At 68.7% G+C, this 55908-nt stretch carries 52 protein-coding genes (1 of these 52 cut by a window edge); 27 read left to right on the top strand and 25 right to left on the bottom strand.

The window, feature by feature from the left end; all coding sequences use genetic code 11:
- Positions 1 to 34: 34 nt before the first annotated feature.
- The 4 genes from ACXJLH_RS23505 to kduD all read right to left on the bottom strand — a co-directional run bounded on the left by ACXJLH_RS23505 (position 35) and on the right by kduD (position 4531).
- The gene (locus ACXJLH_RS23505) at positions 35 to 1294 is read right to left on the bottom strand and encodes a pectate lyase family protein (RefSeq protein WP_457446610.1); all 1260 of its coding nucleotides are present in this window, start codon (positions 1292 to 1294) and stop codon (positions 35 to 37) included.
- The gene (locus tag ACXJLH_RS23500; protein ID WP_457446608.1) at positions 1291 to 2376 is read right to left on the bottom strand and encodes a pectinesterase family protein; all 1086 of its coding nucleotides are present in this window, start codon (positions 2374 to 2376) and stop codon (positions 1291 to 1293) included. Before ACXJLH_RS23500 ends, ACXJLH_RS23505 begins: the two co-directional genes overlap by 4 nt.
- Positions 2373 to 3542 carry an oligogalacturonate lyase family protein gene (locus ACXJLH_RS23495; protein WP_457446606.1) on the bottom strand — a complete coding sequence of 390 codons (1170 nt, stop codon included), beginning with the start codon at positions 3540 to 3542 and terminating at the stop codon, positions 2373 to 2375. Before ACXJLH_RS23495 ends, ACXJLH_RS23500 begins: the two co-directional genes overlap by 4 nt.
- Positions 3543 to 3769: 227 nt before the next feature.
- Complete coding sequence (kduD, locus tag ACXJLH_RS23490; protein ID WP_057300515.1) at positions 3770 to 4531, bottom strand: 2-dehydro-3-deoxy-D-gluconate 5-dehydrogenase KduD; 762 nt, start codon at positions 4529 to 4531, stop codon at positions 3770 to 3772.
- Positions 4532 to 4955: 424 nt separating this feature from the next.
- On the opposite strand from kduD, the gene ACXJLH_RS23485 reads away from it, so the two are divergent.
- The 6 genes from ACXJLH_RS23485 (at position 4956) to ACXJLH_RS23460 (ending at position 16434) form a co-directional block, all read left to right on the top strand.
- The gene (locus ACXJLH_RS23485; RefSeq protein ID WP_457446604.1) at positions 4956 to 7904 is read left to right on the top strand and encodes a TonB-dependent receptor; all 2949 of its coding nucleotides are present in this window, start codon (positions 4956 to 4958) and stop codon (positions 7902 to 7904) included.
- Positions 7905 to 8041: 137 nt separating this feature from the next.
- Positions 8042 to 8608 (top strand): PEP-CTERM sorting domain-containing protein, encoded by a 567-nt coding sequence (locus ACXJLH_RS23480; protein ID WP_056197379.1) that lies wholly within the window; start codon positions 8042 to 8044, stop codon positions 8606 to 8608.
- Positions 8605 to 11412, top strand: a complete 2808-nt coding sequence (locus tag ACXJLH_RS23475; protein WP_457446603.1) for a pectinesterase family protein — start codon at positions 8605 to 8607, stop codon at positions 11410 to 11412. The genes ACXJLH_RS23480 and ACXJLH_RS23475 overlap by 4 nt, the downstream gene beginning before the upstream one ends.
- A 32-nt stretch (positions 11413 to 11444) precedes the next feature.
- Entirely contained in the window at positions 11445 to 14336 is a 2892-nt protein-coding gene (locus ACXJLH_RS23470; protein ID WP_457446601.1) for a TonB-dependent receptor domain-containing protein, read from the top strand.
- A gap of 2 nt (positions 14337 to 14338) precedes the next feature.
- Positions 14339 to 15679, top strand: coding sequence for a pectate lyase family protein (locus ACXJLH_RS23465; protein ID WP_457446599.1), 1341 nt, complete (start codon positions 14339 to 14341; stop codon positions 15677 to 15679).
- Entirely contained in the window at positions 15676 to 16434 is a 759-nt protein-coding gene (locus ACXJLH_RS23460) for a rhamnogalacturonan acetylesterase (RefSeq protein WP_457446598.1), read from the top strand. The genes ACXJLH_RS23465 and ACXJLH_RS23460 overlap by 4 nt, the downstream gene beginning before the upstream one ends.
- Position 16435: 1 nt before the next feature.
- Here ACXJLH_RS23460 and ACXJLH_RS23455 read toward each other — a convergent pair whose 3' ends face one another.
- From ACXJLH_RS23455 to ACXJLH_RS23425, 7 genes are all read right to left on the bottom strand, one after another.
- Positions 16436 to 16762, bottom strand: coding sequence for a cupin domain-containing protein (locus ACXJLH_RS23455; protein WP_457446596.1), 327 nt, complete (start codon positions 16760 to 16762; stop codon positions 16436 to 16438).
- Between the two features lie 27 nt (positions 16763 to 16789).
- The gene (gene cutA, locus ACXJLH_RS23450) at positions 16790 to 17104 is read right to left on the bottom strand and encodes a divalent-cation tolerance protein CutA (protein ID WP_457446595.1); all 315 of its coding nucleotides are present in this window, start codon (positions 17102 to 17104) and stop codon (positions 16790 to 16792) included.
- Between the two features lie 5 nt (positions 17105 to 17109).
- Positions 17110 to 17526: a GFA family protein gene (locus tag ACXJLH_RS23445; protein WP_457446594.1), complete on the bottom strand. Its 417-nt coding sequence runs from the start codon at positions 17524 to 17526 to the stop codon at positions 17110 to 17112.
- Positions 17526 to 17840: a hypothetical protein gene (locus tag ACXJLH_RS23440; protein WP_457446592.1), complete on the bottom strand. Its 315-nt coding sequence runs from the start codon at positions 17838 to 17840 to the stop codon at positions 17526 to 17528. Before ACXJLH_RS23440 ends, ACXJLH_RS23445 begins: the two co-directional genes overlap by 1 nt.
- Positions 17841 to 17919: 79 nt before the next feature.
- Positions 17920 to 18465, bottom strand: coding sequence for an NADPH-dependent FMN reductase (locus ACXJLH_RS23435; protein WP_457446590.1), 546 nt, complete (start codon positions 18463 to 18465; stop codon positions 17920 to 17922).
- Entirely contained in the window at positions 18462 to 18836 is a 375-nt protein-coding gene (locus tag ACXJLH_RS23430) for a hypothetical protein (RefSeq protein WP_457446588.1), read from the bottom strand. Before ACXJLH_RS23430 ends, ACXJLH_RS23435 begins: the two co-directional genes overlap by 4 nt.
- A 188-nt stretch (positions 18837 to 19024) precedes the next feature.
- Complete coding sequence (locus tag ACXJLH_RS23425) at positions 19025 to 20113, bottom strand: dienelactone hydrolase family protein (RefSeq protein WP_457446586.1); 1089 nt, start codon at positions 20111 to 20113, stop codon at positions 19025 to 19027.
- Between the two features lie 47 nt (positions 20114 to 20160).
- Here ACXJLH_RS23425 and ACXJLH_RS23420 point away from each other — a divergent pair, with 47 nt between their 5' ends.
- Positions 20161 to 20928, top strand: a complete 768-nt coding sequence (locus ACXJLH_RS23420) for a substrate-binding periplasmic protein (protein ID WP_457325595.1) — start codon at positions 20161 to 20163, stop codon at positions 20926 to 20928.
- On the opposite strand, the gene ACXJLH_RS23415 is transcribed toward ACXJLH_RS23420, so the two are convergent.
- The 6 genes from ACXJLH_RS23415 to ACXJLH_RS23390 are packed head-to-tail and all read right to left on the bottom strand — an operon-like array spanning position 20925 to position 27562.
- The gene (locus tag ACXJLH_RS23415; protein WP_457446692.1) at positions 20925 to 22202 is read right to left on the bottom strand and encodes a TRAP transporter large permease; all 1278 of its coding nucleotides are present in this window, start codon (positions 22200 to 22202) and stop codon (positions 20925 to 20927) included. The two genes, ACXJLH_RS23420 and ACXJLH_RS23415, sit on opposite strands and share 4 nt — an antisense overlap.
- Before the next feature lie 25 nt (positions 22203 to 22227).
- Positions 22228 to 22722, bottom strand: coding sequence for a TRAP transporter small permease (locus ACXJLH_RS23410; protein WP_457446585.1), 495 nt, complete (start codon positions 22720 to 22722; stop codon positions 22228 to 22230).
- The gene (locus ACXJLH_RS23405) at positions 22719 to 23678 is read right to left on the bottom strand and encodes a TRAP transporter substrate-binding protein (protein WP_457446583.1); all 960 of its coding nucleotides are present in this window, start codon (positions 23676 to 23678) and stop codon (positions 22719 to 22721) included. The genes ACXJLH_RS23410 and ACXJLH_RS23405 overlap by 4 nt, the downstream gene beginning before the upstream one ends.
- A 9-nt stretch (positions 23679 to 23687) precedes the next feature.
- The gene (locus ACXJLH_RS23400; protein WP_457446581.1) at positions 23688 to 25286 is read right to left on the bottom strand and encodes a family 43 glycosylhydrolase; all 1599 of its coding nucleotides are present in this window, start codon (positions 25284 to 25286) and stop codon (positions 23688 to 23690) included.
- Complete coding sequence (locus ACXJLH_RS23395; RefSeq protein ID WP_457354634.1) at positions 25283 to 26599, bottom strand: pectate lyase family protein; 1317 nt, start codon at positions 26597 to 26599, stop codon at positions 25283 to 25285. Before ACXJLH_RS23395 ends, ACXJLH_RS23400 begins: the two co-directional genes overlap by 4 nt.
- A gap of 9 nt (positions 26600 to 26608) precedes the next feature.
- On the bottom strand, positions 26609 to 27562 hold the full coding sequence (locus ACXJLH_RS23390; RefSeq protein WP_457391181.1) for a sugar kinase: 954 nt from the start codon (positions 27560 to 27562) through the stop codon (positions 26609 to 26611).
- A 155-nt stretch (positions 27563 to 27717) separates the two neighbouring features.
- Here ACXJLH_RS23390 and ACXJLH_RS23385 point away from each other — a divergent pair, with 155 nt between their 5' ends.
- Entirely contained in the window at positions 27718 to 29505 is a 1788-nt protein-coding gene (locus tag ACXJLH_RS23385) for an aspartyl protease family protein (protein ID WP_457446579.1), read from the top strand.
- Here the strand turns inward: ACXJLH_RS23385 and ACXJLH_RS23380 are convergent.
- On the bottom strand, positions 29502 to 30140 hold the full coding sequence (locus ACXJLH_RS23380; protein ID WP_056197339.1) for a TetR/AcrR family transcriptional regulator: 639 nt from the start codon (positions 30138 to 30140) through the stop codon (positions 29502 to 29504). The genes ACXJLH_RS23385 and ACXJLH_RS23380 overlap by 4 nt on opposite strands.
- Positions 30141 to 30192: 52 nt before the next feature.
- Between ACXJLH_RS23380 and ACXJLH_RS23375 the strand changes: the two genes are divergently transcribed.
- The 5 genes from ACXJLH_RS23375 (at position 30193) to ACXJLH_RS23355 (ending at position 36060) form a co-directional block, all read left to right on the top strand.
- Positions 30193 to 31464 carry an MFS transporter gene (locus ACXJLH_RS23375; protein ID WP_457354626.1) on the top strand — a complete coding sequence of 424 codons (1272 nt, stop codon included), beginning with the start codon at positions 30193 to 30195 and terminating at the stop codon, positions 31462 to 31464.
- Positions 31461 to 32522, top strand: a complete 1062-nt coding sequence (locus ACXJLH_RS23370) for a dipeptidase (RefSeq protein WP_457446577.1) — start codon at positions 31461 to 31463, stop codon at positions 32520 to 32522. Before ACXJLH_RS23375 ends, ACXJLH_RS23370 begins: the two co-directional genes overlap by 4 nt.
- Positions 32519 to 34480 carry an amidohydrolase family protein gene (locus ACXJLH_RS23365; protein WP_457446576.1) on the top strand — a complete coding sequence of 654 codons (1962 nt, stop codon included), beginning with the start codon at positions 32519 to 32521 and terminating at the stop codon, positions 34478 to 34480. The genes ACXJLH_RS23370 and ACXJLH_RS23365 overlap by 4 nt, the downstream gene beginning before the upstream one ends.
- Entirely contained in the window at positions 34477 to 34869 is a 393-nt protein-coding gene (locus ACXJLH_RS23360) for a RidA family protein (RefSeq protein ID WP_457446574.1), read from the top strand. Before ACXJLH_RS23365 ends, ACXJLH_RS23360 begins: the two co-directional genes overlap by 4 nt.
- 99 nt (positions 34870 to 34968) lie before the next feature.
- Positions 34969 to 36060 (top strand): zinc metalloprotease, encoded by a 1092-nt coding sequence (locus ACXJLH_RS23355; protein WP_056199502.1) that lies wholly within the window; start codon positions 34969 to 34971, stop codon positions 36058 to 36060.
- Positions 36061 to 36184: 124 nt separating this feature from the next.
- Here ACXJLH_RS23355 and ACXJLH_RS23350 read toward each other — a convergent pair whose 3' ends face one another.
- From ACXJLH_RS23350 to ACXJLH_RS23340, 3 genes are read right to left on the bottom strand one after another with little or no spacing between them, the layout of a single operon-like run.
- A complete protein-coding gene (locus ACXJLH_RS23350; RefSeq protein ID WP_056197332.1) occupies positions 36185 to 37567 on the bottom strand; it encodes a GAF domain-containing protein in 1383 nt (460 codons plus the stop codon).
- Complete coding sequence (locus tag ACXJLH_RS23345; protein ID WP_457446572.1) at positions 37564 to 38046, bottom strand: hypothetical protein; 483 nt, start codon at positions 38044 to 38046, stop codon at positions 37564 to 37566. The genes ACXJLH_RS23350 and ACXJLH_RS23345 overlap by 4 nt, the downstream gene beginning before the upstream one ends.
- Positions 38046 to 38528, bottom strand: coding sequence for a hypothetical protein (locus ACXJLH_RS23340; protein WP_457446570.1), 483 nt, complete (start codon positions 38526 to 38528; stop codon positions 38046 to 38048). Before ACXJLH_RS23340 ends, ACXJLH_RS23345 begins: the two co-directional genes overlap by 1 nt.
- 250 nt (positions 38529 to 38778) lie before the next feature.
- On the opposite strand from ACXJLH_RS23340, the gene ACXJLH_RS23335 reads away from it, so the two are divergent.
- The 4 genes from ACXJLH_RS23335 to ACXJLH_RS23320 are packed head-to-tail and all read left to right on the top strand — an operon-like array spanning position 38779 to position 42649.
- Entirely contained in the window at positions 38779 to 39882 is a 1104-nt protein-coding gene (locus tag ACXJLH_RS23335) for a hypothetical protein (protein ID WP_457446568.1), read from the top strand.
- A gap of 11 nt (positions 39883 to 39893) precedes the next feature.
- Positions 39894 to 40868 carry a thiamine pyrophosphate-dependent dehydrogenase E1 component subunit alpha gene (locus tag ACXJLH_RS23330; RefSeq protein ID WP_457446567.1) on the top strand — a complete coding sequence of 325 codons (975 nt, stop codon included), beginning with the start codon at positions 39894 to 39896 and terminating at the stop codon, positions 40866 to 40868.
- Positions 40869 to 40890: 22 nt separating this feature from the next.
- A complete protein-coding gene (locus tag ACXJLH_RS23325; protein ID WP_457446565.1) occupies positions 40891 to 41853 on the top strand; it encodes an alpha-ketoacid dehydrogenase subunit beta in 963 nt (320 codons plus the stop codon).
- Between the two features lie 13 nt (positions 41854 to 41866).
- The gene (locus ACXJLH_RS23320) at positions 41867 to 42649 is read left to right on the top strand and encodes a PEP-CTERM sorting domain-containing protein (RefSeq protein ID WP_457446564.1); all 783 of its coding nucleotides are present in this window, start codon (positions 41867 to 41869) and stop codon (positions 42647 to 42649) included.
- A 28-nt stretch (positions 42650 to 42677) separates the two neighbouring features.
- Here the strand turns inward: ACXJLH_RS23320 and ACXJLH_RS23315 are convergent, their stop codons facing one another.
- From ACXJLH_RS23315 to ACXJLH_RS23300, 4 genes are read right to left on the bottom strand one after another with little or no spacing between them, the layout of a single operon-like run.
- Positions 42678 to 43256 (bottom strand): ABC-type transport auxiliary lipoprotein family protein, encoded by a 579-nt coding sequence (locus ACXJLH_RS23315; protein ID WP_457391164.1) that lies wholly within the window; start codon positions 43254 to 43256, stop codon positions 42678 to 42680.
- Positions 43253 to 44209, bottom strand: a complete 957-nt coding sequence (locus ACXJLH_RS23310; protein ID WP_457446562.1) for an MlaD family protein — start codon at positions 44207 to 44209, stop codon at positions 43253 to 43255. The genes ACXJLH_RS23315 and ACXJLH_RS23310 overlap by 4 nt, the downstream gene beginning before the upstream one ends.
- A gap of 8 nt (positions 44210 to 44217) precedes the next feature.
- Positions 44218 to 45066, bottom strand: coding sequence for an ABC transporter ATP-binding protein (locus ACXJLH_RS23305; RefSeq protein WP_457446560.1), 849 nt, complete (start codon positions 45064 to 45066; stop codon positions 44218 to 44220).
- 1 nt (position 45067) lies between these two features.
- Positions 45068 to 46246: an MlaE family ABC transporter permease gene (locus tag ACXJLH_RS23300; protein ID WP_457446559.1), complete on the bottom strand. Its 1179-nt coding sequence runs from the start codon at positions 46244 to 46246 to the stop codon at positions 45068 to 45070.
- A gap of 92 nt (positions 46247 to 46338) precedes the next feature.
- Here ACXJLH_RS23300 and ACXJLH_RS23295 point away from each other — a divergent pair, with 92 nt between their 5' ends.
- The 10 genes from ACXJLH_RS23295 to ACXJLH_RS23250 form a co-directional block, all read left to right on the top strand.
- Positions 46339 to 48549 (top strand): hypothetical protein, encoded by a 2211-nt coding sequence (locus ACXJLH_RS23295; protein WP_457391161.1) that lies wholly within the window; start codon positions 46339 to 46341, stop codon positions 48547 to 48549.
- 88 nt (positions 48550 to 48637) lie between these two features.
- Positions 48638 to 49273, top strand: a complete 636-nt coding sequence (locus tag ACXJLH_RS23290) for an RNA polymerase sigma factor (protein ID WP_457446557.1) — start codon at positions 48638 to 48640, stop codon at positions 49271 to 49273.
- Positions 49273 to 49884, top strand: a complete 612-nt coding sequence (locus ACXJLH_RS23285) for a zf-HC2 domain-containing protein (protein WP_457446555.1) — start codon at positions 49273 to 49275, stop codon at positions 49882 to 49884. The genes ACXJLH_RS23290 and ACXJLH_RS23285 overlap by 1 nt, the downstream gene beginning before the upstream one ends.
- Positions 49881 to 51086 carry a S8 family peptidase gene (locus ACXJLH_RS23280; protein WP_457446553.1) on the top strand — a complete coding sequence of 402 codons (1206 nt, stop codon included), beginning with the start codon at positions 49881 to 49883 and terminating at the stop codon, positions 51084 to 51086. The genes ACXJLH_RS23285 and ACXJLH_RS23280 overlap by 4 nt, the downstream gene beginning before the upstream one ends.
- The gene (locus ACXJLH_RS23275; protein ID WP_457446551.1) at positions 51086 to 51796 is read left to right on the top strand and encodes a TorF family putative porin; all 711 of its coding nucleotides are present in this window, start codon (positions 51086 to 51088) and stop codon (positions 51794 to 51796) included. The genes ACXJLH_RS23280 and ACXJLH_RS23275 overlap by 1 nt, the downstream gene beginning before the upstream one ends.
- Before the next feature lie 73 nt (positions 51797 to 51869).
- Positions 51870 to 52319, top strand: coding sequence for a hypothetical protein (locus ACXJLH_RS23270; RefSeq protein ID WP_056197307.1), 450 nt, complete (start codon positions 51870 to 51872; stop codon positions 52317 to 52319).
- Positions 52316 to 53398 carry a hypothetical protein gene (locus ACXJLH_RS23265; RefSeq protein WP_056197306.1) on the top strand — a complete coding sequence of 361 codons (1083 nt, stop codon included), beginning with the start codon at positions 52316 to 52318 and terminating at the stop codon, positions 53396 to 53398. The genes ACXJLH_RS23270 and ACXJLH_RS23265 overlap by 4 nt, the downstream gene beginning before the upstream one ends.
- Positions 53385 to 54389 carry a radical SAM protein gene (locus ACXJLH_RS23260; protein ID WP_457446549.1) on the top strand — a complete coding sequence of 335 codons (1005 nt, stop codon included), beginning with the start codon at positions 53385 to 53387 and terminating at the stop codon, positions 54387 to 54389. The genes ACXJLH_RS23265 and ACXJLH_RS23260 overlap by 14 nt, the downstream gene beginning before the upstream one ends.
- On the top strand, positions 54386 to 55051 hold the full coding sequence (locus ACXJLH_RS23255; RefSeq protein ID WP_457446547.1) for a class I SAM-dependent methyltransferase: 666 nt from the start codon (positions 54386 to 54388) through the stop codon (positions 55049 to 55051). The genes ACXJLH_RS23260 and ACXJLH_RS23255 overlap by 4 nt, the downstream gene beginning before the upstream one ends.
- Positions 55048 to 55908 carry the 5' portion of an amidohydrolase family protein gene (locus ACXJLH_RS23250; protein WP_457446545.1) on the top strand. 270 nt of this gene lie beyond the right edge of the window, so 861 of the gene's 1131 nt are visible here — the first part of the coding sequence; it begins with the start codon at positions 55048 to 55050; its stop codon lies beyond the right edge, outside the window. The genes ACXJLH_RS23255 and ACXJLH_RS23250 overlap by 4 nt, the downstream gene beginning before the upstream one ends.

Here is a 55908-nt window from a genome sequence, read left to right as displayed (position 1 = left end):
TTTCGGGTGCGTGTTTCAGTAGCCGGATTCTGACTCAGGCGCGGCGCGGCCCGACGCCTGCGCGGATTTGCTCAACCAATTGATCGGGACGGGCCGGGCGCAGGGCCGCCGCGTCGTAGGACTCGTCGGGGCGCCAGCCGACGTCAGCGGACAAGGTCTCGCCGGGGTGCGTGGCTGCCCAAGCGGCCAGGATGTCCACCGGTTGGCCGTTGAGCCGGCTTTCACGGTCGGTGAAGGCGCTGCCCTTGAGGCGGCGGATCAATCGGTCGGCCTTGATCTCGGGCGGCAACTCCCAGCGGTTGTGCTCGCTGTACAGGCGCGAGCGGATGCCCAYGCCCAGGGAGTAGCCAAAGTCCTCGGCGCGCTCGGCGCTGAAGAGGTTGGCGACGACATGCACGCGGCCAAAGCGAACCCGCGGCGTGCGCTCCTTGCAGGCGTGGAAGTGGTTGTGATGCAGCGTGACGCGCAGCAGGCCGTCATCCGTGATGCGGCCGTCGCTGTTGCCGATCAGCATGGTCTTGTCGTGGGCCTGGAAGCGGCACCAGGACACGGTGACGAGATCGCTGCCGTTGGTGATGTCCAGCAAGCCGTCGTGGTGCTGCACGCGCTGGCCCAGGCGGATGGGCTCGAGCTTGTCGGGGTGGTTGCCGTCGTCGAACAGGCAGTGGTCCACCCAGACGCGGTCGGCACCGCGCAGCGACAGCGCGTCGTACTCCGAGTTCCACTCGCCGTGCACGTTGTCGCGCGGCTCCCAGGCGGGGAAGTGGTCGTACGCGTCGGAGAAGCGCAGGTCGCGGATGACGATGTTGCTGACCTTGTCCAGCAGCACCATGCCGTGCTGGAAGCCGGCGCCAGGTGCGGCACCGAGCAGCGTCGTGTTGGACGGCAGGTGCACGACGGACACCTCGGCCTGGCGCTTCTCGGAACGCTTGCGGGCGTCCTCCAGCGGCCCCCTGGGGTCGTCGCGGCCCCAGGTGGCGGGGTCGAACGCGCGGTCGAAGGCGTCGAAGTTGAACTCGGGATCGCGGAATGCCTCGACGCCGCCGGGGCAGAGGTCGATCAGCTTGTGGATGCGGATGATCTTGGGCTTGTCGCCCAGGCGAAGCGCGGCATCCAGGCCGGCGCGATCGTGAACGTCGAAGACATGCTCGGGAATGGCTCTGGCCCCGCCGGTCGTGCCGCCGGCGCCCGCCCAACCCAGAGGCGCTTCAACGGGTGCATGGGGCGCGCTGGCGCAACCGCCCAGAGCAGAGAGGCCGGCGAGAGCCAGCAGGTGGCGGCGTTGAAAGCTCATTGATTGTTGAACTCGAAAAGACGGTTGCCGGCGGCGTCGAAGGGTCGGCGCGAGGTGCTGGCCGACCAGGGGCCGATGTGGGTGCCGATCTCGCTGTCGCGCACGACGGCCGCGCCATTGGGGCTGGTGCCGGCCACCCAGGTGCCAGCCTTGACACCCGCATCCCAGGCACGACCGATGGATGTGGCGCCGGGCGCGATGCCGGGCTCGCCGACCAAGCGGCTGTGCGTGATCAGAAACCCCTGGGTCACGTCGGGCGCCGTGCTGGGCGCCAGGACGATGCCGCCGTGCCCAGGCGTGCGGCGGTTGGCGCGGCTGAGGATGGTGCTGTGTTCGATGACGAGCACGGCGTTGCCGAAGATGAAGTCCACGTCGCCGGCGATCAGGCTGTGGCGGATCAGCTGGCGGGCTGGCGCGTCAGGCGTGCGGCGCTTGGCGTAGAGCGTGTCCTGGTGGCCCAGCAGGCGCACGCCTTCGAGCTGGATGCGGTCGCCCATCAGCGTCAGCGCCACGGCCTGCGCACCGCCGCTTTCGCCCACGCCCGGCGGGTAGGCCTCGCCACGGCGCACGCCGTCCATTGCGTCGTTGGCAATGGTCAGCGAAATGAGCTGAACGTCGTTGCTCTGCACCAGCATGCTGGTGCTGCCGCTGGTGCCGATGGTGGCCTTGCCGAGTTCGGGCCAGCAGGGGTGGGCGGGCTCGTTCTCGCCCTTGGGCTTGCCGGAGAAGCGGCTGTCGACGAGTACGACGGCGCTGGCGTCCAGCGCCGAGCCGACGAGGGCCAGCGGCGCCTTGTCCTTGATGCAGACGGGACCGCGGTAAGTGCCGGGCTGGATATGGATGACCCAGCGCTTGGCCCCTTCAGCGGGCACCTTGTCGATGGCGGCTTGCACCGACTCACCCGGCTTGACGACGAAGTCAGGCGCCGTCGCGGTGAGGTCGGCCAGCGGCCCCGGCTTCCAGTCGCCGAGGTAGGCCGCCGCGGTGTGCGCGGCGGCCTGCTCGGCCGGCAGCTGAGGGCGTGCTTGCCCCTGAGCTGCCGTTACGGCAAGCGATGCGGCCAAGGCCAGCGCGAGCTTCACAGGTCGGCCAGGTAGAGGGCCGGCTCGACGCCGCTGGCGCGCTCCTTGTCGCAGCTGAACAGCACCTGCTTGTTGTCCGGCGTGAAGCTCGGGTGCGGATGCGTGACCTGGCGGTCGTCCTTGTAGACGTCCCAGCCGCTGTCGTGCCGCGCGATGGGGCGGGTCGTGCCGGCTTTCAGGTCGAACAGGTGCAGATACGGGTCGCCCACCAGCATCGCATTGCTGGCCGTGCTGTCATGGCTGACCTTGCCCACGCCGTCGCCGACGATCAGCGTGCCGTCGTAGTTGCTCATCAGGTGCGAGCACTGCGGCATGGCCGTCAGCAGCTTGTTCTCGAGAGTGACGGGGTCGAGGCTGTAGATCCAGCGCTCGGGCGACTTCTCGTTGTAGCTGACGTAGATCATGGCGCTGCCGTCCGGCACCCAGAACTCGTGCGTGCAGCTCTCGCCGTCGAGATGTTCCTTGCCGCAGCGGCGGTTCGTGCCGTTCTCGTCGATGAACCACATGCGCGCGTCGATGAGGTCGTGCGGGCCTTCGTGGCAGTAGGCGACGGTGTTGTCATCGAACGGGCGGTATTGCGGGTGGCCCAGCCAGCCGCGCTGCTCAAGGATGACGGTGCGTTTACCGGTCGCCAGGTCGACGCTGAACAGCCGGCACAGCGGCCGCTTGTGGAACATCTCGTTGAACTTCTGCCAGGTGTTCAACGGGAACCAGTCGTCAGCTGATATCTCGATGCCGACGATCTTTGTGCAGGCGCTGTTGCTGACCCAGGTGCCATAGCCCACCCAGGCGTCGGGCACGACGTACAGGACCTCCTCTTCCAACGTGGCGAGCTCCAGGCGGATGAACTGGCGCTTGTCACGCACGAAGTAGAGGTGCTTGTCATCGGGGCTCAGGAAGCCGCCGAAGGTGTTCTCGCCCATGCCGTCGGTGAGCTGGACGCAGCGCTGGGTGTCGAGATCCAGCAGGTGGTAGTTCCAGTTCGGGCTCGGGTTGGGGCCGAACTCGCCGCCGAAGATCAGCTGGCGGCCATCGTTCGTGAAGCACTTCTGATAGAAGTAGTTGCGATGGCAGGTCACGTCCGGCGGCGTCAGCCGCGTGACCCGCGCACCGGTGTCGGGATCCTCGCGGGTGAGGAATTCAAACTTGCGTTCGGTGGATTTCATGGCGTGATCCTTTTTTGGGCCGAGCGCTGGGCCGCTCCCGAGCCGGCCCCTCTGGCGATGTGCTTGCCGGTCGATCCGGCAAGCATCGCCGTCCCCTCGGGGGCTGAGGCCGGACACGGCAAGTCCAGTGGACCTGTTGTGCCTGCCGAAGCGCTGCGGCGCTAGACGCAGCGCGGTCCCAGACCAGACTCGCTCGCGTGCAGCGATGCGAGGCTGGGCGAGGGGTTTTACCTGGCCAGCCAGCCGCCGTCCACGGCAATGGTGTAGCCGTTGACATAGTCCGAAGCCTGCGAAGCCAGGAACACGACCGGGCCGGCCAGATCCTCCGGCTTGCCCCAGCGGCCGGCCGGGATGCGGTCGAGGATGGCGCTGTTGCGCTGCTCGTCGGCGCGCAGCGCGGCGGTGTTGTTGGTGGCCATGTAGCCCGGCGCGATGGCGTTCACATTGATGCCGTGCGAGGCCCACTCGTTGGCCATCAGCCGCGTGATGCCCATGACGCCACTCTTGCTGGCCGTGTACGAGGGCACGCGCACGCCGCCCTGGAAGCTCAGCATCGAGGCGATGTTGATGATCTTGCCACCGCTGCCCTGGGCCAGGTAGACCTTGGCCACCGCCTGCGACAGGAAGAACACCGACTTCAGGTTCAAGTCCATCACGTCGTCCCAGTCGGCCTCCGAGAACTTGATGGCGTCTTCGCGGCGAATGATGCCGGCGTTGTTGACCAGGATGTGCACCGCGCCCGTGAAGGTCCTGGCCTGGGCGACCAGGTCGGAAATGGCGCTCACGTCGGACAGGTTGGCACGCATGTCCAGGAAGCGGCGCCCGAGCTTTTCCACGCCTGCCTTGGTCTCATCCGGGTCGGACACGTTGACGCCGACGATGTCGGCGCCGGCTTGGGCGAGCGCCAGCGCCATGCCCTGGCCCAGGCCGGTATTGCAGCCGGTGACGATGGCCGTCTTGCCGGCCAGGTTGAAGTTGTTGAGCACCATGTTTTGTTGCGTCCGTTCAGCGCGAGGGTCGTGGCCAAGGTGGTTCAGCTTGTTGAAACGCAGTTCCACTTTTTCCGATGCCACGACTTTAGGCAGCGCGCAAGTGTTGCGGAATCATGGTTTCTAATTAGTGAACCGATGTTCCGATTTTCGCATCTTCCACCTATCATCGTCCACAACGAACCTCGAAGACCCCAGCAATGAGCCCCTGTTTACCCATGACGGGCCCGCGCTGATCGACAAGTTTTGCCCTCGCCGCGACAACGACCTGTAGTCACGACGAAAGAACCGGCGCTCGCACTACAGCGTCGCCGGCCTTGGAAATCAACGGGTGCCCTGCGTGCGCCCGGGTTCCCAGCCTTGCATAACCCGAGAGCCGCCGGCGCGACACAGCGCCCAGGCGGCCTGCACCAGGAGACACCACATGCCCGCCGTTCGCCCTTTCCGTCGTCCGTCCCAGCGCCTGGCCTTGCGCCCGGTGGCCCTGGCCGTCACTTTCATCGCCGCGCCCGTCTGGGCCCAGACCGCGCCGGCCGCCTCTGCGCAACTGGAGACGGTCACCGTCACCGGCATCCGCGCCTCGCTGGAGAGCGCGCTGAACGCCAAGCGCCAGGACAAGGGCATCGTCGATGTCATCAAGGCCGAGGACATGGGCAAGTTCCCGGACACCAACCTGGCCGAATCGCTGCAGCGCATCCCGGGCGTCGTCATCGACCGTGACGCCGGCGAAGGCCGCAACATCACCGTGCGCGGCCTGGGCGGCGACTTCGCCCGCACCCGCATCAACGGCATCGAGGCCCTGGCCACCACCGGCGGCACCGACAGCTCCGGCGGCGCCAACCGCACCCGCGCTTTCGACTTCAACGTCTTCGCCGCCGACCTCTTCAACTCGCTGACCGTGCGCAAGAGCAGTTCGGCCGACGTGGATGAAGGGTCACTTGGCGCCACCATCGACCTGCAGACGGCCCGCCCCTTCGACCTGAACAAGTTCGCGGCCGCCGTGTCCGTCAAGGGCACCTACAACGATCTGTCCGGCAAGGCCACGCCCAAGGCCTCCTTCCTGATTTCCAACACCTTTGCCGACAAGAAGATCGGCGTGCTGCTGTCGGGCGCCTATTCCAAGCGCAAGGTCTATGAAGAGGGTTTCAGCACCGTGCGCTGGGATAACGGCCCGTCCAGCGGCAACGCCTTCAGCGGCTGGTGCCCGCCCCAGGGCGTGACGGCCAACCTGCCGACCGGCTCCACCGCCACCACCTGCGGCCCCGCCGCCCAGGGCGTGGCCCGCCTGCCCAACACGCCGGAGAACCTGGCCGCCTACAACGAGGCCAGCAAGGCGACCAGTTTCCACCCGCGCCTGCCGCGCTACGGCCGCCTCACGCACGACCAGGAGCGTCTGGGCATGACCGGCGCCATCCAGCTGCGTCCGGCCGAAAGCATGTTGATCACCTTCGACATGCTGTACAGCAAGCTGGAGGCAACCCGCCAGGAAGACTTCCTGGAGGCCATCTCCTTCAGCCGCGCGCTGTCGGCCGGCGGCAAGCAGCAGACCAGCGTCGTCGAGGCGCAGTACGCGCCCAGCGGCCAGATGCTCTACGGCAAGTTCAACGGCGTCGACGTGCGCGCCGAGTCGCGCTTCGACAAGCTCAGCACCGAATTCACGCAGCCCTCGCTGACCGTCGAGCAGGACATCACCGACACCCTCAAGCTGACCCTGCGCGGCGGTCGTGCCACGTCCCGCTTCCGCAACCCCATCCAGACCACGACGACGCTGGATGCGCCCAACGTGAACGGCTATGTGTTCGACGCCCGCGGCGACGACCGCGCGCCGCTGCTCGGCTACGGCAACCTCAACCCCAGCGACGCCAACGGTGGCCTGAAGATCTACGGCGTGCCCGTCGGCTCGACCAGCATCGCCAACTTCACGCCCAGCGAAATCCGCATCCGTCCCAACGGCGTGACCAACCGCCAGGACGTGCTGACAGCCGACGTGGCCTGGGAGGTCATCCCTGACGTGCTGACGCTCAAGGGCGGCGCCAGCTACAAGCAGTTCAAGTTCACCAGCTACGACATCCGCCGCACCGTCGAGACGATGAACACGCTGCCGGCCAACGTGATCCCGGCCAGCCTCGTGACGACGCTGACGGGCTTTGGCAAGGGCCAGAACCTGCCCAATGGCTCGATCACCTCCTGGGTCATCCCCAACCTGGACGCCATCGCCCAGGCCTATGACATCTATTGCAACTGCCTGAAGACCGGCCCCGCCGGCGGCCCGGGCGACTACACGCTGACCTCTATCACCAACGGCAGCGCCCGTGGCGGCAACCGGGCCATCTCGGAGACCGACACCGGCACCTGGTTCATGGCCGACTTCGAGACCCGCCTGGGCGGCATGGCCGTGCGCGGCAACCTCGGCACGCGCTACGTCAAGACGGCCATCGTCGCCAGCGGCTACCTGGCCACGGGCGGCGGCAGCCCCGTCACCGCCACCCGCGATTACACGGACTGGCTGCCCTCGGCCAACATCGCGGTGAACCTGACCAAGGACCTGATCCTGCGCGCCGCGGCCGCCAAGGTCATGTCGCGCCCGCCGCTGCAGAACCTGAACCCGGGCGGCACGCTGAGCACGACAGGCACGCTGAGCTACACCGGCGGCAATCCGGCGCTGGAGCCCTTCCGCGCCACGACCTTCGACCTCAGCGGCGAGTGGTACCACTCCAAGAACGGTTTCATCGGCCTGGGTGTGTTCCAGAAGGACATCAAGAGCTATGTGCTGACGGTGGGCCGCAACGTGGCCTACAAGGACACCGGCCTGCCGATGTCGCTGCTGCCGAGCAACTTCACCGGCGACGAAATCTTCCTGGTCAGCGCGCCGGTCAACAGCCCGGGCGGCAAGCTCACCGGCTTCGAGATCAACGTGCAGCAGCCCTTCACTTTCCTGCCGGGCTGGGGCAAGAACTTCGGCGTGCTGGCCAACTACACGCAGGTCAAGTCCAAGATGGACTATGTGCTCTCCGCCTCGGTCGGGGCGGCCACCGTCTCGGAAGACCTGGTCAACCTGTCGCCGCGCTCCTGGAACCTGTCCGTCTACTACGACGACGGCACCTTCAGCGGCCGCGTGTCGACCTCGGCCCGCTCGGCCTTCCTGACCACCATCCCGGCCGGCAACAACCAGGACGTGGCAGGCAAGAACAAGACCTTCAACGTCGACCTGTCGATGGGCTATCAGTTCAACAAGCAGCTGCAGCTGACGTTTGAAGCGACCAACCTGACCAACCAGCCCAACGACCAGTTCATCTCCCGCGCGATGAACAACGTCGTCGTCAACAACTACACCGGCCGCGAGTTCATCGTCGGTGGCCGCTACAAGTTCTAAGGCGGACATGGCCTAGAGAAAGCAAAGGGCGCAGACCTACGTCTGTGCCCTTTTTCGCTTGCGGGACCCTGCAGGTCTCCTGATCCCGAAGACGTGTCGATCGCCCCGCGGCGAGCCCGACCACACGGAGACAAATCATGAAGACCCACAGGACCCTGGTGGTCGCAGCCGCTGCATGGCTGATCGCCACCGTCGCCCAGGCCGCCAACAGCCTGCCCGCCGGCACCCTCATCACCGGCCAGGTCAGTGGCGCCAGCACGATGGTGCTGGGCCTGGACCACGGCTTCACCGAGGAGGCGGGCAGCAACATCACGGCGCTGGCTGCCACCGACCTCGAGTTCCTGACTGGCGACGCGGCGGTGGGTATTGACTTCTTCAGCGACGGCCATGTGCAGGTCTGGAACAACACCGGCGCCACCGGCCTGACCGGCAGCTACAGCTTCACCTTCAGCTTCGCGGGCTTGAGCGCGCCCATCACCGGCTTCACGCCGCTGGACATGACGGGTGTTGCCGGCGGCACCGTCAGCCTGCAATTGGTGGATGAGCACACCGTCAGCCTGACGCTGAACAACGTCAGCTTCGCGAGCGAGTTCGGCAGCTTCACGACACAGATCGCCGTCAGCGCCGTGCCGGAGCCTGGCAGCCTGGCGCTGCTGGCCGCAGGCCTCGGTGTCGTGGCCCTGCGCAGGAGGGTCGTCGCATGAAAGCCCTCAAGCACCTGGGCATTGCCGCGCTGCTGGCCCTGAGCCTGCCGGCCCATGCCGTTGATGCCGCGCAACAGACCGCACCCAGCGATGGTTGGGGAGCCGGCACCGTCGGCGGCAGCGCCGCCACCCCCGAGCACATCTACACCGTGCACAACCGCGCCGAGCTGCTGAACGCGCTGGCCAATGGCGGCAACGCGGCCAAGATCATCAAAGTGGCCGGCACCATCGACATGACCGAGGGCACGCCCTTCGCCAGCACCGCCGACCAGAAGGTGAGGGCGCGCGTGCGCCTGACCAGCAACACCACGCTGATCGGTGAGGGCCCGGGCGCCGGCTTCGTCAATGCCTGGATAGACATCACCAGCGTCAGCCAGGTCATCGTGCGCAACCTGCACCTGGTGGCGCCCTGTGACGTCGGCCCGATCTGGGACCCCACCGACGGCGCGCTGGGCAACTGGAACTCCGCCTACGACGCCATCGGCATCGTCACGGCCACGCAGGTCTGGATCGACCGCAACACCATCACCGACGCGCCCGTCACCGATGACACGCTGCCCGTCGAGAACGGCAAGACCAAGCAGTGTCACGACGGTGCCATCGACATCACCAAGGGCGCCGACCTGATCACGGTCTCCTACAACCTCGTCACGGCGCATGACAAGAGCATGCTGATCGGTGGCTCCGACAGCCTGACCAGCGACGCCGGCAAGCTGCGCGTCACCATCGCCAACAACGTCTTCAACGGCGTGGTGCAGCGCGTGCCACGCGTGCGCTTCGGCCAGGTCCACGTCTTCAACAACTACTTTGTCGGCAGCAAGACGGCCAACTCCTATCCGCACAGCTACAGCGTCGGCGTGGGCAAGGCGAGCAATGTGCTGTCGCACAGCAATGTGTTCGCCATCGACGGCGCGACCGGCTGTGACAGCGTCGTCGTCTATGCCAGCTCCGACCACACGGGCGTGTTCCAGGACAGCGGCTCCACCATCAACGGTGYCGCTTTAGGCGCCTGCAGCGTCCAGGCCGGCGCTGCCTTTGTGCCCGGTTATGCCTACAAGCCGCGGCCCGCGGCCCTGGTCAAAGCCAACAACCTGGCCCTGGCGGGCGCCTGGAAGATCTCGACGCAGATCAGCGGCAGCGGCAACGTCAGCGAGGTGGGCGGCACGAAGGCGCCTGCCGCGAACGAGACCAACGTCCACACCGACACCCGCCTGTCTCTGTCCTTCGATGCGCCGCCCGCCATCGGCACGGCGGGCAAGGTCAATGTCTACCGCACGAGCGACGACGTGCTGGTGGACAGCATCGACCTGAGCACCGCGCCTTCGGCCAGCGATACGCAGACGGTGCTGGCCCGCACCAACCTCGAGATCGACGCGCTGGGTCTCGGCGTCATGCCCGACGGCGCCACGTTCGCGCGCTATGTCTGGTACCGGCCCCTCAGCGTCAGCGGAGCCAAGGCCTCGGTCAAGCTGCACAGCAACAAGCTGGATTTCGCCACGACCTACTACGTGACGATGGACGCTTCGGTGCTGTCCGGCACCATCAAGGGCGCTGCCTTCGCCGGGATAGCCAAGGCCGACAACTGGAAGTTCACGACGCGTGCTGCGCCGGTCAGCTTCACGAACCTGAACGTCGACGACGGTGGCACAACGGCCGACTTCCGCACGCTGCAGGGCGCGCTGAACTGGGTCATGAAGAACTGCTCGACGAACAGCCCGGCCGCCAACGGCTGCAACACCGTCGCGACGCCCAAGGTCATCCACCTGGCCAACGGCAGCTACCCCGAGCTGAACATCCTGCGCAAGGTGTCCAACCTCAGCATCGTCGGCGAGAGCCGTGATGGTGTGGTGGTGGGCGACGTCAACTTCGAGTCGCTGAACTCGGGCAGCGGCGCGAGCTCCGCCACGGCCGGTACCGCGCTCAGCACTTCGGGCAAGACGCTGGGCCATCGCGTGCTCGGCGGCGGCCGTTCCTCCCTGCTGGTGGAGACGTCAGACCTGCTGACGCTGCAGAACTTCACGCTGCAGAACCCGCATGTGCGCAGCACGAGCTGGGACAACCAGGCCGAGGCCATCTACTTCAACACCAGCACGACGGCTGCGGCCGCGCGCTTCGTGGCCAAGCAGATGAACTTCCTGAGCCAGCAGGACACGCTGCAGCTCAAGGGCTACAACTGGATCTACCAGTCCCTGGTCGCCGGCAACGTCGACTTCATCTGGGGCAGCGTGATGGCCAGCCTGTTCGAGGACTGCGAAATCCGCTCGGTGGCCGACACGTCCAGCGGCTCGGCCGGTTTCATCCTACAGTCGCGCGCCACCGCGGGCGACAAGGGCTTCGTCTTTCTGAACAGCCGGTTGACCGCCGAGCCTGCGGTGAGCCAGGCCTATCTCGCCCGCAGCGGCGGCACGACCGCAACGGCCTATATCGACCACATCGCCTTCGTGAACACCAAGATGGGCTCGCACATCCTGCCCGCCGGCTGGTGCGTGGGCACGGGCACCAGCAAGACCGGTGTGGGCACGGGCAGTTGCGGCAGCAACCCGCCGTCCTGGGCCGGCACGACCGACGGCGGCGCCACCGACACGGTAGGCTGGCGCGAGTTCGGCAGCATGGACCTCAACGGCGCGCCGCTGGATGTCAGCGCGCGGCTCGGCGTGGCCTCGGTCAAGGTCGCCAATATGCCGACCAATGTCGTGCTGGCCAAGCCGCTCGGCTCGGCCACGGGCCTGACGACCCGCGCCGAGATCTTCCAGAACTCGACCATCGCCACCGGCGCGCCCGGCGGCTGGGTGCCGGCACCTTGACTCTTCCAGAAAAGAAGCACCACGGAGACACGATGAACATGAAGAACCCGCACGCCCGCCTGACCCTGTGCGCCAGCGCCGTGTTGAGCCTGATAGCCACGGCCCACGCGCAGACCGCCGATGCCCCCGCGACGCTGGAGCGCATCCAGATCACCGGCTCCTCCATCAAGCGCCTGGCCGGCGAGACGGCACTGCCGGTCTCGGTGATCAAGTCCGAGGAGCTCGAAGCCCGCGGCCACACCGAGCTCAAGGACCTGGTGCTGGAGATGCCGCAGTCGCTGTCCCTGGGCACCAACAGCGGTGCCGCAGGCCCGATGCTCAATCTGCGCGGCCTGGGGCCGATGCGCACGCTGACCCTGCTGAACGGCCGGCGCATGGCCAACGAGCCGCTGCAGGACCAGTACGTCTCCGTCAACGTCATCCCGCGCATGGCCCTGGACCGCGCCGAGACGCTGCGTGACGGTGCCTCGTCCATCTACGGCTCCGACGCCATCGGCGGCGTGCAGAACTTCTACACCTTCAACAGCTTCAAGGGTGCGCGGGTGAAGGCCGAGTGGAACCAGCCCGAGCACTCCGGCGGCGGCGAGACCAAGGCCATCGGCGCCATCGTCGGCGCGGGCGACCTCAACGCCGATGGCTGGAACGCCTACTTGTCGCTGGACCATCAGCGCAAGTCGGCGCTGTTCAAGATCGACCGGCCCGAGCTGTATGACTACTCGGTGCTGTCGGCCATGGGCCTGGGCCTGCTGCCCGACAACAAGAACCCCAGCCCGATCGCCAACTTCGGCTTCGCAACCGGCGCCAATTCCAACTACAACCCTGCCTTTGCGAACGGCTGCGCGGCGCCGTACTCGCTGCCGACTCTCGGCGCCGGCAGCGTCGCCACGCCGGCCACTTACTCGAACGCCGGTTGCTACCGCAACCCCAACTACTACGACGCTGTCACCGATGGCAGCGAGATCACCAACGTCTTCGGCAAGCTGAGCTGGAAGATCAACAACGACCACTCGCTGGCGCTGGAAGGCCTGCACTCCAAGTTCAATGTGCAGAAGTACCGCGGCATGCAGGTGCCCGCCGGCACGGCCCCGGCCACCACCTACAGCATGCCGGCCACCAGCCGCTTCTACCCTGGCAAGGGCATCACGTCGGCCGTCAAGGTGGTGGGCAGCAACACCGGTGCCAACTCGCCGGCGATGTTCATCGACGCCAGCAAGACGCCCGGCACGGTCACCGACCTGAACATGAACAACCGGACGATCTACTTCGTCTGGGGCCCGGCAGAGCTCGGCTCGGCCTACCGCAACGACGAGCAGACCAACGACCGCCTGGTGCTCAGCGCCGAGGGCACGGTGGCTGGCTTTGACTACCGCGTGGGCCTGAACTACGGCCGGTCGCTGCGCGACACCCGCGCCGGCGCCGGCTACATCCTCTACTCCAAGGCGCAGGAGGGCTTCACCAAGGGCATCCTGAATCCCTTCGGCCTGCAGGACGAAGCCGGCCTCGAATACCTGCGCAGCATCGAGGCGAGCGACTACAGCTACCGCGTCAACCGCGCCTACAACCGCAGCGTGGACGTGACGCTGACGCGCTCGCTGATGGACCTGGCCGGTGGCCCGCTGATGCTGGCCGTGACCGGCGAAGTGCGCCGCGACTCGGCCAAGGTCGAGGCTGCACCGCTGGACTACGTGGCCAAGAACGCCAACGGCAGCTATGCGATCGACGCCTTCGGCAATGTCAGCAAGCACGACCTCGTCGGCGAGACGCCCACCGGCGTGGCACGCGACCTCGGCCGCAACATCAAGTCGGCGGTCATCGAAGTGGACGCGCCCGTCACCAGGCGGCTGAGCTTCAACGCCGCGGTGCGCTCCGACACCTACAGCGACCTGAAGACGACGACGGTCAACCCCAAGCTGTCGGCCCGCTACCAGGCGCTGGACGAGTTGGTGCTGCGCGCCTCGGCCAACACGGGGTTCCGGGCGCCGTCCATCATGGACATCCAGAACCCGACGCCCGAGGTTCGCACGCAGATGATGGACGACCCGGTGCTGTGCCCGAGCGCGACGCCCACCATCACCAACACCGGCAACCCGGTCAACGGCTTCACGCGCGACCAGGTCTGCAACCAGACCATGAGCTACTGGACCAAGTCCCCGGACAACAGCTTCCTCAAGCCGGAGAAGTCCAAGGGCTGGACGCTGGGCCTGGCGCTGGAGCCGACCAAGGGCCTGCTGATGACGGCGGACTACTGGGGCATCAGGCTGACCGACATGTTGGGCGCCGTGGCCATCGCCGAGGTGCAGCAGCAGCCGGCCAAGTACGCGACCAACATCATCCGCAAGGCCGACGGCACCATCGACTACATCATCGCCAGCCAGGCCAACCGCGGCGACACCAGCATCCGCGGGCTGGACCTGTCCATGATGTACCGCGTCGCCACGCCCATCGGCCAGGCCAGCTTCATGCTGGACGGCACCTACTACGAGAGCTACCGCTTCAGCGCCGAGAAGAACGGCGAGGTGCTGAGCAATGTCGGCATCATCACCAACGACGCACGCTACGGTGGCGCCGGCGTCAACTCGGGCCTGGCCGGCATGCCCCAGATCAACCCGCGCTGGAAGCACACCGCCTCGGTGGGCCTGCGCAACGGCCCGTGGTCGGGCCTGGTCTCGGTGCGCTACAACACCGCGCTGACCGACATCACGCCGCGCGCCGGCTCGACGGTGAACCGCGTCGGCCCCTACAGCCAGTACGGCGCCAGCCTGGCCTACTCGGGCTTCAAGGGGCTCAAGCTCAGCCTGGCGGTCAACAACATCACCAACGCGACGCCGCCGATCACGGCCAACAGCCTCTACGTCGGCTACATCACCAGCATGGCCGACGTGCTGGGTCGGGCGTACAAGGTCACCGCCGACTACAGCTTCTGAGCATGAGGCATCTTCATTCTCCGGGCCGTCGCGGCCTGCTGGCCGGTGCTGGCGGCCTGGGTCTCATGGCTTGGCTGCCTTCGGCCGTTGCGCAGGCCCCGGCCTCGGCGGGCATCGTCACCCGCGGCTGGACCGAGACCCAGGGCGGCCGCGGTGGCCGCGTCATCACAGTCACGACGCTCGCGCCTGCGGGCCCCGGCAGCCTGAAGGAGGCGATCGAGGCCAGCGGCCCGCGCATCGTCGTCTTCGAGGTCGGCGGCGTCATCGACATGGGCGGCCAGCCGCTCAAGATCACGCAGCCCTTCCTGACGCTGGCCGGCCAGACGGCGCCCGACCCTGGCGTCACCGTCATCAAGGCCGAGACGACGATCTCGACCCACGACGTCGTCATCCAGCACCTGAGCTTTCGCCCCGGTGAATTCGGCCGGCCCAAGAAGGGCGGCGGCGACCAGGACGGCATCTCCACGCTGGGCGGGGCGCATGACGTCATCGTCGACCACTGCAGCTTCTCTTGGGCGACGGACGAGAACCTCTCGGCCAGCGGCCCGCGCTTCGAGGGCAAGACGGTGGAGGACTGGCGCAAGGGCACGTCGCACCGCATCACCTACAGCCACAACCTCATCTACGAGGGGCTGGGCAACTCGGTTCACGAGAAGGGCGAACACAGCAAGGGTTCGCTGATCCACGACAACACCAGCGGCGTGCTGATCTACGCCAACGTCTATGCCTCCAACCGCCAGCGCAACGCCTTGTTCAAGGGCGGCGCGCAGGGGGCGATGGTCAACAACTACGTCTTCAACCCGGGCGATCGCGCCGTGCACTACAACCTGCTCGCCAACGAGTGGGAAGGCCAGCCATGGCAGGTCGGCCGGCTGACGCTGGTGGGCAATGCGATGCGCTACGGCCCGAGCACGGTGGCCGGCACGGCCTTCTTCATGCTGCTGGGCCAGGGTGACCTGGAGCTCTACATGGCCGACAACATCGCTCACGACACGCAGGGTGCTCCGGCGCCGCTGCTTGGCCGCAATGCGGCGACGACGGCGAAGTTGGTCGTCGCCAGCCAAGCCTATCTGCCGCCGAATCTCCCGCCGCTGCGCCCGGCGGCGGCCCTGGCGCGCGAGCTGCCCGCCCTCGTCGGTGCACGACCGTGGGCGCGCGACCCGCTGGATGTGAAGCTGCTGGCCGACATGGCGCAAGGCAAGGGCAAGCTGATCGACTCCGAGGTCGAGAACGCGTTGGGCTATCCGCGCCATGCGCCAACGCGGCGCGCTTTCAAGCCAGAGGATTGGAACCTCGACGACATGAGTCCCAAGGCTGGTTGGCCAGACCTCGCAAAGCCATGAAGCTGTCTCCCCTGTTCCTCGCTCTGCTGCTGGCTGGCAGCGCTGCCGCGCAGACGCCGGCTTCATCGCCGGCTTCCGCACCGCGCGGCGAGACCACCGCCAATGTCGCCACCGGCCCACGCCTCATCCTTGTCGGCGACTCGACGATGGCACCGCGCAGCGGCTACGGCAATGCGCTGTGCGCGCGTTTCCAGCAGGTCGCCTGCGTCAACCTCGCGCGCGGCGGCCGCTCCAGCATGAGCTTCCGTGCCGAGGGCCTGTGGTCCACGGTGCTGGCCCTGCTGAACGAGGGCGGCCCCAGCAAGCAAAAGACCCTGGTGCTGATCCAGTTCGGCCACAACGACCAGCCCGGCAAGCCCGGCCGCTCGACCGACCTTGCCACCGAGTTCGGACCCAATATGGCGGGCTATGTGAAGGACGTGAAGGCGGCCGGCGCCGAGGTGATGCTCGTCACGCCGCTGACGCGGCGCACCTTCAGGGACGGAGAGCTTGGCAACGACTTGCGCCCCTGGGCAGAGGCCGTCATCAAGGTCGCGGCGGAACAGGGCGTGCCGGTGCTCGATCTGAACGCCATCAGCCACGCTTCGGTCGCCGCCATGGGCCAGCCGGCCGCCGACACGCTGGCCGAAGCACCGCCGCGCTTCGATCGCACCCACCTGGGCCCCAAGGGCGCGGCGCTGTTCTCGGAGCAGGTGATGGAGGGGCTGTTGAAACTCAGGCCGGAGCTGGCCACGGCGCGCACGCTCGAGAGGTGAGTCAGGGCAGCACGACGGTCACGAGAGCCATGGCGTCCTCGAGCGCCAGCACGTCGTGCACGGCCTCTCGGTCCAGGTAGAGCAACTGGCCTGCCTGCAACTGATGGCGGCCGGCGTCGGTCGTCACGGCCAATGCGCCAGAGATGCACTGGATGGTGATCTCGTGCGCCACCTTGTGCGGCGGCAGCGCCTTGCCGGCGGGCAGCACGAGACGCATGACTTCCAGGTCGAGCGACTTGAACAGCGCCACCGTCCGCGCCCCATCGGGGTCGTCAGCGCTGGGGCGGATGTCGATGGCTTGACCGGGCGTGGCATGCGGGATGGCCATGGCAGCGAGTATGCGCCTCGTGCGAATTCAGGCTGACAGCGATTCGCGCAGCCAGGCCAGGTACTCGGGCGTCGCGCCGACCACAGGCAGCGCAAAGAGCGCTGGCAGCTCGTAAGGGTGCTGCTCAAGTAGCAGCGCCTCAAGTGCCGGATAGCGTGCGCGGCTGGTCTTGAACATCAGTCGGACCTCGGGCTCACAGGTGACCTCGTCATGCCAGCGGTAGGTGCTGCGGACGGCTTCCGTCTGCACACAGGCAGCGAGGCGCTGCTCGATGGCCGCACGGGCCAGTGTGTCGGCCTGGTCTTGATTGGCCACGGTTGTGAAGACGGCCAGCATGTCCATGCGCTTCAGTGCTCCGGCAGGGTCTCGTGCTCGGTAAGCGGAGTCGCCAGTTTGGCCCATGGCGGGCGCTGACCGGCGAACAGCACGGCCGTGGGCGAGAACAGGGCGGGATCGCCGAGGCTGCCGACATAGATGGTGACCATCTCGGGTGCCGACTCTGGCGTGCCGAAAAGCAGGCTGCCGCAGTCCGAGCAGAAGTTGCGCACCGCGGCCAAGCCGCTGCCGCCGGTGATGCGCGACTGCTTCACGACGCCGGTGTACGAGAAGGACGGCTTGGGGACACCCAGCACCGGCACGCCACCGCTGCCGGAGGCACGCTGGCAGTCGCGACAGTGGCAGACGACCGAGAATAGGACAGGGCCGGTGGATTCGTAACGGACGCCACCACAGAGGCAGCGGCCGGTCAGCCGGACACTTTCCATCACTTCTTCGCTGCCGGCCTGTGGATCATCGTCCGCTGGAACCATGCCTCGTTCATCCGTGCCAGGAATTGCGCATTGATCGGAAAGCCGCAGCCGTCACCCAGCACGGCTTCGGAGCCGCAATGCGGGCACATGGCGGTCTGCTCGTTGATGGCCTTGGGATCGTCGATGTTCTGCACCGTCAGGCCGGTCCAGCCGACGATGTCATCGGGCTTGAAGATCCCGACACAGTTGCAGCAACCGCATACCTTGCTGGCCTCGATCTGGGCGTAGTTGTTGGTCGTGTAGCGGTAGGCGGCGAGCAGTTCGTTCATGGCAGGTCCGAGGACAGGTTTGAGCTGGAGTGTGGCGCCGCAGCGCCTGATTCGCCATCGCGCTTGTATGGATCCGCTTTCAAAGATCGGCCGCCGGCGCCACTGATGGGTGCGGCGCGCCTTGCAGCGCCACCAGCGAAGCGTGGATGGCCTCGGCGACCCAGGGCATCTCGGCCATGGCTGCCTCGTCGATGCCCGATCCGAGCAAGGAAATGCTGATTGACGCCGCCTCGACGATGACGGCCGACATCGTCCTCAGTGTCTCCTTCAGCGCCGCGTCGGCGTGATGCGCCCGTGGCGACGCATTGAGCACGGCGACCGGCTTGCCCACAAAAGGCTCGAAGCTGACCAGCCAGTCCAGCAGGTTCTTGATGGCGCCGGTGACGCCGTGGGCGTACTCCGGGCTGGCGATCAGCAGCGCATCCGCCGCGGCGACCTGGGCACGCAGCTGGGCGACGCTGGGCGGCAGGTTCGCCTCCAGGTCCGGGTTGAAGAGCGGAAGCTCGCCCACCAATGTGCACACGCTGACCTCCATATCTGGCGGCGCCCGGCGCTGGGCCGTGCGCAGCAGCGCGGCGTTGATGGAGGCGGTGCGCAGGCTGCCGCAAACCGCCAGAACTCTCACGACGCGCTGTCGCGCTTCTTCATGGCGCGCCGACCGGCCATGACAGCGAGCACGGCCAAGGCGAGGGCGTAGCCGGCCACTTCGAGCTTGGCGAACTGCCGGGTGGCCACGAGCGTGCCCACCACGAACACGGCGCAGGCGAAGAACAGGGCCGCGATGACAAACCACAGCCCGGGCGTCAACAGCGAGCCGTGTCGATTGGGCCGATTGAAGCTCATGCGACCGCCCACCGAGACAAAGAAGGCCGACAGGGTTCCGATGACCGCGCAGAAGATCAAGGCCGGGGTCAGCGTCGCGCCGCCGCGCGCCACCAGCGTGAATGTGCTGAAGGCAAGGAGCACCGCGAGCGTGATGCCCAGGAACAGGGTCACGGCACCGATGGCGCGCTGGACCCACAGGCCGCCGGGTTGATCGGCAATCGGGATTTGAGGGTTGTGGGATGCACGCATTCAATGCCCGCGGTTGTGGTGGAAGGACTATGCCAACAAAGTCAGGGTCGGCCGGATGTTGCCGAGGTGAAAACTCGCCTTGTCGGGCCGCGCCCGGGCCGTGCTGTCCGTCAATGGCGCTGACTTGCCAGCCATGTCGCCGCCGCCCGCTGCTGCTCGACGTCGAACAGGTGCCCACCGGGCGTGGCGCGCGTCTGCAAGCCGGCCCCTCGTCCCCAAGCCCGACCCAATCGTCCCCAAGCCTGCTGCACCGCATCCCACGGAAACAGCTTGTCGTCCGGCGATCCGAACAGCATCAACGGCCTCGGCGCAATCAGCGCTGCCACATCCGGATGATCCAGCTCCGCCGCCAGCCCCGGATGGGCCATGCTGAAGGCGGACTGCCCCACCAGGGTGTGCTCTCCCGGCCGCAGCAGCCCTTCGCGCGTACACATCCAGTGCGCGGCGACGCAGGCCGACACCTCCTCGCAGACGGCCGCCAGCTGCCAGGCGCGGAATGCGCCCATCGAGAAGCCCAGCACCGCGACGCGTTTGCCATCCACTTCGGGCCGCTCGCGCAGCCAGCGGTGCGAGCGCAGGTCGTCGCTGGCGATGAGGCCGGCCCAGCTGTGGCCGAGCTGCATCAGGTGGCTGGCCAGCGCCTGCTGGTCGTCGCGCGCCAGGCCGGGGCGGCTGCGGTCGCCCCAGCCCAATGCGTCAATGGCCAGCACGGCAAAGCCGGCTTCAACCAAGGTGTCGCCGACGAAGCTGGCGCCGTAATAGCGCTGGACCCAAGCTTGGGCCGACGGGTTGGGCTGGAGCGGTCGGATCAGCTTTTCCTTGCCGATGTCGAAACGCGCACCGTGGTCGTGCATGACGACGACGGCGGGATGTGGGCCGGCGCCCTTGGGGCGCAGATAGAGCGCCGGTACGCGGTCGCCGAGTGCGCCGCGCAGCGTCAGCGCCTGGGCCGTGTGGCTGCCGCGGTCTTGCTCGCCGAGCACTTCAGTCGCGAAGTCGTTTCCGTCGTCACCCGGCTGCAGGATCAGCCGACGGGCGTTGGCCAGGGCTTCGGCGCGCCAGCCGGGGCCGGGGCGCCAGGCCAGGCGCGGCCGCCAGCGGCGCTGCAGGCCCGCCAGCGTCTCGTCGAGGACTTCGGCACGGGCGAACACCGGCCACGTGGCCAGTGCAGCAAACAGTTGGCGACGTGCAAGGTTCATGGTCGCCAGGGGCTGCCAAGCAGGCGGCGCTGTGAGAGAGTCGGGCGATGCACCTGCGCCGCCGCGATGCCTGTCTGCTGCTCCTGACCCTGCCTGATGCGATGGCGTGGGCCGACGACAGGGCGCCGCTGCGGATCGGCTGGAGTGACTACCCGCCCTTCCAGAGCAAGGGCGCTTCCGGCAACCCGCAGGGCCTGGACGTGGAACTGCTGGAGTTGATGGCCCAGGCTTGCGGCGAGCATCTGCAATGGTCGCGCCGGCCCTGGGCGCGGCAGGTCCCGGACATCGCCCAAGGCGAACTGGACCTGATGTCCTCGGCCACGCACACGCCGGAGCGGCTGGCGTTTGGCGACTTCACGCTGGCCTACCGCAACGAGCGGGTGGCGTTGATGGGGCTGGCGGGCGCAGCGAATCGGCCGCGCCGGCTGGCCGACCTGAAGGGCCGCGCGGTCAAGATCGGCATGATCCGCGGCGTGTCCTTTCCGCTGGCCGTGCGCCGCGAGCTGGAGGACCCGGAGCTGGCGGGCCAGCTGGTGCCGCTGCATGCCAATGACCTGACGCTGTCGGCCCTGCGCGGGCGGCGCGTGGACTACGTCATCGACGACCCCGCCACGCTGCTCTACCGCGCCGCGCGTGAGCCCGGTGAGGCGGTGGAGGTGGTGCTGGAGTTGGCCGTGAGCCCGGTCCATGTCTACGTCAGCCGGCGCACGCTGGAGCGGCGGCCGGACCTGATGCAGCGCCTCAACCTGGGCCTGCAGCGGGCGCGCCAGCAGCCCGAATGGAACCGCGTGCTGGCGCGCTACCCAGGCTATTAGCCGACCCATCCTGGCAGCGCCATCGACAGCGCGGGGATGTAGGTGACGGCCAGCAGTGTGGCCAGCAGCGCGCCGTAAAAGGGCGCGATCGAACGCATGACCTGCCCCACCGACACGCCACCGATCGCGCAGCCGACGAACTGCGTGCTGCCCACCGGCGGCGTGTTCAGGCCCAGCGCGCAGTTCAGCAGCATGACGACGCCGAACTGCGTCGGGTCCATGCCGGCCTTCATGCAGATGGGCAGGAAGATGGGTGTGCAGATCAGGATGGTGGCCGCCATGTCCAGGAAGGTGCCGAGCACGAAGAGCAGCACGTTCACCCACAGGAAGATCGCCCACGGTCGGTTGCCGCTGAGTTGCTCCAGCCATTCACCGGTCTTCTGCGGCACCTCGTACAACGCCATGAAGTAGCCGAACGCGGCCGAGATGCCGATCAAGAGCAGCACGACGCCCGTCGTCTTGCAGGCCTTGGCGCAGGCCTCCAGGAAGCCGCGGCGGCTCAAGGATTTGTAGGCCAGCCCAGTGACGATCAGCGCCCAGCAGACGGCCGTGGCGGCCGACTCGGTGGCCGTGAACACGCCGCTGAGGATGCCGCCGAGGATGATGACGATGACCAGCAGGCCCGGCAGTGCCGCGACAAAGGCCGAGAACACGGCTCCCCAGCCGGGAAAGGCGCCGTGCGTCGGGTAGCCGCGCTTTACCGCGACGCCATAGGCCGCGGCCAGGTTGGACAGCGTCAGCAGCACCGCCGGGATCAGGCAGGCGAGGATGAGATTGAAGACACTGACCGCCGCAATGCCGGCCGTGGCCAGCACATAGATGATGAGGTTGTGCGAGGTGGGCATCAGCGCACCGACCAGGGCGGCGTGCGTGGTCACGTTGACCGCGTAGTCGGCGTCATAGCCCTCGCGTTTCATCAGCGGGATCATCACCGAGCCCATCGCCGACACATCGGCCAACGGTGAGCCGGCCACGCCGCCGAACAGCGTGCAGCCCAGCACATTGCTCATCCCCAGGCCGCCACGTACATGGCCCACCAGCCGGTTGGCGAAGTTGACGATGCGCTCGGCGATGCCGCCGTGCAACATCAGCTCGCCGGCAAAGATGAAGAACGGGATGGCGAGGAAGGAGAAGACCTGCATGCCGCCCACCATCTTCTGAAAGACGATGGCCATTGGCAGGTCGGCCGCGAGCGCCGTCGCCACGGACGACAGCCCGATGGCAAAGGCCACCGGCACGCCCAAGAGCAGCAGCAGCACGAAGCTGCCGCACATGATCCAGAGTTCAAGACCCTCCACCTCAGACTCCCGCTTCTTCTATGGTCTGGCCGCGCCAAAGCGCGATCAGGTGCTCGATGCAGAACAGCACGATGAGCACGCCGGAGATGACCAGGGGCAGGAAGTCCATGCCCTCGGGCACGCCGAGCATGGGCTTGGGCTCGGCCCATTTCAGCGTCAGCCACTCCCAGCCCGCGACGGCCATCAGCACGGCGAAGACGATCACGCAGAGATGGATGAGCGCCTCGGCCACGCGCTGCGCGCCCTTGGGCAGCAGCACCACGATGGACTCCATGCCCAGGTGGCCGGCATCGCGCACGCCCACCGCCACCGCCAGGGCCGTGATGTAGAGCACCAGCAGCAGCGCAAAGGGCTCTGTCCAGGTGGGCGAGTCGTTCAGCAGATAGCGGCCCACGACCTGCCATTGCACGCAGACGACGAGGACGACGAGCCCTAGCACGGCCGCGCGCAGTGACCAGCGCGACAGCGCCGCGCAAAGCTTGGTGTAGGCGTTCATTTGGTGTCTTGAATCGCTTTGACGAGGGCTTGGAGTTCCGGCGTGTTGACGAACTTGGCGATGACTGGCTGGACGGCCTGGCGGAAGGCTTCGCGGTCCGGCTCGACGATCTGCGCGCCGGCGGCCTTCACGGCGGCCAGGGCCTTGGCTTCCTGCGCGTCCCAGCGTTCGCGCTCGACGGCGACCGAGGCCTTGGCGGCCTCGCGCAGCTGCTTCTGCTGGTCGGGTGTCAGCTTGTCCCAGATGCGCTTGCTGATGAACAGCCCCTCGGGCGTCATCGAATGCTCGGTGCGGCTGTAGAACTTGGCCGCCTCGAAGTGGCGGAAGCCTTCGTAGCTCGGCACGTTGTTCTCGGCCGCATCGATAAGGCCGGTCTTGAGCCCCGTGTAGACCTCGCCGATGGGCATGGGCGAGGGGTTGGCGCCCAGCGCCGTCATGGCGGCCACCCACAGGTCGGTTTGCTGCACGCGGATCTTCAGGCCCTTCATGTCGGCCAGCGTCTTGATGGGCTTGCGGGCATAGACCGAGCGGGCGCCGGAGTCGTACAGCGCCAGGCCCACCAGCCCCGAGTGCTCGCAGGCCTTGAGGATCTCCTCGCCGGCCGGGCCGTCGAAGGCATGGCGCATGTGGGCCGTGTCGCGGAACAGGAAGGGCAGGGAAGGCACCAGCGTCTTGGGGCACATGGCCGTCAACGGCGCGAGGTTGACTCGCGTCATCGCCAATGCGCCGAGCTTGACCTGGTCGATGGTCTCCTTCTCGCTACCGAGCGCGCCCTTGTTGAAGACCTTGACCGTCAGCGCGCCGCCGCTGCTCTTGGCGAGCAACTGGCCCAGGTGCTTGACGGCGACGACGGTGGGGTAGTCGTCGCTGTTGTGCACGTCGGCGGACTTCAGCTCCAGGGCCCAGGCTGCGGGGCTGAGCAGCGCCGCAGCGATCAGCGTGGTTTGGATCTTCATGAGGTCTCCTTAGTCGAGAGCGCGATAGCGCAAGTTCGAGAAGCGTGCTTCGCCTTGACCCGCCGCGTAGATCGCCGGGCGCAGGCTGGCGAAGCCGCCCGCTGTGTTGTGGTGGTAGCCGCTGACGTCCATCTGCACCGGGAACTTGGCCCAGGGCTGGCCGGCGTCGGCACGCGAGTACAGCGTCAGCACATGGCGCACGCAGCGCAACCTCAACTGCATGCGCCGCGAGATGCCAGCGGGCTTGGGCACGGCCCGGATGTCCTGCCCGTAGCGGTGCAACTGCAAGCTCTTCGCATTGGCGCCCATGCCGGCGTACAGGCGCGGGCTGTAGAACATGACGAGGCCGGCTTGCACGCCTTCGTCGAAGTCGAGATCGAACTCCAGCTCGAACGCCGGGTCGCCCTGGATGAAGCCCAGCGGTGGACTGTCGGCCGGGCCTTTGCCGGTGGCGGTGAGGCGCAGCTTGCCCTCCGCAACGCGGGCGCGCTGCGCCTGGCTGCTGCCGCTGAGGAATTGCCAGTGGGTTTTCAGCGTCGTGCCGGAGAAATCGTCCGACAGCGCCAGGCCATGCGGTACGGCGTCGCCGCCCTTGGGTTTGGGCAGCGGCGCGCCGTCGTCGGCATCGACATGGAACCAGCCATCGGCACTGAAGCGCGCCGGTGCCAGCAGCATCTGTCGGCCCAGCGTGTGGAAGCTGTTCTCGTAGCCGTGATACAGCATCCACCAATCGCCCGCGGGGCCTTGGACCAGGCTGCCATGGCCGCGCGACCACCAGCGCTCTCGCGATGAGCGGGTGCGCATCAGCGGGTTGTGCGGCGCCTGCTCCCAGGGGCCTTCGAGCGTGCGGCTGCGCGCGGCGATGACCATGTGCCCGGTCGGTGGCCCGGCCGTGCCGCCCACCGCCAGCAGCATGTGCCACCAGCCGCCATGGCGCAGCATCTTGGGCCCCTCGGGTGAGAAGCTCTCGACGTCCCAGTCTTCGGGATAGCGCCAGGGGTCGTAGACATGCTCGATGGAGCCGGCGAGCTTGAGCCCGTCCTCACTGAGGCGCACGCGGTCGCCACCACTGAGAAAGAGCCAGCGTCGGCCGTCTTCGCCGACGACATGCGTCGGGTCGATGTGCTTGCTCAGCCCGAGCGGCACAGGCTGGGACCACGGCCCCTCGATGCGATCGGCCCAGCTGACGAGGATGTCGTTGGGCGAGGCCTTGACGGGCAGATAGAGGTAGTAGCGATCGCCGTGCTTGCACAGGTCCGGCGCCCAGACGCTGCCCACCGCCTCGTGCAGCGCGTTGGCCACCGGCCGCCAGTTGACCAGGTCGCGTGAATGCCAGATCAAGAGGCCCGGCACGGCCTCGAAGCTGGAGTGGGTCAGGTAGTAGTCGCTGCCGTCCTTCAGCACCGTCGGGTCGGGCCTGTCGCCGGCCAGCACAGGGTTCAGGAAACGACCATCACCCAGGTCGGCCTTGCGCTGGCCCTCAATGCCCTTGGGCCAGGGCTGGCAAGGCGGCAGGTAGGGCTGGCCGGGCGCGTCGGAGCAGTCGGCGGCGCCCCAGGCCGGTGGGACCGCCAGCAGTGCCAGCAAGCCGCGGCGGTCCAGGCTCACTTCGAGACCTGCGTGAACAGCGATTGCCAGCCCGCCTTCGGCGCCATGTCGGCGAGATTCCAGTCGGCCTCGACAAAGGTGCGCTGCGTCGGCTTGCGCTTGGGCAGGCCCTCGGGGTTGTTCTGGGTCTCGTCGTCGATGAGCTGGCCGCGGTCCTCGGCGATGTCGGACAGCTGCTTGAAGTCCAGCGGATCGCGCGCCCAGGGCCGCGAGCCGACGTACAGCGGCAGCAGCTTCTCCAGCTCGCGCGGCGGCAGCCAGTTCAGGCCGGCAGGCAGATAGGGCTGGCGCACGGGAATGATCTCGGCGCTGGTCGTGTAGCGGCCCGTCATCGGCAGGGGTTGGCCCTGGCGGTCGACGGCGAGGTTGTCCTGTTCGTAGAGCTGCACGTCGCCGACGCCGCCCAGTGTGAAGAAGGGCAGGTTGAGCGCCGTGCCAGGGCCGGCGCGGTAGACGTTGCCGGCCAGCGTGATCTTGCCGACCTGGTAAGGCCGGCCCACCCATTCGTGGGCGATCAGGTTGTAGTGCACCGCCCGCCAGCCGGGGTTGTAGATCAGGTTGTTGACCATGGCGCCCCACACGCCGCCCTTGAACAGCGCGTTGCGCTCGCGGTTGGACGCATAGACGTTGCCCAGCAGCAGGATCTGCGTGGCGTTGTCGTGGATCAGCGAGCCCTTGCTGTGCTCGCCCTTGATGTGCACGGCCTCGTTCAGCCCCTCGTAGATGAGGTTGTGGCTGTAGGTGATGGCATGCGAGGTGTGGGCGCGCCAGTCGTCGGGGGTGGCGCCCTCGAAGCGATGGCCGCCGACGGAGAGGTTTTCGTCCGTTGCCCAGGAGAAGCTGCAATGGTCGACGATGACGCGCTCGGCGCCGTCACCGGTGGAGAAGCCGTCATGGTCGTTGCCGCTGCGCTTGGCCCGCCCGAAGGCGCCGGGGCGGATGCTGATGTGCTGCAGGATGACGTCCTTGGCAAACACTTCCAGTTCGCCCTTGACCAGCGTGATGCCGGGGTCGGGCGCCGTCTGGCCGGCGATGGTGATCTTTCCTTCGCGCAGCTTCCAGCTCTTGCCCGCCAGGTCGATGACGCCGCCCACCTCGAAGACGACGATGCGCGGCCCGGGCGTATCCAGGGCCGCCTTCAGGCTGCCCGGGCCTTCGCCGGCGAGTGTCGTCACGCGAATGATCTTGCCGCCCTGGCCGCCGGTGGTCTGCGCCCAGCCGGCGTGCACATAGGTGGCCGGATGCAGAGGTGCCGTGTTGGTCTGCGCATGGCAGAGCCCGGCCGCCAGGGCCAGCGTCCAAAGAATTCGCATATCGCTTCTTTATCCCATCAGGTCTTGCATCGCCTCGCGCGGGATCAGCGCGCCCGGATGCTGGATGACACGGGCCGCCACTCGGTTGCCGAATGCCGCGCCTGCTGCCGGCGTGGCACCGCGCAGGCGCTGGCTCAGGTAGCCGGCCGCGAAGGAGTCGCCGGCCGCGGTGGTGTCGACGACGCGCGGCACCGCTTCGGTGGCCACGTCCTGCCAGACATGGTTGAGGCCGACGCGGGTCGACAGTGCGCCGCGCTTGATCGCGATCTCGGCCACGGGCAGCGCCTGGGCTGCGGCCACGGCGGTGTCCAGGTCGGCCAGGCCGTGCAGGGCCTGGTGGTCGTCGGCAGTGATGAGGGCGACGCTGGCGGCCGCGAAGGCGCGTTGGTACCAGTAGCGCGCATCGGCCAGCGAATCCCACAGCCGCGGGCGGAAGTTGTTGTCGAAGGCGACCAGCTTGCCCGCGGCACGCATGCGTGCCATCAACGCCAGTGCACGCTCGCGTCCGGCCTGCGGCAGGATGGCCAGGCTGATGCCCGACAGGTAGAGGGCGTCCAGCCCGTCGGCCTGCTCCTCCAGCGCCGTCGTCGCGGTATCGAAATAGGCGCGGGCTGCGGCCTGGCCGCGCCAATAATGGAAGCGTCGCTCACCGCCCTCGTCCAGCTCGATCAGGTACAGGCCCGGCAGCCGGCCGGGCAGGCGCTGCACGAGACCGGTCTGCACGCCTTCGGCGGCCCAGCGCTCGAGCAGGCCGGCGCTCAGGGAGTCATCCCCCAGGGCGGTTGCGTAGTGCACGCGCAGGTTCGCCCCGCCGCAACGGGCCAGGTAGACGGCGGTATTCAGCGTGTCGCCGCCAAAGTTCTGGCGCAGCTGGCCGAAGGCCTGGCCCTGCAGTTCGAGCATGCATTCGCCCAGGGCGGCGATGGACACCGGCCGGGAGGCGGGCGAGGAAAAAGTGTTCACGGATAAAAATGAAACAGCGGTTCAATAAAGATAGCTTACCCAGTTCATTCCGGGCCACATGGTTTACCCCGGCTGGCGCTGAGGTCGCCCGGCCTGCCTTAGAGTGCGCGCCGCGCGCTCTAAGGCGTGCCAGATCATGAAGCCAGGGAGAGCAGATGAAGATGAACCAAGTGCGCGCCGCATGGGCGCTGCTGGCCGCAGCCTTGATCGCCGCGCCGGCCTGGGGTGACTGCAAGCTCAGCCAGCTGGAGATCCCGGTCCGCATCGTCAACCATCGCCCGGTCGGCACGCTGAACCTGAACGGCACCGAAGTGCCCATGCTGATCGACAGCGGCGCCTTCTTCAGCTTCCTGACGCCGTCGGTGGCGGCCCAGCTCAATCTGCGGCTGAGGAGCCTGCCCGCCGGCCTGCGCATCTGGGGCTATACCGGCTCCGTCGAAGCGCGGGCGACGCGCGTGGAGAAGGTGATTTTCCAGGGCACCACACTCAACAACGTCGAGTTCATCGTCGGCGGCAACGAGCTGGGTTCGGGCATCCAGGGCGTCCTGGGGCGCAATTTCCTGTCCATGGCCGACGCTGAATATGACCTGGCCCACGGCGTCGTGAGGCTGATGTTCCCCAAGGGCGATTGCGACAAGACCAACTTTGCCTACTGGGCCGGCGAGGCACCCATCATCGTGCTGCCGCTGGAGGGGGGCTCGCGCGGCCATGACACGGCCATCCAGGTGACCGCCCGGGTCAACGACCGGGAGGTGAGGGCGCTGCTGGACACCGGCGCGCCGCGCACCTCGCTGAAGCTGCGCACGGCCAAGCGTGCCGGCGTGAAGGAGTCCGACCTCACGGAAATCGGCCGAGTCGGCGGCGCCGGCTCGGGCAAGGCAAAGGCGTGGACCGGGCCGATCGAGACCTTCGAGTTCGGCGGCGAGAAGATCCACAACAGCCAGTTCGTCATCGATGAGGCCAGCGGTGCCGACCAGGACATGCTGCTGGGCCTGGACTATTTCCTGTCGCACCGCATCTATGTGTCGCAGCTGCAGCGCAAGCTCTACGCGACCTGGAATGGCGGTGCGGTGTTTGCTCGCACCACGCCCGGACAGTACGACCCGCGCTATGCGGCGCGGCCTGATGACATCTCGCCCGACGACGCGGCCGCCCTGGCGCGGCGCGGCGAGGCTTCGGCGGCCCGCGGTGAGTATGAGCGCGCGCTGGAGGACCTGAACCGCGCCTGCGAACTCGAGCCCCTTGCCGAGGCTCACTTCCTGGCGCGGGCGCGGGTGCATCTCTCCATGCGCCAGTTCGCCAAGGCCCAGGCCGACCTCGACGAAGCCCTGCGGCTGCACCCTGCGCTGGACGAGGCTCTGGCCCTGCGCGCCGCACTGCGGGTGTCCAAGGGCGAACGCGACGGCGCGCTGGCCGACTTGCAGGCTCTGGACGCGGCACTGCCGCCGTCCTCGCATCTGCGTGCCGGCATGGCTGACGTCTACGCCAGGCTGGAGCTGGTGCCCGCGGCCCTGCGCCAGTGGGAGCTGTGGATGCCCAGCCATCGCTCGGACAGCGGCATGGCCCGCGTGTTGAACAACCGCTGCTGGTTGCGCGTGCGCCTGGCACTGGACCTGAAGCTGGCCCTGGACGATTGCAAGGAGTCTGTGAGCCTGGACGGCGGCGCCGTGTCGGCCCGCGACAGCCTGGGCTGGGCCTATCTGCGCCTGGACGACGCGTCGCGCGCCCTCAAGGCCTTCGATGCGGCCATCGAGATCAAGCCCCTGCCCATGGCCCTCTACGGCCGCGCGCTGGCGCAACGCCGCCTGGGCAACGAGGACGCCGCCAGGCGCGACCTCGAGGCGGCGCGCAAACAGCGTCGCCACATCGACGACGAGGTCCGCAAGCAGGGCCTGCCCGTCGCCGAGGACGCGCCGGCCTCGGCGAGCGCGGCAACACCCTAGGCTGATATACCCCGCCAGGCCGCCTCGGCCAGCAGCCCCGCATAGGCCGCCGGCTTGGCCTCGCGCCGCCCGGCCAGCCAGCCGCGGCAGTAGGACTCCGCACCGCCCAGCACCAGGGCCGGGATCAGCTCGGCCGGCAGCTCGGCGAGGAGGCCGGCGCGCACACTCTCGGCCAGGCGGGCATCGATGGGGGCATAGCGCGCCTCCAGCCGCTCGCGCAGGGCATCGCCATGCGGCCCCTGGGCCACGGTCTCGCGGGCCATGAAGAGAAAGGCCGCCAGCTCGGGCAGGGCGGTCACCCAGTCCACGTAGGCGGTCACCAGCTCAACAACCACTGCCTGTGCATCGGCGACGGCCTCGGTGCGTGTGGCGATGGCGCGGCTCTGATCATCGAAGCCGGCGAAGAACAGGGCCGCCGCCACGCCTTCCTTGTTGCCGAAGTGGTGGTAGATCGTGCCCACGCTCTGGCCGCTGCGCTGGCGCAGGTCCTCGATGGTGGCGGCCTCGATGCCGCGGGCGTTGAAACAGGGCAGGGCGTGCGCGAGCACCGCGCGCCGGCTGGCGCCGCGCTCGCCGGGCGAAGCCAGCTTGAAAACCTGGTTCAGGCGGCTGGTGGAACCACGGGGCTTGCTCATTAGAACAATATTCTAGAATCGTTCGGCGTTCACGCGAAGAGGATGACAGGCGATGCAACTGCCGAATCTGCTGGCGTCCCGACGGGGGCGTATCGCGGCGTTCTTCCTGATGTACCTGACCGAGGGCCTGCCCATCGGTTTCGCGTCGACCACCGTTGCGACCCAGCTGCGCCGCCAGGGCGCCAGTGCGGGCGAGATCGGCGCCTTCATCGGCTTCGTGCTGCTGCCCTGGGCCTTCAAATGGGCCTATGGCCCCTTCGTCGACCTGATCGCGTCCAGGCGCCTGGGCCCGCGCCGAGGCTGGATCCTTGGCGCGCAGCTGATGATGGTGCTGACGCTGCTGGCCCTGACCGGGCTGGACCTGACCACCCAGCTCGGCCTCTTCACGGCAGTGCTGGTCGTGCACAACCTGTTTGGCGCCGTGCAGGACGTGGCCGTCGATGCGCTGGCCGTGACGACGCTGCCCGAGCATGAGCGTGCTTTCGCCAGCGGCATGATGTTCGGCGGGCAGTCGCTGGGCGTGTTGATCGGCGGCGGCGGGGCGTTGCTGCTGATCGGGCGCATCGGCTTCCACACCTGCATCGTCGTGCTGGCCCTGGCGATCCTGGCGGTGATGACGCTGGTGGTGTGGCCGATGCGCGAGGAGGTGCCGGCGTCCGCCGCGCGCGGCTCGTTGGCCGCGGCGGGCCGCGAGGTCCACACCTTCCTGCGCGAGGCGCTGCAGGCCCTGCTGGGTTCGCGCCTGGCCTTTGCCGGCCTGCTGTTCGGCCTGCTGCCCATCGCTGCCATGGCTCTGTCGCGTGGGCTGCAGGCCAACCTGGCTGTGGACCTGGGCCTGTCCAACGAGCGCATCGGCTGGCTGGCGACGGTCTCGCAGGCTGCCACTGCGGTGACCTGCATTGCCGGGGGCTGGTTGTCCGACCGCGTGAACCTGCGCCGCGCGATGGCGGTCTACGTGGCGCTGCTGAGCCTGCCCGGCCTGTACCTGATGGCCGAGCTGCAGCGCCACGGCTGGGGGCCGGGCCAGGCCGCACCCGCTGCGCTGGTGACGACCTTCTTCGCCACCGTCGTCATCTACCACCTGCTGTTCGGCTTCATCTACGGTGCGCGGGTGGCCCTCTTCATGGGCATCACCCAGCCGGCCGTGGCGGCCACGCAGTTCGCGGCCTACATGGCGCTGACCAATCTCTCCATCACCTACAGCGTCGTCTGGCAGGGGTATGCCGTCCAGCATTGGGGTTATGCCGCCACGCTGGGCCTGGATGCCCTGGTCGGCCTGAGCTGCCTCCTGCTGTTGCCATTTCTAAGGCCGAAGTCTTTATGAATCTCGTCATCAACGCCCTGGGCGTCCTCGACAACCCCAACATCCGCATCCAGCCCAGCGCCGGCGACCGCAGCGCCATGGCCTACACCAGCACCGGCCAGAGCGTCGACGAGCGCTCCCTGGGCGACGCTCGCGCGGCCGGCCTCACGGCCGTCAACATCACGTTGGGCCACGTGGCCGGCAGCGCCGAACCCTTCGAGGCGACGGTGGCCGACATCGCCGGCTGGGACGCCTTCATCCGCGCCAGGCCTGCGGTGCTGCGCAAGGTACATACGGCGGCAGACATCGACGCGGCACGCGCGGGCGGCCAGATCGGCGTCATCTACGGCTTTCAGAACACCGAGATGCTGGGCGACAAGGCCGAGCGCATCGCGCTGTTCGCCAACCTCGGCGTGCGCGTCATCCAGCTGACCTACAACGGCCGCAACGCCGTTGGCTGCGGTGCGACGGTGCCCGACGACACCGGCCTGAGCGGCTTTGGCGCCGAGGTCGTCGAGCGCCTGCAGGCCGAGAGTGTGCTGGTGGACCTCAGCCACAGCAGCGAGCAGACCTGCCTGGACGTGCTGCGTGTCGCACGCCGGCCGCTGGCCATCACCCACAGCGGCTGCCGCGCCGTGGCCGACCACCCGCGCAACAAGAGCGATGCCGAGCTGCGCTTGCTGGCCGACAAGGGCGGCGTCGTCGGGCTGTACTTCATGCCCTATCTGCGCCTGGCCGGCCAGCCCATGGCATCGGATCTCATCAATCATCTGGAGCACGCCATCGACGTCTGCGGCGAGGACCATGTCGGCCTCGGTACCGACGGCGGCACCACGGCCATCGACGACCTGGACGCCTACCGCGCCATGCTCGCCGCCGAGACCGAGCTGCGGCGCAGCATGGGCATTGGCGCGCCGGGCGAGACGCCCGATGTCAGCCTCTTCCTGCCCGACCTCTGCGGGCCGATGCAGTTCATCGAGCTGGCCCAGTTGCTGGCCGCACGTGGACACCCGGCGAGCCGCATCGACAAGATCCTGGGCGGCAACTTCCGCCGCCTGATGGGCGAGGCCTGGCAATGAAGCTGCTCCTCGTTGCGCTCGCTTTTGTCGCTGGTACGGTCAGCGCACGTGACGACCAGGTCCAGATCCACGGCAACCCGGCCGGCACGCAGACGCTGACCCAGCCTGAGCCCGGCGTCACCGCGGCTGACTACCGCTTCAACGACCGCGGCCGTGGCGATGTCATCCAGGCGCGTTGGCGGCTTGATGCGCGCGGCTTGCCCGTCAGCTACGAGGCCAAGGGCAACGACTACTGGAAGGTCGAGTTCAGCGAGCATTTCGAGCGCGATGCGGCCGGCCTGGCGCGTTGGAAGAACCGCATCGAAACCGGTGAAACGCGCTCGGCCGGTTTCTACCTGCCGGCCAATCCACCACCCGAATTCATGGGCGTGCTGACCCGCGCGCTGCTGAAGGCGCCGGGGCGTCGGCTGAAGCTGCTGCCCGCCGGCGAGGCCTGGCTGGAAGGCGGCGCCGACGTCGACGTGGTGGGGCGCAAGCTGACGCTCTATCGCATCGGCGGCATCGAGTTCACGCCGGTGCCTGTCTGGCTGGACAACAAGGGCGATACGGCCGGCGTCATCGACGACTGGTTCGAGGTGCTGGAGGCGTCGCTGCTGCCGGCGTTGGCGGAACTGCAACGCGCCCAGCAGGCCGCCGACCAGGCCTGGCATGCGGCGCTGGCGCGGGCGCACACGCACAAGCCGCCGGGCGCGCTGCTGATCCGCGGTGCACGCCTGTTCGATCCCGTCACGGGCGGCGTGCGCCCCGGCATGAGCGTCCTCGTGCGCGGCGAGCGCATCGTGCGTGTTGAGCCCGATGCCGATCTCGACGTGCCGCCCGGTGCCGAAGTCATCGCCGCGAATGGCCGCTTCCTGATGCCCGGGCTGTGGGATGTGCACCAGCACTTCAGCAATGTCGATGGCGTCTTCGACCTGATCGCCGGCGTGACCAGCGCACGCGACATGGCCAACGACAACGAACCCATGCTGGCCCGCGTCAAGCGCTTCGACGCCGGCACGGAGCTGGGCCCGCGCGTGACCCTGGCCGGCATCATCGAAGGCATCGGTCCGCTGGCCGGCCCGACTGACGTGAAGGTCGACACGCCCGAGAAGGCGCGGGCTGCGGTCGACTGGTACACCGACCACGGCTATGCCCAGGTCAAGATCTATTCGTCCTTCAGCCCGGCGCTGGTGGCGACGGTGGCTGACCGCGCCCACGAGCGTGGCCTGCGTGTCAGCGGCCATGTGCCGGCCTTCACCTTCGCGCGCGCCTTCGTTGAGGCCGGGGCCGACGAGATCCAGCACCTGAACTTCATCCTGCTGAACTTCTTCCCCGACGTGAAGGACACGCGCACCCGCGACCGCTACACGGTGCTGGCCGACCGCCTCGCGCAGTTCGATTTCAATGACGGCCGCTTCACGGATTTCGTCGCCTTCCTGCGCCAGCACCAGACCGTGCTGGACCCGACCATGGTCGTACTGGAGGACCTGTTCTCCGGCGAACCCGCGCGCGCAGCGCCAGCGCTGCGGCCCGTGGTGCAGCGCTTCCCGACGGTGGTGAAGCGCCGCCAGCTGTCGGGTGCCGTCGCCGTGCCAGCGGGCAAGGAGGCCGTCTATGCCCAGGCGCTGCCGGGCCTGCTGCGTATGCTCAAGCGCCTGCACGACGGTGGCGTGACCATCATGCCGGGCAGCGACGGCTTTGCCGGCTACAGCCTGCACCGCGAGTTGGAGCTGTACTCGCAGGCCGGCATCGCCAACGCCGAGGTGCTGCGCATCGCCACGCTGGTGCCCGCGCGCGTGCTCGGTGTCGAGAAGGACCGCGGCGCGATCACGCCCGGCAAGCTGGCCGACATGATCCTGGTCGACGGCGACCCGCTCAAGGACATGAGTGACATCCGCCGCGTCTGGCGCACCATCAAGGGCGGCCAGGTCTTTGACCCCGCCGCTCTCGAACAAGCGATGGGAATGAGTCCCCGATGAGCAAGATCGAACGTTTCAACAGCGGGCAGGTCGTGCCCGCCACCGTGCCCTTTCCCGAGGGCGTGCGCGTCGGCAACATGCTCTATCTGTCGGGCCAGCTCGGCAACGTGCCCGGCCAGCTCAAGCTCGTCGATGGCGGCCTGCGGGCCGAGGCGCGCCAGACGCTGGAGAACATCCGCACCGTGCTGCGCGGCCAGGGCCTGGACCTTCAGCACCTGGTGCGCTGCACCGTGATGCTGGCCGACATGGCCGACTGGCCGGCCTTCAACGAGGTCTACCGCGAGTTCTTCGGCAGCACGCCGCTGCCGGCGCGCAGTGCACTGGGCTGCAACGGTCTGGCCTTGGGCGCGCGTGTCGAGATCGAGTGCATCGCGGCGGACGAGTCCTGACGACTTAGGGGTCATCCTCAAGTCAGCTATTGGTCCCGGGCGGCGCCGGGTTCATGCTGAGCGGGCTGCAATGGGCAGTGACGCTCGATGGAGGCATCCATGGCAAGCAAGCCGAAAACAAACAAGTCAAAACTGGCCGCGCGCCCGGCACCCAGGCCGCTGTGCAACACGCCGCCGCGCATCAAGCCCAGCCTGCCGGCCGTCATCGCCAACGATCCGCGCCGCGCACGTGCCATATTGAATACCCGAGGCAAGTGGCTCAACGGCACGGTGCTGCACTATTGCTTCTTCAAGAGCGGCCACTACGCCGTGGCCAAGAAGCAAGCCGATGCGGTGCGCGCCGCCTTCGCCGAATGGAAGGCCGTCGGCATCGGCCTGGTGTTCCAGGAGGTCACGCAGATGAGCGAGGCCGAGGTGCGCATCGGCTACTCCGAGCCGGATGGCAGCTCGGCGTCGGCCGTCGGGCGCGACGTGCTGCATGTGCCGACGACCGAACCGACCACCGTCTATGGCTGGGACCTGACCACGGAGTATGGCCGCGGCACCGCATTGCACGAACTCGGCCATGTGCTGGGCATGGAGCACGAGCACCAGAACCCCTTTGCCGGCATCAAGTGGCATGAGGAGGCCGTCTACACCTCGCTGGGCAAGCCGCCCAACAGCTGGACGCGCGAGACGACCTTCCACAACATCCTGGAGAAGCTCGAGCCCAGCCAGGTGCAGGGCTCGAGTTGGGACCCCGACTCCATCATGGAGTACGAGTTCGAGCCTGGCCTGATCGACGAGCCCGAGCAATATGACGTCGACGGCCTGGTGCCGCCCGGCAAGCTGTCCAAGGCCGACAAGGCCTGGTTGTTGAAGTGGTACCCGGCGCAGGCGGCCCAGACGCCGACGCTGGAAGCCTTCAAGGCCGTGGCCGTGCCCCTTGCGGCCGGGCAACAGGTGGACTATCTGTTCAAGCCCACCGAGTCGCGCAGGTACACCATCGCCACCAAGGGCGCATCGGACACGCTGCTGGGCCTGTTCGAGGACGTGAACGGCACGCCGCGCAATTTGGCGGCCGACGACGACAGCGGCGAAGACCGCAATGCCAGCATCGTCTACAAGCTCTTTGCCGGTCGTCGCTACTTCGTGCGCCTGCGGCTCTACCACCCGGGCCAGACCGGCATCACTTCGTTGATGGTGTCTTAGGGCCTGTCAACGCTACGGCACTGCGGCCGTGACGACGAGGGTCTCCAGTGTCAGGGCTGAGGTGCGGCCAGGCCGGCCAGTGCTCGTGTCTCGACGGTAGCGCATGGCGCGACAGACGCGCAACTCAGCCCTCGGTCGTCAGGCTCAGCGGGCCGTCGGCAATGAGGCGGTACTGGCCGCGGCCGGCGCGTTCGATGTGCAGGCCGAAGTCGCGCTCGGCCAGGCGGCGCTCCAGCAGCAGGAGGCGCACGCCGAGGTTGTCCTGCACCTCGGGCAGGCGCAGGTCGCCGCCGGCCAGGCGCAGCTCGCGCGTGCTGAAGGCCTCGCGGCCGCTGTCGATCTGGTCGCGCACGAGCTTGGCGATGATGGCGCCGGCCACGCCCTTGATGAGGTACTCGTCATTGATGAAGACGCTGTGGTCACGCGGGTAGTGGCGCAAGCGCAGCGGCGTGCCGCCGGCCGCCTGTTCGGCTGCGGGGGCCGCCGCCACGGGCTCTTCCACGAGCTCCGTCGTGCGCAAGGCTGCCAGGCCTTGCGCCAGCTGAGCGCCAACGGCCGTCAGCGCGTCCTCGTCGTCATAGCTGAAGAACTGATCGTGCTCGCTTTCCACCAGCAGCGCGCCGACCGTGCGGCCACGGGCGCGCAGCGGCACAGCGAGCTGGCTGCGCGGGCTGGCCAGGCCGGGCATGGGGATGGTGTCAGCCATGGCGGCCTGCAGGCCAAGCTGCTCGGCCTTGGCTCGCCAGGACATGCCGTAGCTGTACATCTGGCTCATGTGGCCAATGCGGATGGGCACGTTCTCGCGCAGCGCGACGCCGGCGAGGCCGGCTTCCGCCAGCGGCAGCTCGGCGCCGCTGCCGGCCTGTTCGTAGCCGATGCTGGCCAGCGTATAGAGGCCCTGGCGCTGCTCGTCCAGCAGCCAGATGATGGCGTGGCCGATGCACAGGTCGCGCTGCAGGCCGGTGGTGAAGGCCTGCAGCAGGCTGCGCAGGTCGGGCGCCTCGGCGAGTTGCTCGCTCAGGCGCCGCACACCGGTGGCGAGATCGCAACGCGGCGCCATCGCCGGCAGCGGGTGCACCGGGTCGAGCTTGCGCAGCGATTCGACGCGGTAGACGTCGGCGCCGCGCAGGTGAAAGACCTTCTCCATGCCCGTCTGCGCGGCGATGCCGGCGAGCTTGGCGCGCAGGCGCTCAAACACCGGGCCTTCGGTGTCGGTGCGCTCGTAGCGCAGCTGCAGCAGCACCGACACGCCGGTGATCGGGTCCTCGACGCTGAGCGCGACGCGGCCGGTAGCCAGGATGTTGACGCGGGCGCGGTTGAGGAACTGGTAGGTCAGCGCGACATGCTCGTCGTCGATGTACTCGGCGTGCGACAGGTAGTTGACGTGCGGCATGCCGTCGGCGCCCACCGAGCACATCGCCGGCGGGATGACGCCTTCGAGCAGGCGGCGCACGTCGCGCAGCTTGAGCGCACGACGTTCCGTTTGAGGAGTGGGGGTGTCGGTCATGGCAACAGGTCGATGGCTTGGCCGGCGCCGGGGCCGGGGGTCTGGTCCCAGGCGGCCAGCGGCGTGAAGCGCACGCAGCTGAGGTCGGCCAGGGTGAGGTCGCCGAGCACGGCGTTGACCTGTCGGCGGTCGGCGCCGAAGAGTTCGATCTGCCGCAGCCAGGCCTCGAAGCAACGCGCGAACTTCTGGCCCTGCTCGGCATAGGCGGGCAGCACCTCGGCATCCACACCCTTCACATGCAGCACGCGGCAGGTGCTGGGCAGGCCGGCGGAGACCGCGACACGGCCGGTGGCGCGGATAGCGTCGAGCAGCTCGGCGCCCGCCTCGCTGCGTACGAGCAGTTCGATGCGACCGTCGGCCAGGGCCCAGACGCCGTGCGCGAAGGCCAGCTCGGGCTGCCCCTCGGGTGTGCTCGAGCCCACGCGCAGCGTGACGCCCTGCTGCAGGTGATCGATCCAGATGCCGGGAAGGCGGGCCATCAGCGCAGCAGTTCCACGGGGTTGCCGGCACCTGGGCCGGGCGTCTGGTCCCAGGCGCCGCACGGCGTGAAGCGGATGCCGGCCAGGCGCTGCACGCCCAGGTCGTACCAGATCGCCATGATGGCTTCGCGGCTGAAGCCGTAGGGCTCGACCTGGGCGATGAATCGTTCACGGCAGCGCTCGAACAGCGGTGCATGGCCGGCCGTGGGCGTGAAGACCTCGGCGTCCAGCCCTTTCACGTGCAGCGTGCGATGGCTGCCCGGCTGCGCCGCGACGTAGGCGATGCGCCCGCTCGCCTGCACGGCGGCCAGCAGCCGGTCGGCGATGTCGGCCGCCAGCAGCACCTCGACGCGGCCGTCCGCCAGCGCTTGAGCGGCCAGGCCGCGGCAGATCTCGGGCTGGCCGTCGGCATGGCTGCCGCCGAGGCGGTGGGAGACGCCGCTTTCGAGATGAGCGGCCCAGTCGGCAGGGAGTTGCGGCAAGGTGCGGCGCGGTGGTTGGGTCGAGGTCGGAATGATAGGCAAGCAGGCCATCGCGTCGCCGTTAGCAAAGACTTAACAAACCCTTAGTGGAGAACTAGCAGCGCGAAAAGCGCTCGCCGACCACAGTACAGCCCATGCCGGACAGACCCGGCGCGAGACACGCATCCCCCAAGGCATCAACCGGCCGAAGCCCACCAGGCAGCGGCGCGGCGCAGCCTTGCCCGAAACCGCCGAATCAGGAGAGCTATCCATGAAAGCATGTCCCGACCCCTCGCTGAGCGCCCAGGCCGCCGCCGCGCTGCTCGCAGGGTTGGTGCTCGCCGCTGGCACCGCCCAGGCCGGCTGCTGGGCCGTCAACGCTGCCGAGCCGATCAGCAGCGACGGCCTGCCCATCAGCCATGCGTCGTTCAAGCCGCTGCATGCGGTGATGGATCACTTCGAGGCGCAGGCCCGGCTCAACCCCGGCCTGCTGGCCCTGCCCGAGGTGCGGCTGCGCATGACCCGTCAGGTGATGGATTCGGACGAACCCAGCCGCCGCCCGCGCGAGGCTGTCGTCCATGCCCAGGGCTTCGGCCCCAAGACCTGGATAGGCGAGCAAGGCTGCGGCATCCACGCCGAGGCCGCCCAGCGCATCGGCCCGCGCGCCGGCTTCAGTCTCTTTATCAACTCGCCGCTGACGACGCTGAACCGCTGGGCCCATGACGAGCAGCTCAGCGCCTACCTCGAAGGCGAGCGCGGCGAGGCCATGCAGGGCTGGCCGGTGTTTCGTGGCTGCGCCGTCATCGGCCCCGAGCGTCGCCTGCCCTGGGTGCCCGTGACGGTGGGCGAGATGCTTGGCTACTTCGAGCGCGAGCAGCAACGCAAGATCGAGGACTGGGACCACCGCAACGAGCGCGCGCTGCAGCCCTTTGACCTTGCCGCCGCCGAGCGCCAGGCCGAGCAGATCCGGCCGCAGAACGCCAAGGCCGCCGACGCCTTGCTGATGGCGGCCCGCCAGCGCAAGGCTGGCGAGGCGAGCTATCACGCGCAACTGGCACGTGGCCGCCAGGGCCTGGTCGACGAGCTGGAGAGCCTGCGCACCACCCGTTCCGCGATGGACGCCGGCCAGCTCGGCGAGCCCTACCGCCTGGGCAGCGGCCGCCATCGCCTGCCCGGGCCTGCCGACGCCGGACGGCCGCTGAAGCGCCTCGTCAAGCTGGACCCGGGCTTCCCCTGGGACGCCCGCCACCGCACGCGCATCCAGCTGCTGACCGTCTGCGCCAGCACCCACCCCAACAACCCCGCCTATGCGACCCCGATGCGCGACGCCGTCGCCGCGCTGGATCTGTCGCGCCTTGCCGCATTGCTGAACTGAGAAAGACCGACATGAGTACGAACACCCTTCCCACGCCGCGCGAACTGCCAGCAGCACCCGTTGGGAACGCCGCCACCGCCTCGACCGTGTCCTCCCGCCTGGACGCCATGCTGCAGATCCGTGCCTACGAGCAGCAGCTCATCGTTGCCGCCTCGCCCAGCAACCCCGGTACCTGCACCTCGGTCGGCCAGGAGGCCTGCGCCGTCGGCGTCGTCGCCGCCCTGGGCCCGCAGGACAAGCTGCTCACCAACCACCGCAGCGCCGGCCACCTGCTGGCGCGCGGCGCCGACCCCGAGCGCATGTTCGCCGAGGTGCTGGGCCGCGCCAGCGGCTATTGCGGTGGCCACTCGGGCTCGCTGCACATCTCGGTCAAGGCACTGGGTGTGGTGCTGACGTCCACCATCGTCGGCGGCGGGCTGTCGCTGGCGCCGGGCGTGGCGCTGGCTCAGAAGCTCGGCGCCCAGCCCGAGGGCATCACAGCCGTGTTCTTCGGCGACGGCGCGGCCTGCCAGGGCATCTTCCACGAGGCCATCAACCTGGCCGCGACCTGGCGCCTGCCGATTCTCTTCGTCTGCGAGAACAACCAGTGGCAGGCCTATGTGCACCGCCGCGAGACCATGCCCGGCGAGCACGTGGCCGACTGGGTGCAGGGCCATGGCCTGGTGGCCGAGGTGGTGGACGGCAATGACGTCGAGGCCGTTCACGCCGCCGCCGTGCAGGCCGTGGCCGCCATCCGCGACAGCGGCCGCCCGCGCCTGCTCGAGCTGACGACCTACCGCCAACGCGGCCACTTTGAGCCCGACGACCAGGCCTATGTCTGTGCCACCGAGCATGCCCAGTGGCTCAAGCGCGACCCCATCCAACGCCAGGCCGAGCGGCTGATGTTGAGTGCCGATGACCTGGCCCGCCGCGAGGCCGGGGTGCGTGGCGTCATCGAGCACGCCTATGCCGCCGCACTTGCGGCGCCCTGGCCCCAACTGGCCTGAAGGAGCACGAGAGATGCAAACAATGACTTCCCAGCAAGCGCTGATGGCAGCGCTGCGCCGCGCGATGGCGGCCGACGAGCGCGTCATCTTCATCGGCGAGGGCGTGGCCACCAAGAACCCCGAGCTGCTGGCCACCTTCGGTGCCGAGCGCGTGCGCAACACGCCGCTGGCCGAGGCCAGCATCGTCGGCTGTGCCGTGGGCGCCGCGGCCATGGGCCTGCGCCCCGTCGTGGACCTGCTGTTCTCGCCCTTCCTGATGCTCGCCATGGACGCGTTGGTCAACAGCGCCGGCAAGCTCGGGGCGCTGAGCGGGGGGCAGTTCGAGTTCCCGATGGTGGTGCTGGCCCAGACCGGTGCCGGTTGGTCCATCGGCGGCCAGCACAACCACAACTTAGAGGCGCTGTTCGCCCACGTGCCCGGCCTGCAGGTGTTGATGCCCAGCACGCCGGGCGACAGCGCCGGGCTGCTGACCGGTGCCTTGCGTCAGCCCCTGCCCAGCCTGCTGTTCAGCGACATCGGCCTGGCCCATGCGCCGGGCGACGTGAATGGCGACGAACTGCTGCTGCCCGGGCGCGCCGCGGTGCGCCGGCGCGGCGACGCGCTGACGCTGATGGGCTACGGCAAGACCGTCGGCCATTGCCTCACCGCTGCGCAGGCCTTGCAGGCGGAGGGTGTGGAGGCCGAAGTCATCGACCTGCGCAGCCTCAAGCCGCTGGACACGGCCAGCGTGCTGGCCTCGGTGCGCAAGACCGGCCGCCTGCTGTGCGTGACCGAGGCCAGCGGCCTGTGCGGCCTGGCGGCCGAGCTGTGCGCCGTCGTCGCCGAAGAGGCCTTTGCCGAACTGAAGGTCGCGCCCCGGCGCCTGACCGGTCCCGACGCCCCGGCGCTGGCCAGCTGGCCGCTGGAGCAGGCCGCCGTGCCCCGGCCCGAACACATCATCGCCCGCGCGCGGGCACTGATGAACACCCAACCCCTGAATGTCTGAACTTGAGACCACCATGAACAAGACCTCGATGACTCTCGCGCTGGCCCTGGCCAGCGCCACCCTGCTGACCTTCACCGCGCAAGCCGCGACACCCAACTACGGCAGCTACGCCGGCACGACGGGCGGCACCCGCAGCGGTGGCGAGGGCAGCTTCTCTGCCATGGCCAACACGCCGTCGTATTACAAGTACGCCTATGCCTGGGGCATGGCGGCCTTGAGCGACGGCACGCTGCACGCGGCCTCCAGCGCCACACCATGCCCGGGCTGCCACGCCCAGACGGGCGCCGAATCGTTGGCCCGTTTCTGGGACACGGTGGCCTTCCACAACGGCCAGAACCTCGGCCTGGCCAACCTCAGCGTCAGCATCGACGGCACGCTGACACCCGGTGGCAATGCGCAGGCCTGGGCGCGCTTCTATGTCGGCGACCCCAAGGCCGACTTCTTCGATCACCTGAACGACTACGCCCCGGCCATGCAGCTGAAATCCGGCACGACGGTCCTGGGCGATGAGCTGGCCATCCCCCTGGGCAACAGCAAGGTTTTCATCTATGCCGAGCTCCACACCTCGGCCGTGGCGCTGCCCTATGCCGGCAGCCCCAACACCAGCGCCGACTTCGGCAACACCCTGCACTTCAACTGGACCCTGCCCGACGGCGTCACCACGAGCTCGGCCTCGGGCCAGTTCATGACGGCGGCGGCCGTGCCCGAGCCGTCGAGCTGGATGATGGCCGGCGCCGGCCTGCTGGTGCTGGTCCGCTTGCAGCGCCGCCGCGCTGGCCCATCGACCGCCCGGTAAGGCCTGGGACTCGCAGCCCGTGCCGGATTCAGCGGCAGGCGGATGCCGCCAGCCAGTCGGCCAGCTGGGGCAGCATTTCGTCCACCGCCTGGGCCATGGCGCGCACGGCGCCGGGTGCGTCGGGTGTGGCGGCGGCGCGTTCGATGCGCCAGTGGCGTTGCACTGGCGGGCTGGTGGCGCCGGCGGGCCACAGCGTCGCATGCAGGCGCAGCACGACCTGGCTGCTGGCCGGGCTGGCGAACACCTGCTCGAACTCGTCCAGGTTGATGGCCAGCAGCGCCGCCGGCCGGCCAGCGCAGGCGGGTGGCGTGACGAGTTGTTCGCGCAGCCGCTGCGTCAGCAGGGCCGCGGGCGGTGCGGCCCAGAAACTGTCGCGGTAGTGCTCCAGGCGCTGGGCCTGCTGGAAGCTGAGGCGATAGGCAATGCCGTCGCCCGACAGCCAGGGCGGCGCCGTCACATCGGCCACGCGCCAGGCCAGCGCACCACTACTGGCGGCCGCCGCAGGCGCGGGGCCGAGGTCGTAGACGGCCCGCGGTGGCGCCGTCGGTGCGAGGGAGCAGGCACTCAAGGCCAGCGCGACGGCCAGCAGGATCGATGCTGTTTTCATTTCTTCAGCCGTTCGGCAAAACCCGTCTCGCCGGGCCCGGGCGGCCGCGCGCTGCGGCCGAACAGCAGGCTCTGCGGCTGGTCGCCGAGGTCGTTGGCGGCGCGCTCGATGCTGCGGCTGGCGGCCGACACGTCGGCCAGCACGGGGCGGGTGCGCGGCGGCGTGTCGCCCACCAGCGCGAGTTCGAGGCTGCGGCTGGTGGCCTGCACCTGGGCGGCGGCCGCCTCCAGCTGGTCCAGCGCCTTGGCGCGGGCCTTCAGATCCTGGGCGAGCAACTGGCCATCGGCGGCGAGCGCCTCGATGCGGGTCAGCGCGGCCTGGGCGCGCTTGGCGGTGGCATCAGAGTCTTTCAGCAGCGCCGGCAGTTCGCGGGCGCTGGGTTGCAGGGCAGCCATCAGCTTGCTGGTGTCGCCGGCGGCCTGTTGCAGCTCGGCGAGCGTCTTGCCGAGCTGGATGCGGTTGTCGTCGCTGAGCAGGGCGTTGAGCCGGGTGGCCGTCTCGGCAAAGCCGGTCACCAGGCCCGGGCCGCTCTCGGCCAGGCGATCCAGCAGCGTCGGCCGTAGCGCGAGGCGGGTGCCGGGTGCGGCGCGCTGCAGGGTTCCCTTGGTATCGGCCTCCTCCAGGCCGACAAAGGACAGGCCGGTCACGCCCTGCAGGCCGAGCTGGGCATAGGTTTGGGTCGACACGGGCGCGGCCGCATCGACGGCAATGCCGACGAGGATCTGGCGCGGGTCGGCCGAGTCGAAGCCAATGGTCTCGACGTAGCCCACCTCGACACCGCGCAGCTTGACCGGTGCCTTCAGATTCAGGCCGGGAACGCCGCTGCGGGCGACGACGGTGTAGCGCACGCGCTCGGTGCGGTCGCCCTGGAACCAGGCGACGCTGGCTGCCAGCATGAGGCCGAGCAGCAGCAGAAAGAGGCCGGCGGCCAGGGCGTGGGCTTTGTTTTCCATGCGGCTTTTCAGGCGGTTTGTTCTTCGCGAAGGACGGCGGGAATGCCACCCTCATCGCTCGTGTCGTCCAGGCTGAGGCGGAAGCGCCGCACATCCTCCTCGGCGCAGCGCTCGACATGGCCGAGGAAGAAGTTGCGCACGAAGGAATGGGGCAGGCGCGCCACTTCGGACAGCGGGCCGCTGGCGATGATGTGCTGGTCGGCCAGCACGGCGACGCGGTCGACGACGGCGAACAGGGTGTCGACATCGTGCGTGACCATGACGACGGTCAGGCCCAGCTCCTGGCGCAGCCGGCGCAGCAGCTTGACGAACTGCTTGGCGCTGTCGGGGTCCAGGCCGGCGGTGGGTTCGTCCAGGAACAGCAACTGCGGGTCAAGGATCAGCGCCCGCGCCAGCGACACGCGCTTGACCATGCCGCCCGACAGCTCGGCCGGGCGCTTCAACGCGTCCTCGGGCTTGAGGCCGACCTGGGCCAGTTTCAGCATGACCAGCGGCTTGACGAGGTCGGCCGGCACGCTCTTGAGCTCGCGCAGCGGCAGGGCGACGTTGTCATACACGCTCAGCGCCGAGAACAGCGCGCCGGCCTGGAACAGCACGCCCCAGCGGTAGCGCACGCACTCCAGGTCGCGCACCGCGCAGCGGCCCAGCGGGTGGCCGAAGATCTTCACCGTGCCGGCCTGGGGCACTTCCAGGCCGAGCAGCAGGCGCAGCAGCGTCGTCTTGCCCGAGCCCGAGCCGCCGATCAGCGCCACCACCTCGCCGCGGTGCACGGTCAGGTTGAGGTTGCGATGGATGACATGGCCGCCATAGGCCGTGGTCACGTTCTCGACTTCGATGATGGGTTCCGGATCGTTCATTTCAGACCCCGAGGTTGGAGAAGAGAACCGCGAACACCGCGTCAACGACGATGACCAGCGTGATGGCCGTGACCACCGACTGCGTGACGCTCTGGCCCAGGCTCTCGGTATTGGGCTTCACGCGCAGCCCGAAATGGCAGGCCAGCAGCGCGATGAGCCCACCGAACAGGATGGACTTGATCCAGCCCAGCCACAGGTTGACGGGCTCGACGACGCTGGGCAGGATGTGCACGAACTGCATCGGGTCGAGCTTGAGCTGGGCGCTGGCCGCCGTCATGCCACCCAGTAGCATCAGCCCGCTTGTCCACAGAGCCACCAGCGGTAGCGAGATGGCCAGCGCGATGACCTTGGGCGCCACCAGGCGCACGGTGTGCGAGATGCCCATGACCGACAGCGCGTCCAGCTCCTGCGTGACTCGCATGACGCCGATCTGCGCCGTCATCGCCGAGCCCGAGCGGCCGGCCACGATGATGGCCGCCAGCAGCGGCCCCAGTTCGCGCAGTACCGCCACGCCGAGGATGTTGATGACGAAGATGTCGGCGCCATAGGCCTTCAGCTGGCGCGAGATCAGGTAGGACAGCGTCAGCCCGACGAGAAAGCCCACCAGGGCGGTGATCGGCAGCGCCTGGACACCGGTGCGGTAGACATTGGCCGAGATCTCGCGCCAGCCGATCAGCGAGGGGTGGCGCAGCATCTGCACGAAGTCCAGCAGCAGGCGGCCGATGAGGGCGACGATGTCGACGCCATGGCGGGCGAAGGCCAGGGTCTTCAAGCTGGCCAGTTCCAGCCCGGGGCCGAGGCTGCGCTTGCGCTTCGGGAAGGCGCCGGGCTGCATGAACTGCGAGAACAGCGTCACATGCTCGGGCAGCCACAGCAGCCGCCGCGGCGGCTTGCGGCCCCAGCCCTGCCACAGCGTCAATGCGCCGGCGGTGTCCAGCCGCCCCAGGGCACGCAGGTCCCACAGCGCATCGGGGGTCTCGGTGACGGCGGCGGCCACGCGCTGGCGGAACTCCACATAGCGCTCACGCAGGGCCAGCACCGTCCAGTCACCGCTGACCCGCCATTCACGGCCGCTGCCGGTCTCGCCACCGCCGGACTGCAACTGCGGCTCGGCGTCGGATGCGCCGCCGGCCCAGGCCGAGGTCAGGGTGTCCAGGGGCAGGGCGCCGGCTTCGCTCATGGTGCAACGATAGCGCCTCCCAAGGCTTGATGAGGCGGCGGGGGCCGGGGCTTGATAGCGTCCGGCCGTTGATCCGCCCTGCGAAAGACCCTATGGACCGCTTCATCCGCCGCGCCGACCCGCGCACCCTGAGCGTGCGCGACCTGCTCGAGGCGCGCGATCAGTACCACGTCCACATCGCCAACCTGCCGACCGTCATCGGCACGGCCATGGGCCGCTATCGCATCCGGCTGGACGACCCCAACTACGCCGACGAGCATGCCGAACAGACCGGCAAGGAACTCGGCCCCCGCACCTTGGACAACAGCAATTTCCGGCCCTGGTCCTGGCCCTGCGTGCTGGTCTTCGTCACCGAATGGCTGGACCGCAAGACGCTGTCCCGCCACCCCGAGCTGGCGGTGCCGCCGGTGCTCTACCTGCCCGACGGCCGCCAGGTGCGCACCTGCCCCGTGCTCGTGCAGCGCCGCGTGGCCAACCTGCCGCCGGCCGACACGGCTCTCTATGCGGCGGACAAGTTCGGCCCCAATTTCCAGGTCCATGTGGCCGACCAGGGCGCGACGCGCATGGGCGTCGCCTCGGCCATCGTCGAGGACGGCGCCTGCGCCTTCGCCCTCGTCAGCCGCCACGTGACCTCGGGCACCGAGCCCGGCGCGCCAGTCTTTGCGCTGCCGCGTGGCAAGAAGGTCGGCATTGGGCACATCACGTCGCGCAGCGTCGACGCGCTGCCGCTGGCCGACATCTACCCCGGCTTTGCCGGCCGCGATACCCGGCTGACGCTGGACGCCGCCCTCGTCAAACTCGACAGCATCGGCTCGACCAATTCCCAGTACCTGGGCGTCGGCGGTTTCGGCCCCGTCATCGATCTGAGCTCCGACAAGATGAGCCTCAACCTGATCGGCTGCCCGCTGTTCACGGAGCTGCCGGGTGGCATCCGCACCGAGGGCTGCGTGCATGGGTTGTTCTACCGCCATGCCAGCGTGGGCGGCGTGGATGCGCTGGCGGAATTCCTCATCGGCCCGCGGCGGCCGGGCCAGACCGTGCAGACGCGCCCGGGCGACTCCGGTGCCGTGTGGTTCTGGGACGAGGTGGCCGACCGCACCGCCAAGGACCAGGGCGCCCCTGCGCCGGTGAACTTCCGGCCGCTGGCCGTGCAATGGGGCGGCCATGGCTTCGGCGCCCTGCATTCGAACCGCGCCACCGAATTCGCGCTGGCCACCGGCTTCAGCTCGCTGTGCAAGGCGCTGAATGTCGAGCTCGTCGAGGACTGGCGCAGCGGCCAGAGCCGCTACTGGGGCAAGGTCGGCCACTACAACATCGGCTATGCCGCCTGCTTCGCGCTGCAGACGGCCAAGGCCAAGGCCGTCTTCAAGGCCAATGCGACGGCCATCGGTGTCAGCGACGAGGACATCACCGCCGGCAAGCTGCCCGGCGCCACGCAGACATCGAAATTCATCGCCCTGGCCGATGTGCCCGACCTGGTCTGGCGCAGCACCCGAGGCAAGGACAAGGCCAACCACTTCGCTGACATGGACGAGCCCGGCCGCGGGCCCGCCTTCCAGGGCAGGACGCTGATCCAGCTCTGGCAGCAGGACCCGGCGTCGCGCGACCCGCAGGTGTGGGACCAGTTCTACAGCAGCATCGACCCCGCCCGCAAACCCGCGCACCGTGGCGCGCTGCCGTTTCGCGTTGCCGAGCTCTACAAGGTCATGGTGCAGGCCGCTGCCGCCAAGCAGCTCGACGCCTACGTCTGTGCCGCCGGCGTGCTGGCCCACTACATTGGCGACGCCTGCCAGCCCCTGCATGTCTCGCAGCTGCACCATGGCCAGCCGGACGACGCCGACGACGACAAGGTGCATGCCGTCTACGAGGACGACATGCTGAACCAGGCCGCCGACGAGGTGGTGGTCGGCGTCAAGCAGCGCGTGGGTGCGGCGGTGAAGCGCCCGTTGTTCACAGGCCCCATGGCGGCGGCGGACGCCGTCGTGCAGCTGATGCGCCGCACCATCGAGGAGTTGCCGCCCGAGGAGGTGCTCGAGGTCTACCGCCGGGTGCATGGCCGTGGCCAGTCGGCGGCGATGTGGGCCGCACTGGGTGAGCGCACCATGAACCGCATGGCCGACGGCGCCGTCACGCTGGCGACGGTCTGGCAGTCGGCCTGGAAGGAAGGCAAGGGCGAGCAGAACTTCACCGCGGCCACCTGCAAGCTGCCCGTACCCACCGCACGCCTGAAGAAGCTCTATGACACCAAGGGCTTTGCCGAATCGCACTGGCTGCATGAGATGACGTTGGCCGGCCTGGCCTAGCCCCCTGAGCCGGGGGCTCGCTACCATCGCTTTGAACCTCCTGGCACCGAGCCGGGACTCATACGCAATGGAACCCCGTGTGGCGAGCATGTTGAAGTGGCCCAGCATCAGAAAAAAGCGCGATGACGCCCCGTCGGCCCCGGCTGCTTCTGCCCGCGGGCCGGCGGCCGAGGTGCTGGAACTGGCCTTGCTGGAGGGCATCAAGCGCGGGCAGCGGGCGGAATTCGACGCCCTTTATCGGGTTTACCACCCCCGGCTGTGGCGCTTTCTGTCGCATCTGATGCGCCAGCCGGAAGCCATCGAGGAGGTGCTGAACGACACCCTGATGGTCGTCTGGCAGCGCGCCGACAGCTTCGACGGGCGCAGCAAGCTGTCGACCTGGATCTTCGGCATCGGCTACCGCAAGGCGCTGAAGGCCCTGAGCCGCCAGGACCTGCCGGTGGACGGCGACAGCGTGGAGGAGCCCTCCGACCCTGGGCCCGGGCCCGAGCAGCGCCTGGGGCTGGAACAGCTGCGCGGCCGGTTGCGCGCAGCGATGGCCGAGCTGTCGCCGGAGCACCGCGCCGTCGTGGAGCTGTGCTATTTCCATGACATGGCCTATGCCGAGATCGCCGATGTCGTCGGCTGCCCGCCCGAGACCGTCAAGACACGGATGTTTTATGCCCGGCGCCGGCTGCGCCTCCTGCTCGACGATCTCGCCGGGCTGGAGCAAGGAGAACTGTGATGAGTGTGGTGATTCCGATGGAACATGACGAGCATGCCGCCGTGCAGGCGCTGCTGCCCTGGTATGCGCGCGGCCAGCTGGGCGAGGATGAGACCGGCCAGGTGCAACGCCATGTGCTGCATTGCACCGCCTGCCGCAACGAGCTGGCAGCCGAGCAGCCCATGCAAACGCTGCTGAACGTGGCCGGTACGCCGCTGCAGGGCGGTGACGTCGAGGCGGGGCTGGCGAAGATGCATGCGCTGATGCAGCTTGCCAAGCCAAAACCTGCCCGTGCGGCGCGTTGGATGCCCTGGGCCCTGGGCCTGCAAGGTGCGGCAGTCGCGTTGTTGCTGGCCCTGGTGCTGGCGCCGCGCCCCGACGGGCCGGCCTACCAGGGCCTGTCCGCCAGCGGCAGCGTGCCGGTCGTGGCGGATGCCTTGGTGATGTTCAAGCCCGGCACCACCGAGAAGGCGGTGCGGGAACTGCTGCAGGCCCAGGGCGCCGGTGTCGTCGCCGGGCCCACCGAGACCGGCGCCTGGCTGCTGCGTGTCGACGCCCGGGGCCTCGCCGCCCTGCGCACGGCTCCCATCGTCGCCCTGGCCGAGCCGCTGCAACCGGGGCCGGCTCAATGAGACTCTGGCTGCGCTTGCTGGTGCTGCTGGCCTGCTGCCTGACCGGCGGTGGCGCCCATGCCCAGGCCGAGGACGCCCAGCGCCAGGTCCTCGTCATGCTGCAGCTGCCCAAGGCTCATTACCGGCCCGACGGCAGCTATGCGGGCACCTATGGCGAGGGCGTGGGCCGGCAGTCGCGCCAGCAGGTCGCCCAGTCGCTGGCCCAGGCCCACAAGCTGGAGATACGCAGCGAATGGGCCATGCCGCTGGCCGGCGTGGACTGCTTCGTCATGCGCCTGCCCGAGGGGGACACGCGCAGTTCGGCGAAGGTCGCCGAGGCTGTGGCCGAGGACAGGCGTGTCGCCTGGGCCCAGCCGGTCAGCCTGTACCGCGCCCAGGGCAGCCAGCAGGAGCCGCTCTACCAGGCCCAGCCGGCTGCACGCCAGTGGCATCTGGCCGAGTTGCACCAGTTGGCCACCGGCCGCGGCGTGCGCGTGGCCATCGTCGACAGCGGCGTGGAGGCCGGCCACCCCGACCTCGCCGGCCAGGTCGCCCTCAACGAGAACTTCGTCGACGACAAGGCGCCGCCGGCTGAAGGCCACGGCACGGCGGTGGCCGGCATCATCGCGGCGCGGGCCGACAACGGCCTGGGCATCGCCGGCATCGCGCCCCAGGCCCGGTTGCTGGCCCTGCGTGCCTGCTGGCAGGCGGCTGGCACTCAGACGCTGTGCACCAGCCTGGGCCTGGCCAAGGCCTTGTACGCGGCCATCCAGCAGGGTGCCCACATCATCAACATGAGCCTGGGTGGGCCGGACGACCGCCTGCTCGCGCTGCTGCTGGACCAGGCCCAGGCGCGCGGCGCCACGGTGGTCGCGGCGATGCCGAGCGAGAACGGGCCCTTTCCGGCCAACCATCCCGGCGTGCTCGTCGTCGGCCTCGCGCCGCCACTGCCCGCAGGCGCCGTGATCGCGCCGGGGCGTGACGTGCCCAGCACGGCCGTGGGCGGTGGCTGGTCGTTGGTATCGGGATCGTCCTTCGCGGCCGCGCATGCGACCGGCCTGCTCGCCCTGGTGCGCGAGCTCGACGGCACACGCGGCACCCTGGCGCTGAAGACGGCGCTAGTCAACACCGCCCAGGGCCGCATCGACAGCTGCGCGACACTGGCCCGCCACGCCGGTACTCGCGGCCCAACCTGCAAGATGCTGGGGCAAACTGCCGATTGATGCTTCCCCCCGCGTACCTGGCCCGACTGACGACGCTGGTCGCCACGCTGCTGGCCGGCGCGGGCGCAGCCTGGGCCGACGTGGGCGGCACGCTGTCGCTGCAGACGGATGCGCGGGAGCGCGGCATGTCGTACAGCGCCAACCGTCCCAGCGCCCAGCTTGGCCTGGCCTGGGACGGCGAGGCTGGCTGGTATGGCGGGGCACAGCTGGCGCATGCTCGCTTTTCCCAGCGGCGTGGCGCCGCGCTGCAGCTCTATGGCGGCCGGGTCTTCGGCCTGGCGCCGGGCCTGGACGGCGAGGCCGGCATCGTCGCGCATGCCTACGAGAACGTGTCGCGCTACGACTACCAGGAGGTCTATGCCGGGCTGCTGGGGGAGCGTTGGAACCTGCGCGCCTATGTCTCGCCCGACTACTACGGCATCGGCCAGCGCAGCGTCTATGCCGAATTCAACCTGCGCTGGCCATTGGCGCGGGGCGTGGCGGCCTTGGGGCATGTCGGCCTGCTGCACGGCCGCGGCGGCCGGGCCTCGCCCTATGCCGAGCCGCATGGCGCGACGCGTGCGGACCTGCGCCTGGGTGCGTCCTGGCAACTCGGCGCGAGCAGCGATCTGCAGCTTGCCTGGACAGCAGCCGGCCGCGGCGGCCCCTACACCTGGACGGACGCGACACGCCGGCGCGCGCTGGTGCTCGGCCTGACGACCGCGTTCTGAATCCCTAGCTTGCCTTGAACCTGCGCTGCAGGCGCTGGCACTCACGCCGCAGTGAAGCCAGGAAAGGGCAGTGATGAGGATCTCGAAACCATGGGTGGCCGCGCTGGGCGCTGCAGCCGCTTTGATCGCGGGTTGCGGCGGCGGCAGCGGTGAAGGGCTGGACGCCAACGGCCGGCCGCTCGGCGAGGGCGACGACCCCAGCGGCCCGATGACGGCCAGCTTCAGTTCCATCCAGTCGCATGTCTTCACGCCCGTCTGCACGGCCTGCCACGCCGGCGCGGCCGCGCCCCGCGGCCTGCGGCTGGACGCGACCAACAGCTTCGCGATGCTGGTGGGTGTATCCAGCGGCGGCGTGCCGGCGCTCAAGCGCGTGGCGCCGGGCGATGCGGACAACAGCTACCTGATCCACAAGCTCGAAGGCCACCAGGCCGTCGGTGCGCGCATGCCGCTTGGCGGCCCTTATCTGGATGCCCAGACCATCGGGCTCATTCGCCAATGGATCAACAACGGAGCCCAGAAATGATGGCCGCACGACTGCTTCTCGGCCTGGCCCTCGCGCTGCTGTTCTCGGCCGTAAAGGCCGAGCCCTATCTCGCCATCCGCGCCGGCCTCAAATGCGTGGCCTGCCATGTGAACCCCTCGGGCGGCGGCCTGCGCAATGCGGTGGGCAACACCTTCGCGCAGAACGTCATCCCGGCCAACGCTTTGCCCGACGCACTGCAGGGCTGGACCGGCTCGCTGCTGGATGATCGCCTGCGCCTGGGTGGCGACCTGCGCACAGCGACGACGCGCACCTCCGTCTCGGGCCAGCCCACGCGCAGCGTCGGCGGTACCGAGCAGGTGCGCCTGTACGCCGATGTGCAGCTCATCAAGGACTACCTCGGCGCCTACCTCGACCAGCAGGTCGCGCCCGGCAAGTCCGAGCGCCAGGAGGCCTATGTGCGCCTGCAGACGCCCGGCCTGGGCTGGTATGCCAAGGCCGGCCAGTTCTACCTGCCCTTTGGCTGGCGCCTGCAGGACAGCCTGGCCTTCGTTCGCCAGCTCAGCGGGGTCAGCATGACCGTGCCCGACAAGGGCCTTGAGCTGGGGCACGAGAGCGATGACTGGTCCCTGCAGCTCGTGCGCAGCAACGGCCCTGGCAACACGGGCAATTCCAACGGCCACCAGACGACGGCCCAGGCCATCTGGATGCAGCCCTGGGGCCGCGTCGGCGCAGCGGCCGCGCAGGTCAAGTCGGCGGCAGGCAACCGCCAGGCTTACGGCCTCTTTGCCGGCACGACGACCGGGCCGGTGGCCTGGCTGGCCGAGATCGACATGGTCAGCGACGCCGGCTACCCGGAGGGCAAGCGCAAGCAATACGCGACGCTGCTGGAGGCCAACTGGCTGGTGCAGCAGGGCCACAACCTCAAGCTCACCGGTGAGTACCTCGACCCTGACCGCCGTGTGGCCCACGACAACAAGGTGCGCTACAGCCTCGTCTACGAGTACACGCCCTTCGCCTTCGCGCAGCTGCGCGCGGGCTATCGCAAGTTTGGTGGCATCCCGCAGAACGCCATCGACAACCGGCGGCAGAGCTTTGTCGAGCTGCATGGCATGTTCTAGCGCCATCGTCGAGCGGCCTGTTTCGCTGGCGCCGCCCATCACACGGCTGCCGCTGGCGACGCTCTACCTGACCGAGCGCTGCAATTCGCGCTGTGTCAGCTGCGACTACTGGCGGCATGGGCGGCGTGATATCGACATCCAGACCGTGAGGGGCCTGCTGCCGGGCCTGCGCGAGCTGGGTACCGAGACCGTCCTGGTCTCCGGCGGCGAGCCGCTGCTGCACCCGCAATGGGCCGAGATCGCGGCTTTGCTGCGCGGCCAGGGCCACAAGCTCTGGCTGCTGACGGCTGGCCTCGCGTTGGCCAAGCACGCGGCCGAGGTTGCGCGATGGTTCGACCAGGTCACCGTGTCGCTGGACGGCAGCACCGCGGCGAGCTATGCGGCCATCCGCGGCCTCGACGCCTTCGAGGCCGTTTGCGCCGGCATCCGCGCTGCCGTGCACGAGGGCCTGGACGTGAGCCTGCGCGTGACCGTGCAGCGCGGCAATGCCGGTGAGCTGGGCGATCTCGTGGCGCTCGCGCGCAAGCTCGGCGCCGCCAGCATCTCCTTCCTCGCCGCCGATGTCAGCCATGCCGAGGCCTTTGGCCGCCACGGCGAGTCGGTCGACGGGGTTGCGCTGCGGGTCGAAGACCTGCCCGTGCTGACTCTTGCCCTCGACGCGCTGGAGCGCGACCACGCTGCTGACTTCGCCAGCGGCTTCATCGCCGAGACGCCGCCCAAGCTGCGCCGCATCGAGGCCCACTATCGCGCGCGCCTCGGCCTGGGCGAGCCACCGCCGGTGCGCTGCAACGCGCCCGAGCACTCGGCTGTCATCGAGGCCGACGGCGGTCTGAGGCCCTGCTTCTTCATTGCCGGCAACTCGCGGCTTGGCGATGCCGGGCTGAGCGAGGGGCTGAACACGCCCTCCATGCGCCGCTTGCGCGCTGCCATCCATGCAGGGAACAGGCCCGAATGTGCGCATTGCGTCTGTTCCAAGTGGTTCGCTTCATGAGTGCTTTTGCCAACGAAGCGGCCTACGACCTCTGGGCCGAGAGCTATCCGCCGTTGCCCCACAACCCGCTGATGCGTGCCGAGCAGGCCGCCCTGCTGGCGCTGTGCCCCGACGTCGCGGGCCGGCGTGTGCTGGACCTGGCCTGCGGCAGCGGGCGCTACGGTCTATTGCTTCAGCAGCGAGGCGCGGCCCTTGTTGTCGGCAGCGATCTGTCGGCCGGCATGCTGGCGCGCGCGCCGCTCGCCCATCGCGTGCGGGCCGACATGCTGAACCTGCCCTTCGCGGCAGCCAGCTTCGACGTCATCGTCAGTGGCCTCGCCGTCGGCCACGCGCCCAGCCTGGACGCCTGGATGGCCGAGGTGGCCCGCGTGCTCGCGCCCGGCGGGCAGCTCGTCTATTCGGACTTCCATCCGGCCGCCGCGCGCGCCGGCATGACGCGCAGTTTCACCGACGCCGCCGGCCAGCGCCACGAGCTGCTGCATGCCCTGCACGACCCCGACGCCCATCTGGCGGCGGCCTGGCGGGCCGGCCTGGTGCTGGAGGCCAGCCGCGAAGTCTGCGTCGGCCGCGAGCTGTGCGAGCCCTTCACGGGCTCCGAAGCTTTCTATGCGCGGTGGAACGGCCTGGCTGTCGTGCTGGCGATGAGGCTGGTGAAACCATGAATTTGCACTTCGTCAATGCGGCCGATGGCATGAGCCTGGGCACGGATGGCGGGCGCATCGCTGCCGGAGCCGGTGGCCGGCGTGTGGACCTCGGTGGCGCCCGCTTGCTGCCCGGCCTCATCAATGCCCACGACCACCTCCAGCTCAACGCCGCGCTGCCGCGGCTGAAGTTCAGGGACCGCTATCGCAATGCCAGCGAATGGATCGCCGACATCACGCCGCGCCTGCCCACCGACCCGCAGCTGCTGGCACATCGCGCCGCGCCGAGAGCCGAGCGGCTCTTCATCGGCGGCTTGAAGAACCTGCTCAGCGGCGTGACGTCGGTGGCCCACCACGACCCACACGATGCGGCGCTGGACGACGCGGGCTTTCCGGTCGATGTGCCTGAGCTGGGCGGCTGGTCGCATTCCCTCGCGCTGGATGGCGAGGAGGCCGTGCGCGAGTCGCGGCAGGCCGCGCGCCCGGGCCGCGCATGGATCGTCCACGCGGCGGAGGGCATCGACACGGCCGCGGCGCTGGAGTTTGACCGCCTCGAAGCCCTGGGCTGCATCGCTCCCGGAACACTGCTCGTGCATGGCCTGGGCCTGAACGCGGCTCAGCAACGCCGCCTGGTTGAAGCCCGCGCCGGCCTGATCTGGTGCCCCGGTTCCAACCTGCATCTCTTCGGCCGCACGCTGGATGCCGACTGGCTGTTTGCGTGTGGTCGATTGGCGTTGGGCAGCGATTCGCGCATCAGCGGCGGGCGTGACCTGCTGGCCGAGCTGGCCCTGGTACGTGAGCTGACGGGTTGGCGCGACGAGCGCCTGGAATCCTGGGTCACCGAGGGCGCCGCGCGCCTGCTGGGCCTGCATGACCGC

Source organism: Roseateles sp. P5_E4 (assembly GCF_054049255.1).
This window is presented reverse-complemented; position numbering and strand designations above follow the sequence as displayed.

What these genes read in the sequence shown, in the direction of transcription:
- ACXJLH_RS23470 (WP_457446601.1), top strand. Translation starts at nt 11,445, where the DNA reads ATGAACATGAAGAACCCGCACGCCCGCCTGACCCTGTGCGCCAGCGCC.
- ACXJLH_RS23295 (WP_457391161.1), top strand. Translation starts at nt 46,339, where the DNA reads ATGGACCGCTTCATCCGCCGCGCCGACCCGCGCACCCTGAGCGTGCGC.
- ACXJLH_RS23480 (WP_056197379.1), top strand. Translation starts at nt 8,042, where the DNA reads ATGAAGACCCACAGGACCCTGGTGGTCGCAGCCGCTGCATGGCTGATC.
- ACXJLH_RS23285 (WP_457446555.1), top strand. Translation starts at nt 49,273, where the DNA reads ATGAGTGTGGTGATTCCGATGGAACATGACGAGCATGCCGCCGTGCAG.
- ACXJLH_RS23255 (WP_457446547.1), top strand. Translation starts at nt 54,386, where the DNA reads ATGAGTGCTTTTGCCAACGAAGCGGCCTACGACCTCTGGGCCGAGAGC.
- ACXJLH_RS23320 (WP_457446564.1), top strand. Translation starts at nt 41,867, where the DNA reads ATGAACAAGACCTCGATGACTCTCGCGCTGGCCCTGGCCAGCGCCACC.
- ACXJLH_RS23415 (WP_457446692.1), bottom strand. Translation starts at nt 22,202, where the DNA reads ATGTGCGGCAGCTTCGTGCTGCTGCTGCTCTTGGGCGTGCCGGTGGCC.
- ACXJLH_RS23365 (WP_457446576.1), top strand. Translation starts at nt 32,519, where the DNA reads ATGAAGCTGCTCCTCGTTGCGCTCGCTTTTGTCGCTGGTACGGTCAGC.
- ACXJLH_RS23410 (WP_457446585.1), bottom strand. Translation starts at nt 22,722, where the DNA reads ATGAACGCCTACACCAAGCTTTGCGCGGCGCTGTCGCGCTGGTCACTG.
- ACXJLH_RS23395 (WP_457354634.1), bottom strand. Translation starts at nt 26,599, where the DNA reads ATGCGAATTCTTTGGACGCTGGCCCTGGCGGCCGGGCTCTGCCATGCG.
- ACXJLH_RS23355 (WP_056199502.1), top strand. Translation starts at nt 34,969, where the DNA reads ATGGCAAGCAAGCCGAAAACAAACAAGTCAAAACTGGCCGCGCGCCCG.
- ACXJLH_RS23440 (WP_457446592.1), bottom strand. Translation starts at nt 17,840, where the DNA reads ATGAACGAACTGCTCGCCGCCTACCGCTACACGACCAACAACTACGCC.
- kduD (WP_057300515.1), bottom strand. Translation starts at nt 4,531, where the DNA reads ATGGTGCTCAACAACTTCAACCTGGCCGGCAAGACGGCCATCGTCACC.
- ACXJLH_RS23460 (WP_457446598.1), top strand. Translation starts at nt 15,676, where the DNA reads ATGAAGCTGTCTCCCCTGTTCCTCGCTCTGCTGCTGGCTGGCAGCGCT.
- ACXJLH_RS23350 (WP_056197332.1), bottom strand. Translation starts at nt 37,567, where the DNA reads ATGACCGACACCCCCACTCCTCAAACGGAACGTCGTGCGCTCAAGCTG.
- ACXJLH_RS23445 (WP_457446594.1), bottom strand. Translation starts at nt 17,526, where the DNA reads ATGGAAAGTGTCCGGCTGACCGGCCGCTGCCTCTGTGGTGGCGTCCGT.
- ACXJLH_RS23270 (WP_056197307.1), top strand. Translation starts at nt 51,870, where the DNA reads ATGAGGATCTCGAAACCATGGGTGGCCGCGCTGGGCGCTGCAGCCGCT.
- ACXJLH_RS23465 (WP_457446599.1), top strand. Translation starts at nt 14,339, where the DNA reads ATGAGGCATCTTCATTCTCCGGGCCGTCGCGGCCTGCTGGCCGGTGCT.
- ACXJLH_RS23305 (WP_457446560.1), bottom strand. Translation starts at nt 45,066, where the DNA reads ATGAACGATCCGGAACCCATCATCGAAGTCGAGAACGTGACCACGGCC.
- ACXJLH_RS23315 (WP_457391164.1), bottom strand. Translation starts at nt 43,256, where the DNA reads ATGAAAACAGCATCGATCCTGCTGGCCGTCGCGCTGGCCTTGAGTGCC.
- ACXJLH_RS23330 (WP_457446567.1), top strand. Translation starts at nt 39,894, where the DNA reads ATGAGTACGAACACCCTTCCCACGCCGCGCGAACTGCCAGCAGCACCC.
- ACXJLH_RS23345 (WP_457446572.1), bottom strand. Translation starts at nt 38,046, where the DNA reads ATGGCCCGCCTTCCCGGCATCTGGATCGATCACCTGCAGCAGGGCGTC.
- ACXJLH_RS23360 (WP_457446574.1), top strand. Translation starts at nt 34,477, where the DNA reads ATGAGCAAGATCGAACGTTTCAACAGCGGGCAGGTCGTGCCCGCCACC.
- ACXJLH_RS23385 (WP_457446579.1), top strand. Translation starts at nt 27,718, where the DNA reads ATGAAGATGAACCAAGTGCGCGCCGCATGGGCGCTGCTGGCCGCAGCC.
- cutA (WP_457446595.1), bottom strand. Translation starts at nt 17,104, where the DNA reads ATGGACATGCTGGCCGTCTTCACAACCGTGGCCAATCAAGACCAGGCC.
- ACXJLH_RS23310 (WP_457446562.1), bottom strand. Translation starts at nt 44,209, where the DNA reads ATGGAAAACAAAGCCCACGCCCTGGCCGCCGGCCTCTTTCTGCTGCTG.
- ACXJLH_RS23495 (WP_457446606.1), bottom strand. Translation starts at nt 3,542, where the DNA reads ATGAAATCCACCGAACGCAAGTTTGAATTCCTCACCCGCGAGGATCCC.
- ACXJLH_RS23405 (WP_457446583.1), bottom strand. Translation starts at nt 23,678, where the DNA reads ATGAAGATCCAAACCACGCTGATCGCTGCGGCGCTGCTCAGCCCCGCA.
- ACXJLH_RS23325 (WP_457446565.1), top strand. Translation starts at nt 40,891, where the DNA reads ATGACTTCCCAGCAAGCGCTGATGGCAGCGCTGCGCCGCGCGATGGCG.
- ACXJLH_RS23280 (WP_457446553.1), top strand. Translation starts at nt 49,881, where the DNA reads ATGAGACTCTGGCTGCGCTTGCTGGTGCTGCTGGCCTGCTGCCTGACC.
- ACXJLH_RS23380 (WP_056197339.1), bottom strand. Translation starts at nt 30,140, where the DNA reads ATGAGCAAGCCCCGTGGTTCCACCAGCCGCCTGAACCAGGTTTTCAAG.
- ACXJLH_RS23455 (WP_457446596.1), bottom strand. Translation starts at nt 16,762, where the DNA reads ATGGCCATCCCGCATGCCACGCCCGGTCAAGCCATCGACATCCGCCCC.
- ACXJLH_RS23300 (WP_457446559.1), bottom strand. Translation starts at nt 46,246, where the DNA reads ATGAGCGAAGCCGGCGCCCTGCCCCTGGACACCCTGACCTCGGCCTGG.
- ACXJLH_RS23375 (WP_457354626.1), top strand. Translation starts at nt 30,193, where the DNA reads ATGCAACTGCCGAATCTGCTGGCGTCCCGACGGGGGCGTATCGCGGCG.
- ACXJLH_RS23260 (WP_457446549.1), top strand. Translation starts at nt 53,385, where the DNA reads ATGGCATGTTCTAGCGCCATCGTCGAGCGGCCTGTTTCGCTGGCGCCG.
- ACXJLH_RS23420 (WP_457325595.1), top strand. Translation starts at nt 20,161, where the DNA reads ATGCACCTGCGCCGCCGCGATGCCTGTCTGCTGCTCCTGACCCTGCCT.
- ACXJLH_RS23265 (WP_056197306.1), top strand. Translation starts at nt 52,316, where the DNA reads ATGATGGCCGCACGACTGCTTCTCGGCCTGGCCCTCGCGCTGCTGTTC.
- ACXJLH_RS23290 (WP_457446557.1), top strand. Translation starts at nt 48,638, where the DNA reads ATGTTGAAGTGGCCCAGCATCAGAAAAAAGCGCGATGACGCCCCGTCG.
- ACXJLH_RS23485 (WP_457446604.1), top strand. Translation starts at nt 4,956, where the DNA reads ATGCCCGCCGTTCGCCCTTTCCGTCGTCCGTCCCAGCGCCTGGCCTTG.
- ACXJLH_RS23275 (WP_457446551.1), top strand. Translation starts at nt 51,086, where the DNA reads ATGCTTCCCCCCGCGTACCTGGCCCGACTGACGACGCTGGTCGCCACG.
- ACXJLH_RS23335 (WP_457446568.1), top strand. Translation starts at nt 38,779, where the DNA reads ATGAAAGCATGTCCCGACCCCTCGCTGAGCGCCCAGGCCGCCGCCGCG.
- ACXJLH_RS23425 (WP_457446586.1), bottom strand. Translation starts at nt 20,113, where the DNA reads ATGAACCTTGCACGTCGCCAACTGTTTGCTGCACTGGCCACGTGGCCG.
- ACXJLH_RS23370 (WP_457446577.1), top strand. Translation starts at nt 31,461, where the DNA reads ATGAATCTCGTCATCAACGCCCTGGGCGTCCTCGACAACCCCAACATC.